51 protein-coding genes, 1 tRNA gene and 1 riboswitch (1 of these 53 running past the window's edge) are annotated in these 57671 nt (G+C 47.1%); of the genes, 40 read left to right on the top strand and 12 right to left on the bottom strand.

The window, feature by feature from the left end:
- The 5 genes from bamA to K2G43_RS11355 all read left to right on the top strand — a co-directional run.
- Positions 1-172, top strand: partial view of an outer membrane protein assembly factor BamA gene (bamA, locus tag K2G43_RS11375; RefSeq protein ID WP_300155272.1) — the 3' portion only. It extends 2468 nt beyond the left edge of the window; 172 of the gene's 2640 nt are visible here — the last part of the coding sequence; the start codon falls outside the window, past its left edge; it ends in the stop codon at positions 170-172.
- A 44-nt stretch (positions 173-216) separates the two neighbouring features.
- On the top strand, positions 217-732 hold the full coding sequence (locus tag K2G43_RS11370) for an OmpH family outer membrane protein (RefSeq protein WP_297642421.1): 516 nt from the start codon (positions 217-219) through the stop codon (positions 730-732).
- Between the two features lie 133 nt (positions 733-865).
- Complete coding sequence (locus K2G43_RS11365) at positions 866-1372, top strand: OmpH family outer membrane protein (protein ID WP_297642423.1); 507 nt, start codon at positions 866-868, stop codon at positions 1370-1372.
- Between the two features lie 175 nt (positions 1373-1547).
- The gene (gene murI, locus K2G43_RS11360; protein WP_297642425.1) at positions 1548-2387 is read left to right on the top strand and encodes a glutamate racemase; all 840 of its coding nucleotides are present in this window, start codon (positions 1548-1550) and stop codon (positions 2385-2387) included.
- Positions 2388-2469: 82 nt separating this feature from the next.
- Complete coding sequence (locus K2G43_RS11355; protein WP_297642427.1) at positions 2470-2712, top strand: DUF2007-related protein; 243 nt, start codon at positions 2470-2472, stop codon at positions 2710-2712.
- A 193-nt stretch (positions 2713-2905) separates the two neighbouring features.
- On the opposite strand, the gene K2G43_RS11350 is transcribed toward K2G43_RS11355, so the two are convergent.
- Positions 2906-4087 carry a porin gene (locus K2G43_RS11350; protein WP_300155295.1) on the bottom strand — a complete coding sequence of 394 codons (1182 nt, stop codon included), beginning with the start codon at positions 4085-4087 and terminating at the stop codon, positions 2906-2908.
- Positions 4088-4219: 132 nt separating this feature from the next.
- On the opposite strand from K2G43_RS11350, the gene K2G43_RS11345 reads away from it, so the two are divergent.
- The gene (locus K2G43_RS11345) at positions 4220-5173 is read left to right on the top strand and encodes an acetylornithine carbamoyltransferase (RefSeq protein ID WP_297642429.1); all 954 of its coding nucleotides are present in this window, start codon (positions 4220-4222) and stop codon (positions 5171-5173) included.
- A gap of 86 nt (positions 5174-5259) precedes the next feature.
- Here K2G43_RS11345 and K2G43_RS11340 read toward each other — a convergent pair whose 3' ends face one another.
- Positions 5260-6177 (bottom strand): hypothetical protein, encoded by a 918-nt coding sequence (locus K2G43_RS11340; protein ID WP_300155266.1) that lies wholly within the window; start codon positions 6175-6177, stop codon positions 5260-5262.
- Between the two features lie 257 nt (positions 6178-6434).
- Positions 6435-7037, bottom strand: a complete 603-nt coding sequence (locus K2G43_RS11335; protein ID WP_297642433.1) for a DNA-binding protein — start codon at positions 7035-7037, stop codon at positions 6435-6437.
- A gap of 537 nt (positions 7038-7574) precedes the next feature.
- On the opposite strand from K2G43_RS11335, the gene K2G43_RS11330 reads away from it, so the two are divergent.
- From K2G43_RS11330 to K2G43_RS11240, 19 genes are all read left to right on the top strand, one after another.
- Positions 7575-8447, top strand: a complete 873-nt coding sequence (locus K2G43_RS11330; RefSeq protein ID WP_300155263.1) for a hypothetical protein — start codon at positions 7575-7577, stop codon at positions 8445-8447.
- A 61-nt stretch (positions 8448-8508) separates the two neighbouring features.
- The gene (locus K2G43_RS11325) at positions 8509-11703 is read left to right on the top strand and encodes a virulence factor SrfB (RefSeq protein ID WP_300155261.1); all 3195 of its coding nucleotides are present in this window, start codon (positions 8509-8511) and stop codon (positions 11701-11703) included.
- 54 nt (positions 11704-11757) lie between these two features.
- Entirely contained in the window at positions 11758-14646 is a 2889-nt protein-coding gene (locus tag K2G43_RS11320; protein WP_300155258.1) for a virulence factor SrfC family protein, read from the top strand.
- Between the two features lie 36 nt (positions 14647-14682).
- Positions 14683-16740, top strand: a complete 2058-nt coding sequence (locus tag K2G43_RS11315; RefSeq protein ID WP_300155255.1) for a S8 family serine peptidase — start codon at positions 14683-14685, stop codon at positions 16738-16740.
- 65 nt (positions 16741-16805) lie between these two features.
- Complete coding sequence (locus tag K2G43_RS11310; protein WP_300155252.1) at positions 16806-17771, top strand: hypothetical protein; 966 nt, start codon at positions 16806-16808, stop codon at positions 17769-17771.
- Positions 17772-17790: 19 nt separating this feature from the next.
- The gene (locus K2G43_RS11305) at positions 17791-19626 is read left to right on the top strand and encodes a hypothetical protein (protein ID WP_300155249.1); all 1836 of its coding nucleotides are present in this window, start codon (positions 17791-17793) and stop codon (positions 19624-19626) included.
- Between the two features lie 18 nt (positions 19627-19644).
- Complete coding sequence (locus K2G43_RS11300) at positions 19645-21606, top strand: hypothetical protein (RefSeq protein WP_300155246.1); 1962 nt, start codon at positions 19645-19647, stop codon at positions 21604-21606.
- 5 nt (positions 21607-21611) lie between these two features.
- Positions 21612-22484: a hypothetical protein gene (locus K2G43_RS11295; protein WP_300155243.1), complete on the top strand. Its 873-nt coding sequence runs from the start codon at positions 21612-21614 to the stop codon at positions 22482-22484.
- Positions 22485-22518: 34 nt separating this feature from the next.
- Positions 22519-23490, top strand: a complete 972-nt coding sequence (locus K2G43_RS11290; RefSeq protein WP_300155240.1) for a hypothetical protein — start codon at positions 22519-22521, stop codon at positions 23488-23490.
- A gap of 23 nt (positions 23491-23513) precedes the next feature.
- The gene (locus K2G43_RS11285) at positions 23514-24716 is read left to right on the top strand and encodes a hypothetical protein (RefSeq protein WP_300155237.1); all 1203 of its coding nucleotides are present in this window, start codon (positions 23514-23516) and stop codon (positions 24714-24716) included.
- 76 nt (positions 24717-24792) lie between these two features.
- Positions 24793-25083 (top strand): DUF1294 domain-containing protein, encoded by a 291-nt coding sequence (locus K2G43_RS11280; RefSeq protein WP_300155234.1) that lies wholly within the window; start codon positions 24793-24795, stop codon positions 25081-25083.
- On the top strand, positions 25080-26312 hold the full coding sequence (locus tag K2G43_RS11275) for a hypothetical protein (RefSeq protein ID WP_300155232.1): 1233 nt from the start codon (positions 25080-25082) through the stop codon (positions 26310-26312). The genes K2G43_RS11280 and K2G43_RS11275 overlap by 4 nt, the downstream gene beginning before the upstream one ends.
- A gap of 4 nt (positions 26313-26316) precedes the next feature.
- A complete protein-coding gene (locus K2G43_RS11270) occupies positions 26317-28248 on the top strand; it encodes a hypothetical protein (protein ID WP_300155228.1) in 1932 nt (643 codons plus the stop codon).
- Between the two features lie 30 nt (positions 28249-28278).
- Complete coding sequence (locus K2G43_RS11265) at positions 28279-28950, top strand: ATP-binding protein (protein WP_366525050.1); 672 nt, start codon at positions 28279-28281, stop codon at positions 28948-28950.
- 449 nt (positions 28951-29399) lie between these two features.
- Positions 29400-29867 carry an HU family DNA-binding protein gene (locus tag K2G43_RS11260; RefSeq protein ID WP_297645557.1) on the top strand — a complete coding sequence of 156 codons (468 nt, stop codon included), beginning with the start codon at positions 29400-29402 and terminating at the stop codon, positions 29865-29867.
- 176 nt (positions 29868-30043) lie between these two features.
- Positions 30044-30892 carry a dihydropteroate synthase gene (gene folP, locus K2G43_RS11255; RefSeq protein ID WP_300155224.1) on the top strand — a complete coding sequence of 283 codons (849 nt, stop codon included), beginning with the start codon at positions 30044-30046 and terminating at the stop codon, positions 30890-30892.
- Between the two features lie 45 nt (positions 30893-30937).
- Complete coding sequence (cdaA, locus tag K2G43_RS11250) at positions 30938-31702, top strand: diadenylate cyclase CdaA (protein WP_300155221.1); 765 nt, start codon at positions 30938-30940, stop codon at positions 31700-31702.
- A 44-nt stretch (positions 31703-31746) separates the two neighbouring features.
- Positions 31747-33282 carry a TldD/PmbA family protein gene (locus tag K2G43_RS11245; protein WP_300155218.1) on the top strand — a complete coding sequence of 512 codons (1536 nt, stop codon included), beginning with the start codon at positions 31747-31749 and terminating at the stop codon, positions 33280-33282.
- A gap of 115 nt (positions 33283-33397) precedes the next feature.
- Entirely contained in the window at positions 33398-34717 is a 1320-nt protein-coding gene (locus K2G43_RS11240) for a TldD/PmbA family protein (protein ID WP_300155215.1), read from the top strand.
- Between the two features lie 85 nt (positions 34718-34802).
- Here the strand turns inward: K2G43_RS11240 and K2G43_RS11235 are convergent, their stop codons facing one another.
- From K2G43_RS11235 to K2G43_RS11220, 4 genes are all read right to left on the bottom strand, one after another.
- Complete coding sequence (locus K2G43_RS11235) at positions 34803-35843, bottom strand: GNAT family N-acetyltransferase (protein ID WP_300155212.1); 1041 nt, start codon at positions 35841-35843, stop codon at positions 34803-34805.
- Positions 35844-36082: 239 nt separating this feature from the next.
- Entirely contained in the window at positions 36083-36997 is a 915-nt protein-coding gene (locus K2G43_RS11230; protein WP_300155209.1) for a phosphatidylglycerol lysyltransferase domain-containing protein, read from the bottom strand.
- Positions 36998-37122: 125 nt separating this feature from the next.
- Positions 37123-37818, bottom strand: a complete 696-nt coding sequence (locus tag K2G43_RS11225) for an LrgB family protein (protein ID WP_300155206.1) — start codon at positions 37816-37818, stop codon at positions 37123-37125.
- On the bottom strand, positions 37815-38153 hold the full coding sequence (locus K2G43_RS11220; protein WP_300155203.1) for a CidA/LrgA family protein: 339 nt from the start codon (positions 38151-38153) through the stop codon (positions 37815-37817). Before K2G43_RS11220 ends, K2G43_RS11225 begins: the two co-directional genes overlap by 4 nt.
- 158 nt (positions 38154-38311) lie before the next feature.
- On the opposite strand from K2G43_RS11220, the gene K2G43_RS11215 reads away from it, so the two are divergent.
- From K2G43_RS11215 to K2G43_RS11185, 7 genes are all read left to right on the top strand, one after another.
- Positions 38312-38626, top strand: coding sequence for a type II toxin-antitoxin system RelE/ParE family toxin (locus K2G43_RS11215; protein WP_300155200.1), 315 nt, complete (start codon positions 38312-38314; stop codon positions 38624-38626).
- Between the two features lie 6 nt (positions 38627-38632).
- Positions 38633-38977, top strand: coding sequence for a HigA family addiction module antitoxin (locus tag K2G43_RS11210; protein WP_300155197.1), 345 nt, complete (start codon positions 38633-38635; stop codon positions 38975-38977).
- A 192-nt stretch (positions 38978-39169) separates the two neighbouring features.
- On the top strand, positions 39170-40189 hold the full coding sequence (gene pta / locus K2G43_RS11205) for a phosphate acetyltransferase (protein ID WP_300155194.1): 1020 nt from the start codon (positions 39170-39172) through the stop codon (positions 40187-40189).
- A 20-nt stretch (positions 40190-40209) separates the two neighbouring features.
- On the top strand, positions 40210-41406 hold the full coding sequence (locus K2G43_RS11200) for an acetate kinase (protein ID WP_300155191.1): 1197 nt from the start codon (positions 40210-40212) through the stop codon (positions 41404-41406).
- Positions 41407-41531: 125 nt separating this feature from the next.
- On the top strand, positions 41532-41966 hold the full coding sequence (locus K2G43_RS11195) for a 6-bladed beta-propeller (protein WP_300155188.1): 435 nt from the start codon (positions 41532-41534) through the stop codon (positions 41964-41966).
- Between the two features lie 19 nt (positions 41967-41985).
- Entirely contained in the window at positions 41986-42561 is a 576-nt protein-coding gene (locus tag K2G43_RS11190) for a 6-bladed beta-propeller (RefSeq protein WP_300155185.1), read from the top strand.
- Between the two features lie 233 nt (positions 42562-42794).
- On the top strand, positions 42795-44195 hold the full coding sequence (locus K2G43_RS11185) for an alkaline phosphatase (protein ID WP_300155183.1): 1401 nt from the start codon (positions 42795-42797) through the stop codon (positions 44193-44195).
- A 409-nt stretch (positions 44196-44604) separates the two neighbouring features.
- Here the strand turns inward: K2G43_RS11185 and K2G43_RS11180 are convergent, their stop codons facing one another.
- Entirely contained in the window at positions 44605-45414 is an 810-nt protein-coding gene (locus K2G43_RS11180; RefSeq protein WP_300155181.1) for a Fic family protein, read from the bottom strand.
- A gap of 487 nt (positions 45415-45901) precedes the next feature.
- On the opposite strand from K2G43_RS11180, the gene K2G43_RS11175 reads away from it, so the two are divergent.
- From K2G43_RS11175 to K2G43_RS11150, 7 genes are all read left to right on the top strand, one after another.
- Entirely contained in the window at positions 45902-47425 is a 1524-nt protein-coding gene (locus tag K2G43_RS11175; protein ID WP_300155289.1) for a helicase-related protein, read from the top strand.
- A gap of 8 nt (positions 47426-47433) precedes the next feature.
- The gene (locus K2G43_RS11170; RefSeq protein ID WP_300155178.1) at positions 47434-49518 is read left to right on the top strand and encodes a hypothetical protein; all 2085 of its coding nucleotides are present in this window, start codon (positions 47434-47436) and stop codon (positions 49516-49518) included.
- 393 nt (positions 49519-49911) lie between these two features.
- A riboswitch (SAM-I-IV-variant riboswitch) is annotated at positions 49912-50013 on the top strand.
- Positions 50012-50830, top strand: coding sequence for an NADAR family protein (locus K2G43_RS11165; protein ID WP_300155175.1), 819 nt, complete (start codon positions 50012-50014; stop codon positions 50828-50830). It overlaps the preceding riboswitch by 2 nt.
- 148 nt (positions 50831-50978) lie before the next feature.
- Positions 50979-51368 (top strand): hypothetical protein, encoded by a 390-nt coding sequence (locus K2G43_RS11160; RefSeq protein WP_300155172.1) that lies wholly within the window; start codon positions 50979-50981, stop codon positions 51366-51368.
- Positions 51334-51888, top strand: coding sequence for a hypothetical protein (locus tag K2G43_RS11155; protein WP_300155169.1), 555 nt, complete (start codon positions 51334-51336; stop codon positions 51886-51888). The genes K2G43_RS11160 and K2G43_RS11155 overlap by 35 nt, the downstream gene beginning before the upstream one ends.
- Positions 51889-51949: 61 nt before the next feature.
- On the top strand, positions 51950-52303 hold the full coding sequence (locus K2G43_RS13530; RefSeq protein ID WP_366525047.1) for a SprT-like domain-containing protein: 354 nt from the start codon (positions 51950-51952) through the stop codon (positions 52301-52303).
- Positions 52304-52305: 2 nt separating this feature from the next.
- On the top strand, positions 52306-53403 hold the full coding sequence (locus tag K2G43_RS11150; protein WP_300155168.1) for a hypothetical protein: 1098 nt from the start codon (positions 52306-52308) through the stop codon (positions 53401-53403).
- 272 nt (positions 53404-53675) lie between these two features.
- Here K2G43_RS11150 and K2G43_RS11145 read toward each other — a convergent pair.
- Positions 53676-53759, bottom strand: a tRNA-Leu gene (locus tag K2G43_RS11145).
- A gap of 157 nt (positions 53760-53916) precedes the next feature.
- Between K2G43_RS11145 and K2G43_RS11140 the strand changes: the two genes are divergently transcribed.
- Positions 53917-55002: a mannose-1-phosphate guanylyltransferase gene (locus tag K2G43_RS11140; RefSeq protein ID WP_300155165.1), complete on the top strand. Its 1086-nt coding sequence runs from the start codon at positions 53917-53919 to the stop codon at positions 55000-55002.
- Positions 55003-55093: 91 nt separating this feature from the next.
- Here K2G43_RS11140 and K2G43_RS11135 read toward each other — a convergent pair whose 3' ends face one another.
- The 3 genes from K2G43_RS11135 to K2G43_RS11125 all read right to left on the bottom strand — a co-directional run bounded on the left by K2G43_RS11135 (position 55094) and on the right by K2G43_RS11125 (position 57346).
- On the bottom strand, positions 55094-55486 hold the full coding sequence (locus tag K2G43_RS11135) for an HIT family protein (protein WP_300155162.1): 393 nt from the start codon (positions 55484-55486) through the stop codon (positions 55094-55096).
- A 54-nt stretch (positions 55487-55540) separates the two neighbouring features.
- Positions 55541-56005 (bottom strand): transcription elongation factor GreA, encoded by a 465-nt coding sequence (gene greA / locus K2G43_RS11130; RefSeq protein ID WP_297642342.1) that lies wholly within the window; start codon positions 56003-56005, stop codon positions 55541-55543.
- Between the two features lie 189 nt (positions 56006-56194).
- Positions 56195-57346: a DUF4369 domain-containing protein gene (locus tag K2G43_RS11125; RefSeq protein WP_297642344.1), complete on the bottom strand. Its 1152-nt coding sequence runs from the start codon at positions 57344-57346 to the stop codon at positions 56195-56197.
- Between the last annotated feature and the right edge of the window lie 325 nt (positions 57347-57671).

Below are 57671 nucleotides of genomic sequence, written 5' to 3'. Positions count from 1 at the left end.
CAACAAGTTCAACCCGTTTGAGTTGAAGCGTTCGGCCGGTGTCGGTGTCCGCATCTTCCTCCCGATGATTGGTATGATGGGTATCGACTGGGCTTACGGTTTCGACAAAGTATTCGGTGCCTCGCAATATGGCGGTAGCCAGTTCCACTTCATCTTGGGACAAGAGTTTTAAACAATTGACAATTGATAATTGACAATTAAAAAAGAAAGCGAATCATGAAGAAGAGTTTATTTATCCTTGTTACACTGCTTGCCATCGGCATGACAGCCCGGGCGCAAGAGTATGCGCTCATAGATATGGAATATATATTAAAGAATATTCCCGCATACGAAAATGCCAACCAGCAATTGGAACAAGCATCCAGGCAATGGCAGAGTGAAGTGGAAAAGATTTCCGAACAGGCCAAGACCTTATACCAGAACTACCAGTCGCAAATAGCCTCCCTCTCCGAGACGCAACGCGGCAAGAGAGAAGAGGAGATTGTAGCCAAAGAGAAATCGGCCGCCGATCTTCGCCGCAAATACTTCGGTCCCGAAGGCGAACTCTACAAGAAACGCGAAAGCCTGATGCAACCCATACAGGATGCAATCTACGAGGCAGTCAAGGAGATAGCCACCCGAAAAGGATATGCCATGGTCATAGACCGTGCCTCCGCCTCAAGCATCATTTTTGCTCTGCCCGACATCGACATCAGCAACGAAGTGCTTGCAAAATTAGGGTACGCCAATTAGCACCAGCCCTCCCACGGACGGCATCGCCCGCAGCTGAAAGTCAAAAATAAGCGTGCTTATTTGGGTATTGCATTCAGTTTACCTATATTTGCACCCAATCAACGAATAATCATTCAAATAAACAATAAACATTATGCTAAAGAAAATCGCACTTATCGTCGTTATGTTCATTCTCCCGCTGGGAGCAATGGCACAAGCAAAGTTTGCTCACATGAATTCACAGGAAGTGATCACTGTCATGCCTGAATTTACCAAAGCACAAGCTGATTTGGATGCCATGTCCAAAGAATATCAGGAAGAGATGCAACGCACCAACGAAGAATTCCAGAAAAAGTACCAGGCATTCCTCACAGAGCAAGACTCTCTGCCGAAGAACATTGCAGAAAGACGTCAGAAAGAGTTGCAGGAAATGGCACAACGCCAGGAAGAGTTCCAGCAAGAAGCTTACCAATCCATGCAGAAAGCACAGCAAGATGCCATGGCTCCCATCTACAAGAAGCTGGATGAAGCGGTACAGGCTGTGGGTAAGGCAGAAGGCGTGGTTTACATCTTCGATATCGCACGTACTCCCATCGCATATATCGGTGCTGCAAGTGTGGATGTAACAGCGAAGGTAAAGGCACAACTGGGCATTAAATAAGAGATACTGAAAGAAACAGATACTGACTGAAAAGTCATCAATCTATAAGGAGGACGTCTTTGTGACGCCCTCCTTTCTTTTAGGTGCGGGATTACACGGATTTCTTAAAGAAGTCAGCTACACCTTCTTACTTTTACAGGCAAAAGCACTATCTTTGCAAAAAGTGAAGAATAATATGAAACAGACATTACCTTCCGCACCCGGTCCCATCGGCATATTCGACTCCGGCTATGGTGGACTGACCATCTTAAGCAAAATACGCGAAGTGCTTCCGCAATACGACTATATCTATTTAGGCGACAATGCACGCACCCCCTATGGAACCCGCTCCTTTGAGGTGGTCTATGAATTTACGCTGCAAGCGGTCACCAAATTGTTCGAAATGGGTTGCCAGCTTGTCATACTGGCCTGCAACACAGCTTCGGCAAAGGCATTGCGAAGCATACAGATGCAAGACCTGCCCAACCTCGACCCTACCCGGCGCGTATTGGGTGTCATCCGCCCCACCGTAGAATGCATAGGCAACATCACCCGCAGCCGCCACGTCGGAGTGCTCGCCACCGTGGGCACCATCAAATCCGAATCCTATCCGTTGGAAATACACAAGCTCTTCCATGACATAAAGGTCAGCGGAGAGGCCTGCCCGTTATGGGTGCCGCTTGTAGAGAACAACGAGGCGCAAGGAGAAGGAACAGACTACTTCGTGCGCAAATACATCAACGCACTGCTCGCCAAAGACAACCTGATAGATACGGTGATTTTAGGATGCACGCACTTCCCGCTGCTGCTGCCCAAGATCAAGCAATACATGCCCGAAGGCATCACCACCGTCACACAGGGCGAACTGGTAGCGGACAGCCTGAAAGATTACCTGACACGCCACCCGGAGATGGATAAGAAATGCACCAAAGGTGGAAGATGCGTCTATAGGACCACCGAATCGGAAGAGAAATTCATCGAATCGGCTTCCGCATTCCTGAACGAGGCGATAAGGGTAGAGAGAATTGAATTGTAACTCCCGATAACTCCTTTGAAAAAACATTTGAACAGAGATATTTGTTATACTCCAAGACAGAAACCCCTAAATTCATACCGTTATGAAAACGAAAGAAGACAAGAGCAAGCTCATTGAAGTATTCACTGGTTCATTGTGGAAAGCAGAACTCGTAAAAAGCATGTTGGAAAGCAACGAAATCAAAGCCGTCATCCAAGGCGGCACGGTAGTGAATATAGTATTGCCGGACACAGCCATCGATGTCCCCGTCCTTGTCAACGAGAAGGACTACGAAGCTGCCATGGAGATAGTCCGCGAATACGAGAAGAAAGAGAATGAAGACTGATTTTTGAGTGCATCATCACCGACAGCCCGGCGCACGCCGAACGGTTCTGCCGCAAAGTGGATGCTTAGGAGTTAAAGCCGATACTTCTACAACGGTTCATACCCAAGAGTATCGGCTCTAACTTCTTTAACTCCTAACGAAGCAAGGCGGAACGATAGCCCCTTTATCCCCTCTAAATGAGAGTCCTGCCTCCCTAAAACACAGGAATCGTATAGACCAGCCCCAGCGAAACGCGTTGCGAGCTATAGCTCTCTGCTCCCAGCGCCCTCGCACAACCCGCCATGCCATGCTTCTTATACAGCAGATGAAGGAAGATGAGCAGTTCGCTGTTTTCCATCGGAAAGAACTCGGCACACGCCTGCACGTTCCAGGTGCGGCGATACAGTCCTTTGTCGTAGAAGCCGTTGGCTTTGTAAACGCTACCCGTCTCGTAAGCACCCTTGACATACATGTTCCAATGCGAATGAAGGCGGTAGTCGAAGTTGGCAATCGTGGTGAAGTAAGAGACGTGCTGAGCGGTGACACCCCCTTCCGGACGGCGGGCGGAAAGCTCGCTGACAAGCCCTTTGCTATCCAGTCCCTCGCGCGAATACATCAGGTCGATGTAGGCTATTACGGGCCCTTTCTGCCAGACATTGCCGGCAGTCAGGTAAAGGATGTTCCGCTTGTCCGCCAGTTGCCCCCACGAAGCGGAGTAGCGCAGATTCAAGGCACGGTCAGCGAAATAGCCGTCCCAGTTGGCAGTGGAGAGCACCGGCACACGCACCTTCCCCACCTCCGCCGGGCGACCGTAGAGGAAAGCCTCTTCCTCGCCGCCGCTGCGGTTGTTCAGCACCTGTAAGTTCAAGGTCTGCGTAGGCGATAGGCTGACCGCCCCGTTCACGCCCGCCTGCCAGCAAGCGATGTTGTTATTGAAGTCGCTGAACTCACGCACCTTGATGGAGTTCACCCAGAACTCATAGCCGCCCAACTGGACGCACTGCTTCCCCACCGTCAGGGTAAAGCGGTCGTTCATCTTCCAATTGACGAGAGCGCACTCCACCGACGAAGATATGTTGTCGAGCACGTGCGGATTGCTATACTTGTTGAAAGACTGCCGGAAGTGGTAGGAGAAGTCTTTGCCGAAAGAGCCCAATATCTCCAGACGGACGGTATTCATCTTGAAAGCCGCCTCATCCAGTTTCCCGTCGGTCAGATAAGCGGCACCGGAGGTGTAAAACTGAAGATTCATACTGCTGGAGGCAATGGACTTTCCCTCCTTCGTCACACGTTCCAACAACGTCTTTCCCTCTTCGGGACGTATCAGAGGCTCTTGCGCCAAAACAGGCATTATTCCCATCATCGATAGACAGGCAAACAGGATTGCTTTTTTCATCATTTCTACGAGTATCCGATAAATAAGATTGCAAATACAGTTACAAATGTATATATAAACGATGAATTTTCATACAGAGAGGATGAAGAATCCGCTTTAATCTTTATCTTTGCTACAAAAATCAACCGGAATATGAAAAAGTTTACTTGCGTGCAGGACATCGGCAACCTGAAGACTGCACTGGACGAAGCCTTTGAGATTAAAAAAGACCGTTTTAAATATGTAGAGTTGGGACGCAACAAGACGTTGATGATGATATTCTTCAACTCCAGCCTGCGTACCCGCCTCAGCACCCAGAAGGCGGCACTCAATCTGGGCATGAACGTGATTGTGCTCGACATCAACCAAGGTGCCTGGAAGCTGGAGACGGAACGGGGTGTCATCATGGACGGCGACAAGCCGGAGCACCTGTTGGAAGCCATCCCCGTGATGGGCTGCTACTGCGACGTCATCGGCGTGCGCTCCTTCGCCCGCTTCGAGAACAAGGAGTACGACTACAACGAAGTCATTCTGGAACAGTTCATCAAGTATTCCGGTCGCCCGGTATTCTCCATGGAAGCCGCCACGCGCCACCCGCTGCAAAGCTTCGCCGACCTCATCACCATCGAGGAGTATAAGAAGACGGCACGCCCCAAAGTAGTGATGACGTGGGCACCACATCCGCGCCCGCTGCCGCAAGCCGTTCCCAACTCGTTTGCCGAATGGATGAACGCCGCCGACTATGACTTTGTCATCACCCACCCCGAAGGCTACGAGCTCGACCCGAAGTTCGTGGGCAACGCCCGCGTGGAATACGACCAGATGAAAGCATTTGAAGGCGCCGACTTCGTCTATGCCAAGAACTGGGCGGCCTACACCGGCGACAACTACGGACAGATATTGAGCAAAGACCGTGCCTGGACCGTGAGCGACCGCCAGATGGCTGTCACCAACAACGCCTACTTCATGCACTGCCTCCCCGTGCGCCGCAACATGATTGTGACGGACGAAGTGATAGAAAGCCCGCAATCCATCGTCATCCCCGAAGCCGCAAACAGAGAGATTTCGGCAACGGTGGTATTAAAGAGACTGATTGAATCAATTTAGCGACTTAAGAAGTTATCGGGAGTTAAAAGCCAATAGTCCTGCTTACACAAGGCGGAGTATCGGCCGATAACTCCCGATGACTTCTTCTAACTCCCGATAACTCCTTCTTCAATCGGCAATGTCAATACAACCCTGCATCCTTCTGTGTATTCAGGATCGATGCGCAAAGTTCCTCCCATCTTTTCCGCATAAATACGATTAACGGGGAGGTTCACCCGTTGCTTGTTCCTCAAATCTTTCTCCTGCATCTTTTGGCGAAGCTCGTTTTTCTCGGTGTTCAAGCGTCCCACGCTCAGCAAGGCGGCATATTCGCCTGCCGCGACATCCGCCTGTACGATGTTGAGCGAATCGGTAAGCTCGACATATCTCTTGAAAAAATCCAACGCAGCCTGGTAGTTCCCCATTTTGCTGTAAATCGTAGCTTTCTGCCGATAACGCTCACTCAACACATTGTTGTCCCGGGCAGGATATGCCATTGTGATAGAGTCGTGCAAGGCAAGCGCTTTGTCGTATTCGCCAGTGTTTCTGTAATAGTCACACAAGGTAAAGTAATAGTAATGGTCAATCAGCCGGTTCTCTTCGTGGGTCTCCAGCAGTTCTTTGGCTTTTTGCAGGCACTCCCACGCTTTGGGGTAATTGGCAATCTTGATGTAATAATCGGCCGACCTAATCCAGACCGTAAATGCCTGTTTATGACTGTTGACCCACTTCTGAGCCTCATCAAGTGCCGCCTTCGCTTTGTCCAGTCGGTTCAGCTGGCAGTAGAGCAAGCACAACTGGCAATATGAATTGGAGAAATTATAGGTATTCCCCTCAAACTGCTTGGTGACTTCAATCTCTTTTTCCTTGTGCTCAACAGCCAGTTTAAAGAGATGTTTGCTCTGATAGATGCCGCTCAAGGCGTTGTGCCCGTAGCTGATGCCGTTTGGGAAGTTGTCCTTCTCCGCCTGTTTCAGCATTTGCTGCGCTTCATAGAGCGCGATGTTGAACCGGGCATTTTTCACATAATACTTGATAAGCTGGCTTCCCTATGCGAAATCTTGGTGAGTGCCTTGCAGCGCTCATAGTAAACGTATAACGTACTATCTACATCAAACTTTTCTGCGATTTCCTTTCCTTGTCCATATACGGGGAGATGGGACAATCCCCCTAAAATGAAAAATGAGTAAAATAAAAAGCGGGCAAAATACTTGGAGGCTTTCATTTCATTTTTTATTTATTCAAGTTGCAAAGATAGACATTTTTCAGAATGGCATGGATATCAGACCTTCAAATACACCACCGTCTTCCCTTTGCCGTACTTGCGGATAATGCCTTCTTCAAGAAACCCGTTCAGGTCGGCCACTGCCTGATACTTCGCCCTTCCGGTCAGGTGTTCATAATCGGCGCGGGTGATGCAGCCGTGCTTCTCCAAGTGTTTCAGCAGCTTTCCTTTTCGCTGTTCCGGTGTCAGCTTAGTGCGCGAGGTGTAGGGCGATGACTTCCGCTCCAGCCTCATTGTCGCGAACCGGTTGCGGAACTTGCTGCCGATGCGAAGGTTCACATTCTGGAAATGCACGGACGGCGAACGGATTTCCTTTCTGTTCGTCACCACCTTATCGCACTTCAGCGACAGGGAGAAATACCCCAATTCGCCCACCTCGACAATCCATCCATCGGACAGCCAGCTATGCAGCTCGTCCGTAATCGCCTGCAGCGTGCCATCGAGGATGGCAGGACTGAATCCGGTCGCCTTGTGCACCAGTTCGCGGAACTGGTCGGCAGTGATGGTGCCCTTGGGCAGGATGCGGGCGTGCAGTGTCTTCTTCTCACCCTCTTCCGGCGAGGGGTTCGGGGTTTGGTATAAATCGTAATAAGCGCTCATAGATATTAATGTATTAATTCAACGTTTTTATTTGCTCCGTTGCACGGAATTATGCGCCGGAACGGCGAATTTTATTCGTTAGACAGCTGTCTAACGAACGGGCAACGGATGTCTGACGAACGGACAACAGCTGTCTAACGAACAGGTAACAGATATTTAACGAATTAAATTCGGGGTTCAAAGGTATTAAAAATAATGAGAAGGAGGGTTGGAAGTGAGGGGAATTTTTGATACTCAGAATACAAATTCAGAAGGAAAATAAAAATAGAGATGCTTTTTTTCGCTAATTTAATTCAACCAACAGATCATTTTAATAGAAAATTACATCAAAGGATTTCTATTGAATTATACCCCGCACAAATTTACAAATGAGATATACTACAAATTCAACATATCTAAAACATTTTGAGATGTATAGAAAGGTTAAATAAAACAAAATCAGAATGCAATAAATAAACAAGTAGTATATTTAATTTAATTTTGCAAAAATAGTTGTTGAAACATAAATAATCCGAAACAAATAAATATTCTGAAAAAATGAAATTCCAGTTTATTCTTGTAGTGATATTGGTTTGTCACATCGTTTTTACTTTGACATCGTGCGGTGAAAGCAAGAAAGAACGTATGCAGCGCGAGAAAATAGACTCGTTGGAAAACGCGAACTTTCAGCGTAAGGTAGATTATGAGAACCTGCAAGGCTACTTAGGGGTGATTGCCGAAGGACTGGACAGCATACGCTTGGAAGAAGGCGAACTGCTGCTGAATACGGGCGACCCCGAAAACCGTAGCCTCAACCGTATGCGTATGCAAAACAACCTGGCACACGTGCGCGACATCCTGGCACGCCACCGCAGCCGCATCGACGAACTGGAGAACCAGCTGAACACAGACAACCAGGTGAACAAACAATTGCGTACCATTATCGTGGCACTACGCGAGCAGCTCGATGCCAAAGATCGCGAACTGGCCCAACTGAAGATAGACCTTGCCAACAACAAAAAGAACATCTCCCAGCTGACCGAACAAATCAAGAACCTGGGCGACGAGAAAGAGGCACAGACGCAGACCATCAATCAGCAGCAAGAACAGATAGCCGAACAGATAGCCAAAAACAGCATCGCCTACGTGAAAGTAGGCACCAAAAGCGAACTGAAAAATGCCGGACTTACCACGGGCGGTTTCTTGAAAAAGAAGAAGGTGGACTACAGCAACATCAACGTTTCCAACTTCCGTCAGATAGACATCCGCACGTTCACCACCCTCTCTCTGCCCAACAAAGTGAAGATACTCACACCGGTGCCCACAGACAGCTATCGGTTGGAGAACAGCGGCAATCAGACCACGCTCGTCATAACCGATACCGCGAAGTTCTGGAGTGTATCCAAATACCTCATCATTCAGACTGACTGATAAAACACGAACCATTTACTTCCATGTTTTCATACAATAAAGAACCATTACACCTTTTATTATGGATAAACATATAGCCAATAGCCTGATAGCCAACTCAGGGCTTCACTTCAAGAAGACCGAATTGGATTTCAACCCCGAAGAGCCCCTCTTACTGCCCGATAGCGGCAAGACACTGAAATACACTTTCCTCGAAACCATCGATTTCCTGAATGGAGGACGCGTACGCGTGGATGTGTGCAGTGCCAAAGATGGCTCGTTTGTACCGGTAAACTACCTGAAGCAGAACGCCCTCATCGAAGAAGCGCCCAATGGCACCAAAATGCTGGACGAAAGCGGCGTGCCGAAGATGAAAAAGGACACCGTGCTCGCCATCGTGGAGAGCTATCCGCAAGGCGACCCTCAGCTGACGAGCGTCAATTCGCTCTCATCCCTCCGCATCAAGCAGGACCACGAGATAAAGACGGGATTTGAACTGCTCTTAGGCAAATGGCTCCCCATGCCCATGTATGAAATGGAGGTGAACGGGCAGAGTTCGGGCTATCCCAACGGTTGGTGCCGCGTGCGCATCGACGCCATCGGCGACCGTCAGCCCAACGGCAAGCAACATTTCCGCTTTACGTGGGCGTTCGACACCACGTTGGCAGCCGATGCGGCCGAGGGAGTGCTCCGCCCCGCTTTCTTGCCGGGCAGCGAAGAGAGCAAGCGATACTCGCTTTGCAACCGTGCCGACCTGCTACTTGGCAGTTTCCTGAATATCCCCGACGGGCAGAATGATGCCCCGATAGGTGACTACCTGGTATCCCTCCTCGGCATCGACTTGCGCGAGGAGTGCCAGCACAAGTATAAGTTTATAGCTTACTATATTTACTTGATCAATTTCCTGCGCTTGTCCGGCGCCGCTCTCGAAATCACCTTATACAATAATGTGTCGAGAAGCATACCGGTAGATATGTCGGTGGACATCGGCAACAGCCGTACGTGTGCGGTATTGTTCGAGAACGGCGACTTCACCAAAGCCCGTATGCTCCGCCTGCGCGACCTCTCGGAGCCTTGGCGCACCTACGAGAACGCTTTCGATATGCGCGTAGTATTCCGCCGTGCCGACTTTGGCGGCGATTTGACCCAAGGCAAGGAGCTATTCCGCTGGCCTTCGTTGGTGAGAGTGGGTGAAGAGGCAAAGCATCTGGTGTACCGTTCGCTCGAAACCCATGGCGAAAGCGAGCGCACCACCAACTATTCATCGCCCAAACGCTACCTATGGGATGACAAGCCCTATCAAAGCCGCTGGGAACAGATGGTGATGGAAGACGACCCCACAAGCCTCAAAGTGAACCCGCAAATCTTCATTGAAGGCTTCACCGACCTCTTCGACGACGATGGCACTTTCCTGGAACAGCCCAAAGAGATTGACCTGTTCAACCTTGGCACGACCGACAACTCCTGTCACTACAGTCGCAGTTCGCTCATGACGTTTGTCATGATTGAAATGTTGCAACAGGCATTGAGTTACATCAACTCCAGCAAGTTCCGCGAAATGCACGGACACGTGAACTGCTCGCGCCACCTGCGCAACATCATCATGACCTGTCCTACGGCAATGCCCATCAAGGAGCAGGAAGTGCTACGCCGCGCCGCCAAAGACGCCACGCGCCTGTTGCAGAAGCTCCATCCCGAACTTCCGCCCATGACCATCACACCCGACCCCGAACTCTTGCGCCCCACCGACGACATCATGGAACTGGAGAAACGCGGATGGATGTATGACGAAGCATTGGCAAGCCAGCTGGTGTACCTGTATGCCGAACTCTCCAAGCGCTATGGCGGACGGGTAGACCAGTTCTTCAAACTGAAAGGACACCACCGTCAGGAAATGGAGGCACAAGGTTTCCAAGGCAATGCCCTCACAATAGGAACCATCGACATAGGTGCCGGAACCACCGACGTCATGGTCGCCGCTTATGGACAGAAAGGCATGGGCAGGCTGACTCCTATCCCACTGTATTATGACAGTTTCTATTCTGCCGGCGATGATATCCTGCACAACCTCATCCGCGATGTGGTGCTGGAAGGTACCGACAACAATACCGATACAATAGGCAGCATAGGTAGCGCGTTGGCTGTCCGCATCCAGCGTATGACACCCGACGAGTTGATGGCTATACCTCGCGTGGCCGAAACCCGTGCCTATAGCGAAATGGTGGATGCCATCCGTCATGCCATGACCGAAGAAGACGCCAAACAGCTGAAGCATCACCTCACGCAGCAGCTCATGCACCACTTCTTTGCCGAGAACTCGGCCAATCAGAGCGAGCGTGACCGCCGATGCCGGATTGACTTCTGCACACAAATCAGCCACCCCATATCGCAGTTTTTCCTGGAACAGCTCAAGCAAGGCCGTCCGTCGAAACTCTACAGCTACGCCGAGCTCTTCCCCAAAGAGAAGCCCGCACAATATCTGCTCGACCACTTCGAACATCACTTCGGCTTCCGTTTTGAAAGCCTGGGCTGGCGTTACGACCCCGAGGTGGTAAGCGGCATCGTACGCGACACGATGGAACCCATGCTCAAGGCACTCTCTGTAGTGATGTACGCCCTGCATTGCGATATCATCGTGCTCTCCGGTCGCCCCACCAATCTGAAACCGCTCACGGAGCTGTTGCTGAAATACATCCCCATCGACCCCAGCCGGTTGGTATGCCTCAACGAGTATCGCGTAGGACGCTGGTTCCCGCTGGCTACCGAGGAAGGATACTTCCAAGAGAGCCAGAAAGCGGTAGTGTCCGTAGGAGCCGAAGTGGGTTATCTGGCAAGTACGGTAGGGTTCAACGGTTTGGTGCTCGATTTTTCCCAACTCGCCAAGAACATGAAGTCCACCGCCCGTTACATCGGCATCTTCGACGAAGAGCTGCAGGAAGTGCGTACGCCTGTCCTGACTCCCGAAAACAGCACGGTCACCCTGAAAGGTATCTCCATATTCCCCTGCTATTTGGCTTGCAAACAATACAACTCGCCCAAATACCAGGCTCGTCCGCTATATGCCATCTACAACCATAGCCATGCCGCCCAGCTCAACATCATGCTGCAGCGCAACTACCATGAAGACCGCGAACTTCTCACGCTGGAAGATGTGACCGACATGGAAGGCGACAACATCGCCAGCGGCGCCGTAGAGCTTCGTCTGCAAACCTTGGCTCACGACGGAGGCTTCTGGATGGACAAGGGAGCGTTCACACTGAAGATTCAGGAACGCTGACGGTTCGGAGAGAATGAAAACCAAACGTAACGATTCAACAAGTAGAAAGGAAATATGGTACACAACATAGACAAATACATCGAAAGCATCAACAATGGGTTGGAGTGGATTAAGAAGAACCGTCCCGAGCAATATGACCAGCGCTTCTTCCAGTTGGCAGACGAGCGTCGCAAACTGCGTATCCTCAGGCGGGCACAGGATACCAACCCCGGTATCGCCGCTTTCGGAAACAGCCAGGTGGGTAAGTCCTATCTGATGAACTGCATCCTACGGAACAGCGACAGCCCGTTTATGGTAGATGCCCCCGACAGGGAATACAAATTCATCCAAGAAATCAACCCTATCGGCGGTGGCGGCGAGGCAACGGGAGTAGTGACCCGCTTTTCTTCGTATAGCCGCAATGAAGCGGATTATTCTGCCGTGTATCCCATCCGGATGCGTACGCTCAGCGTAAAGGATATCATACTGATTATTTGCGACTCTTATTTCACCGACATCATAGATTTCACCACAGCAGGTGAAATGGATTTGATAGGGATGAGCGAAGCCATTTTCGAAAAATATTCGGTACATGAAGAAGAGCAACATCCTGTTTTAATAGCCGATGACCTGCTTGAAATCAAGTTGTATTTCCGCAAATACATCAATGCCGGACAGGTCTATTCTTCCAAAACACCTTTTTTCGACCGGTTGGCACAGATTATCCATCGTGTACCGGTGGCAGACTACGCTGACCTGTTCTCCGTATTATGGAACAAAGACCAACGCTTTACCGACTTGTTTAAGACCTGCCTGAACATCCTGCAAAGGCTGAAGTTTTCAGAATACATCTATCTGCCCATCTCTGCCGTGGCACATGAGAACAAAGAGCCTAACACCATTATGAGTGTGGCTTGCTTGGGACTACTCTTCTCGCCGGAGAAGCAGAAGTACACCACAGATGTCTATATCGGCACACCACAGCACATCCAGAAAGTCGAGACACTCACCAAGAGCGAGCTTTGTGCGGTATGTCTGGAAGTTGTTATCAAAATCCGGGAACAATTCATCACCAACAGCGGGCGATATGATATGCGGGATATCCCGTCCGAAACCCAAACACTACTGACCCAGGGGGATGTACCCATGAAAGTTCTGAAAGAGTGCGACTTGCTCGACTTTCCCGGAGCCCGTGCACGCCTTAACATCAAATTGTCCCAACTTTCAGGCTTGACAAGTAACCTGATAAACTGTTACCTCAGAGGAAAGGTTGCCTATCTTTTCAACAAATACAACGATGAAAAGACGCTCAACATCCTGCTCTACTGCCACCACCAAAAGAACCTGGAAGCTACACAAATGCATAACCTGCTGGCAGGTTGGGTGGACGAATATGTAGGCAACACTCCCGAGAAACGTGCGGCTTTTATCGCAAAAACAGGCATATCTCCTCTCTTCCACATCGGTACGATGTTCAATGTGGATTTTAGCTATCCTGATACAAAGATAGAATATAGCGAACAGGCTTTTGAAGATGTCTGGGAAGCCCGATTTATCAGAAGATTGCTGGTCGAGTGCCTCATCCCAAGTCAAAACAAATGGGTGAATAACTGGACAGGTAACGGAATACCTTTTCAGAACTGCTATATGTTACGTGACTTCAAGTACTCACGCCCCGAAGCGTGCAACATCTATGCTGGTGTGGATGAAGACGGTAACGGAACAGAACAAAGTATGGTGATAGACCGCGCATACTATGAACTGAAGCGGCGGACTTTCTGTAGTGTCAGCAACAAGAAGACACACCTCTTTGCCAACCCCGCTCTCTCATGGGATGTGGCTGCTTCTATCGGTAACGACGGTTCTGTCTACATCATAGAGCAACTGTCCAAACTTGCAGAGAAAATCTCATCGGCACGTGAATCACAGATAGCCGAACAGATAGCTGCCGCTTGCAAGGCTTGCTACAACATCTTGCGTGACTATTATGTATCTTCCAACGCCGATGAATTGCTCGATGCAAATATTCGTAAAGCAAATTATATCTTCCGTGAACTGGAGTTCACCTGCCAAAGCGAACCGGAATATTTCGGACATCTTTTGCAAGCCTTGCAATATACCGAATCGGAAAGCTTCAAGGAAATCCATAAGTTTATACCTACGCTCACAGCCACGGTAAACGATGGTAATGCCATCAAGGATTATGAACTGATACGCAAACGTTGCAACAACTTCGACGGTTGTCCCACCATGGCTGAGAAGTGGGAACGGTTCATCGAATACTACCATTTCACCAATCAAGACGAGGCTGCAGACTATTTAAAGAAACGAGGCATAGAATCTGACGTACTCTTTAAGGGCGAAACTATCAAACGTAAAAACTCGGCAGTGATTGCCAATCACATGATGAAGTTGTGGGAGAAGAAGCTCACTGACGTACAGTTTGTGAACAATTTCGCCGGTGACGGACAAGTGGACGAGATTGCCGTGTCCTACTTGGTAGATTGTGTAGTCTCCACAGCCAAGAACCTACACCTGATGCAGACTATCGAGAATGATATTGCCGACTATGTAGATGTGCTGAACACGGCAAATATCAACCAAGACCTGATTGCCGACATGATTGCCACCACCATCAGCGACTACGTGATGGACTTTGGCTACCGCTATCTCTCGCCCACACAGGTCGACTCGGCACGTAAACTGGCTAAAAGCATGCACCTGCCCTGCTTTGAATATACAGAACAGGCACGCAAGGAGAACTACGATGACGAAGAGATGACACACTTGTTTGACGATATTCTCACTTCATCCAACAGATACACCCCAGCGTATGAAGCCAATTACAATAGCTGGCTGGAGTATCTCTACGTGGCGTTCATTGCTCATCTCAATGTACCCGACCCCGAAAAGCGCGAGGCAAACGATGCGCTGAAGAAGATATTGGATGAGTTGAAAGCGTAAACTTTTAGATTGTATTATTCAGTAAAGATAAAGATTATGGCTGATTTTCATATTCCATTCTGGCAACCATGGGGAGCAAAAGGTTGCTTGTGGCGAACCTTGGTATTTCTGGCAGGTTTGTGCCTGATATGCCTCGTGCTGGCTTTGTTGTTGCGTGGTTGTGGAGCTAACTCCAATTTGCCCCGCAATCCGTTCCATTCTGGCAATCCGATAAATCCGCTCAATCCCTTCAACGGCAGAGATACGGTAGTGCCCGACCCTTACCGCGACCTACCACCCGAATTACGTGACACCAGTATCGTAAACGATTGGAACGAAACGATTCCCGATGTACCCGAACTGCCTCCTCCCAGCGACAATTACATTCCCCCTGTAGACAGTACAGACATCATCACCAGTCCGGAGGATCCTGTCACACAGGTAGTATCCGACCAACTGGTGGTATTCTTCAACTCTCAAGACGTGAAGCAGGATATGATTTCGTTTGCACGACAGTTCAAGCAGATCTATCCATCCGACAACTATAAGATACTCTATTATAACCCTGCTGCCGCCACCATGCTCTTAGGTGTGCCGCAAAACGAATTGACCATCGTGGCAGACGAATTGCCTCAACGTATCAAGGGTATCAATTTCCTTGTCACCACCAATACTATCATGAACGGTGACCAGACTGCTACCCGTCCCTCCGATCCCGGATTCAACGTGAAGCAGTATGAAGAGTATTACAAGCTGATTCAAGCTTACGAAGCTTGGGGTATCACCCGTGGTTCACGCGATGTAAAGGTTGCCATTGTGGACAGCTATTTCGACCTTTCCAATCCTGAAATTGGCGAACGCTATACCAACCCCATCAATATCGGTACCAAACGGGTGAATGTACTTCCGCCTCCGCGTCTTCCTAACGTCAATTCTCCGAAAGAGCTTTATGATTACATGGGACTATATTGCCACGGCTCGCACGTGGCAGGCCTGGCAATTGGCGGACAGAACAACACTTATGGTTGCTCAGGCATAGCCCCCGAATGCAGCTGGATTCCGGTCGCTTTAGGTGACTATCCATGGAATCTCTTAAAAATCTACGAAGGCGTATTGTATGCCATCTATCACGGTGCAGATGTAGTGAATATGTCTCTCGGAACTTTAGGAGAAGATGCAGGTAAAATACCTTTGAGCGAACAAGTAGAGTTGGCAACACACACCGGAAAAAGAGCCGAACAGGTTTGGGAGTTCATATTGGCTACCGCTGCCTCACATAATTGCGTGATAGTGAAGGCTGCCGGTAATGAAACGGCTTTGATGGGAATGGATTTCATGAACCGCAGCAAGCAGATAGTGAATGTAGAAGCAGTAGACAACAACGGCCAGATGGCTGAATTCAGTAATTTTGGTGTGGTGAAAGAAGCTGATTTACACTATAGTACGGTAGCTGCTCCGGGAGTAAAGCTCTGGAGTTCTACAGTGAATTGGCTCACACCACTCTGGCAGAAATTTAACGTGAAAGCCGAAGGCGGATTTCAAGAGATGGAAGGTACATCGATGGCCGCTCCTGTGGTGGCTGGAGCTGTGGCTTTGCTAAAAAGTAAGAACAAGGACTTGACAGCCGATCAAGTAGTCAAGATTCTTGCCCTGACCGGTAAACAGACTGATACCCGACACCGTATCGGTCCTACGCTCCAGATAAAGGATGCGCTTGATGCTACCGGTGGCGATTTGGCTAATTTCGATGACATCATGCAGAATCACGATCTGCTTCTCGGCAAGTGGCGCAGCACACATGAACTGGTGTTGACTGACAATAATAAAAACAAAATAGACGAACTTTGGAGTTACTTTCTTTTTTCGTCTGCGCAGACAGGAGTTTTGGAAGACCGCACCATAGCCACGAAGCGAATATACAAAGCACGTTTTACTGTAAAATGGGAAAAAGATAAATTTATCATCAATCAATTAGAAAAATCGGACGACGGCCAAGGACACACAATGAAGAGATACGACTATGTCTGTGTACCCGATGAAAACCGTTTACTCAAAGCCACCTGCTATGAAAACGGAAAATCCCTGTTCGACTTCCAATTGGAAAAAGTAAATTGATGGATAGAAAACGAAAAGAGATTCATACAATCTATTAATAATAACCAATAACACATATATTCATTATGGCATCTAAACAAAATAGTGGAATATCCATCGCCAATGTCATAGCACTTATAGGGCTGGCAGGCATTGGGGTCATCACATTCCTGGGAATCCTACTTCATTCCAGTGAAGGTAATCCCGGCGGAGCTATCGTAGGAGCTATAGCACTGGTAGCAGCCTTGGGATTCTTACTATGGCTGAGTATCAAGGCAAAAACCGCAGAGAACAATGTAGAAAACTGGCGCTATGTGGAGTGGTCGGCTTTAGCAATCTTTATAGCAGTGGCAGTATGCTTTCATGCGCCTTTCCAGCGATTCTTTTATATCACTACCCAGCAAACGGAGCTGAAGAAAAAGGCCTTGACAGAAGTTGAGGCTATTAAGAATATGCACCGTAACTACGATGCGCAACAGCGACAGGCTCTGGATAAAGCTGCCGAACAATTGCAAAACTATATCGATTCAAAGCAAATAAGCCCGGTCTATGGTGACAAGCTGGAGGAATATGTGAAGAAATATAGTCTGCGCGAAAACGATGGAGTGAGTGGATGGAAAGAAAATGCAACAGCTATCGTATCACTGCCACAAACCGACAAAAAGCTATCCCAAATAGAAGGTGAAATCCATGCATGGAACATACTGAACCTCTCTTCATTGGCTGTACGTCTAAGAAAATACGATACGGAAGCCTGGACAGCCATACAGACTAAAATCAGAAAATTCGGTGAGGAAAACGAACTTATTCCTATCATTGGTGGTGGAGGTCCGGAGAAGTACTATTTTGATGGTTTGGTAAAATTTGAATTAGGAGATACTCCCGACCCGGCTTTTGCTAAAGCATTAATCGCAGCCGACGGTTCTACCGTGGTAGGCTGGATAGTATATGTACTGCTTTGTCTGCTTGTGATTTTCAATTATTTTATCGTTTCACGCTCTGCATTTGTTGGACCAACACCTAAAAGGACTACCGGTGGAGCCGACTTATAAACCTTTATAAAATACGCTTATGCTGATTAATGGAAACAAACCTATCCTGTTGAATCAGGTGAGAAACAATCCCAATATACCCGTATCCCAACTGGTTGCATTGCTTCAGCAATATGAAGACTTGACGATAGACGACTTCAAAGGCTATGTGTCCGATATGGTGTTCGAAGAACTCAAAGAAGCCGGACGCAATCCTCAAGAAGTGGCTATGTGGAATCAGATTAAAGCATCCTCAGAATCACTCATTCTGTCTCCTGCAGAGATACAAGAAACTCAGCGCTTGACATCTGCCTATCTGATGCAATTCCCCTCCGGTCCCAAATGCCGGGAGGTACAGGAAATCAATCAACAGTTGCAACAGAAGCTGAATGATATATTAGAGGCTGAACGGAGAGCTACGGAAGCCGCTAAAGAACAGGCTGATTGGACTATAGTGGAGAAAGGCAATTACAATGCGTTACTTCAGTACAAACATAAGTATCCCAATAGCGTGCATGCCGATGAACTGGACGACCTGATGTGGACCAATACCAGGAATGCCATTTCTGAGAATAGCTTAAACCGTTATCTTTGTGACTTGCCTTGCGGGCGGCACGCTGTAGAAGCTCATGCAGCACTCAACGAAATAACCCAGTGGAACGACGTGAAGCGTTCGAACGACCTGTTTATTGTGGACGATTACCGCGACAACCATCCCGATAGCGTGTTTAAGAACGAGGTGAACTCCCTATACTATAAACTGCGCGACGAGGAACTGAGAAAAATGAAGGATAATCCATCTGAATATAGTAAAACGGATGTAGATCGTTTGATTCAAGCGGATATTTTCAAGAAGTGGGAATTGGAGGATGAAGGACTGGTGACAGACGAGAGCTGGGAACGACTGATAGAAGGACGAGATTATCTGCCACACTTACAAGATTTGATGCAAGAAGATCCCCACATCTCTTGCCCACCCAATAGTACAGACGTATTTCTGTTTGGTACGCCAGGTACAGGCAAGACTTGCTTGCTCATGGGACTTGCCGGAGCGAATGGTAAACAATATACTCTGAACATGAATGCCGCTTCGAGTGGAGGCCGTTATGCCGCTGCTTTGCAACAATATGTGCAGGGAGGTATTACTCCAGGTTCAACTTATGGTAAGTTTGTAACCACCATCCATGGTTCTGTAGAAGAAACCGACCGTAGAGGAAATGTTGTGAACCATCGCATCAATTTAGTGGAAATGTCAGGCGAAGAGTTTGCTCTGCGTATTGCCGAAAACCGTAATGCCTCACTTTCTGACATGGGTACCGGAGCTACCAATTTGTTACGTAGCGGTAACCGTAAGGCATTCTTCATTATTGTAGATGGAACCAAACCGAAAATAAAAGTGGAATATGTGGAAGATGTCCGTGATGCAAATGGTAATGTGATAGGCCAGAACATCCGCAAAAAATACATTTCACAGCTTGATATACTCAATAAGTTTGTCTCTCTTTTCGTGTTGCCCGAGAATCAGGAAATCATGAAAACGGTAGATGCCATCCATTTCATTGTAACCAAAGCCGATATGCTTGGAGACAGTAATGAACGGCTTGAGAAAGCGCGTCAATTACTACTTACTACCTACGAAGGTCCCATCAGTATGCTCAAGAGTTATTGCCGCACATCGAAACGCATCAACTATTCTACGAACTACAAACCACAAGTATTTACTTTCTCATTAGGTAAGTTCTATTTGGGTGACGTTTTCGACTTCGATCCGACCGAGACGTTGAAAATTATCGATGCTATCCGAATGGTGACCGGAGGAACGCGTGAAGAAAACTTCTTTGATAAAGTGAAAAAAATATTTGGACAGAACTTATAACGTTATAGTGTTAAGATTATGAGTACAATACAATATCAGAAAATAGGTTTACAGTTGGCTGGCACCAAATCGCGTCAAGGAGGTTTCTCACCTCGCATCGCTATTGGTATGTTGGCAGGTGGTGAAAAAGCTGATAATATGTACCGTGCCACGCTGGTAAGCGAGAATCCCATGTGCGTGGTGCGTCATGCCAAAGATTATATTGTTTATGAACTGATTGACCGCAAAGTACGTCCCTGCGACATTGACACATTGGGCGCATTGGGCATCATCATGACCGTAGCTCGCGATATGCAGTTTGCCGATAGCAAAAGCCCATACGAAGTGCTTCATGAGGTATATGAAAAGTACAAAACTGCTTATATGAAGTGTGATTCCGATGGTGTATACCGCTTTCTCGACATCGAAGTGAATCAGGATGAGTTTACAGAAATTGTGGCTCGCTATCCATTAGAACCTCGACGCGGTACTTATGTCGAAATGAATTCCTCAGGCATGACGGCCACATTGTGTGTGCAATCCGATAAACTCTCTGCCTTCTTCCGTGATACGCAATATCCCGAATTTCACCAGTTCAAAGAGGTGGAAGTGGGTGTGTCATGTGCCACCATCGCAGGATTGGAACAATTGGAAATTCCCCGCCGGAAGAAGTATTCGATTATAGTGAACGACTTGTTGACGGGTGATATAAAAAATGCGGAAGGCATCCTTTTATCGCTTCCTACAGACCTGTTCGATATTTCCAGGATTTTGCACAATACAGCAGATTTATTATACGACAATGTATTCTTCACTTTGTCGCAATTGCAAGAAAATGGAGGAAGACTGGAGATTGCAAAATCTACGGTGGTTCTCAACGAAGACAAGGATTGTATCGAGTGTTCCGTTTACGGTGAACGGCGTTATTATGATATGGAATATACCATCACCGGACTTAATCGCGAGGGACAGAATGCTGTAACCGAACTCATCCGCAGGGGGATAGTGAATATTCAGCTTGACGGTCAGACAGTTCCTTTCACTTCACAAAAAACACGCATTCCGGTTTCACAGGCTTATAAACCGGTGACTATCAACAACCAGACTACCGATTATCTGTTAACTTGCCAGTATGAACACGACAACGAAACGCGTTGCCTGAAAGTGACGATTCAGGGCAAAAAGAAAGAAATAGTTATATCTAACCATCCAAAAGATATTTATGGAGACAATGACGATTCGCATCAGTCACGGAACCCACATTCTTCCCAGTCCAATCGACAGAAGTCCCATAAGCAGAACAATCCGAACGACTCTTTCGATGAAGAAAAACAATCGGATAAGAATGTCTATCATGGTTATGACAAGAAAGGACTGATTCCGTTTATCATCGGCCTGGTTTTAGGGCTTCTCGTTGGTGGCATCATTTCGTGGGTTGTTTGCTCGTCCATAAATAAAAAACAAGGAGATGGAATTAGCGAAGAACAGAATCCCACACCGGTTCTTACCGAAGGAAACGAAATCTCGGCAGCGAATATTGATTCACCTATTGATGAAGTCAATCCATCCGTTACCAGTGTCGATTCACCAATTCAGGCAGAAGTTCATGAAGAAGAAACCGGAACTGATACTATATCAAACGATGAAGCTATTGAAAAAGAAAGAAAACGTAAAGAAAAAGAAGAAAAGTGCAAAGAATTATTGGACAAAATAAACGCCAAGACATTCACTACATTCAGTTTAAATGGTGGCGATTATAAACCATATTTTACGTCTCAACAACGGACAAGGATTGAAGCCGTAACAAATTCCATTCTATATGATAGTTATAAAAATGCTCAAAAGAATAAATTGAAACCACAAATAGCCAGGAAGATTAAAGAAGAGATAGAAAAACAATGGCCCAAAGATGGTTTTAAGACTTTTGATGAAATATATAAGTTCCGCGAAGATGTGATTATGCCATATATCAACAATGAGGATAATTTTAAAAATAATTAGAGATAATGAAAGCACTGAAATTATTAGGCATATTTATAGTCTTTGTCGGCATCTTAATCTTGGCATTGAACTGGGGTTCTCTGTTTCAGAACGCTTCGGATGAGGACGATGATTTTGTGCCAGAGGATAAGATTGATATAACAGCCAAATGCCAGGAAATACGTGACGCTTGGAAAGCTGCAGAGGGCTGGAATGAGGAGCTATATAAGAAAGTCCGAGCAGACATCGATCGTAAGAAGAAAATGGGAATGTTTTCATCTACCGGCTATCTGTCAGTAAACAATGCACTCCACGAATCGGCGACCAACAAAGCCTGCGATGCTTATTTGACGGCTTTGCACGATAAAGATTCATTCAACGATGCCCAGCTCAATAAACATTACCAAGGGGTGTGCTCCTTGAAAAGCTATGAAAGTTTGGATGGCGACTTACGCGTGGATAAAGTAGAAAAACGCCATACACTCTATCGTAAGATTCGTGGATTTGTGAGTAGCCGCCACAATATTGTAGCCCAATATGACACAGCTACTACCCAATGGACTTCGTTCGAAAGTCACCGCCAAGGAATACTCGGCACAGCATCGAATTACAGAGCCAACAGTCTTTATAAGCAAGAGATGACGCACATCCCCGGCTTTGTCCAAGGATTGGATGAGAACTACTTAAGTGATTTGACTCACAAACAACGCTTAAGTTTCTATCAGGGATTGAGCCGTCAGATTGTGATGCATTTTCAAGGCAAGACACCCACGCCTGAGAGTGTAAAGCAACTTGAAGGTGTATACAGGGCGTTTGTTACCGAGGCAAAAACAGACGGAGTCAGTGAATTGGCTGCGTTTAAGATAACCTATCAAGTACCTCAAAACGCTGGCAATTGATTAGCCGATAAATAATGATTGAAAGATAAGAACAATGAGACAAATCAAAATCATCGTAATGCTATTGTTCGGGATTAGCGGTCTGATGGTTCAGGCTCAAGAAGAGAAAGATGTGGCAAAACTGACAAAGCAACTTGCAGAACAGCAAAAACAAGTAGAGTTGCTGAAAGTGAAAGTGGCTACGCTCGACTCAACATTGCAGGCTGAACGGAAAGACGGCAAGTCTGCCCGTTACAAAAAACAAATAGAACAGCTCAAACGAGACAGTGTAGAGCAAGTACGCCAATGGGAAGCCAAACTCCAGCAGGTAATGCAAGAGAAAGACGCAATGCTGATTCAGCACGATGAGCAACACAAGACCGATGCCCAAACGATTACAGCACTGAAGAAACAACTCAACGACCTACAAGTGTTCCGTGCCAAGTGGCTGGCGGAGTTAGCAGGTGAAGTAGATGAAAAATGGCTGAACAAACCCTATACGGCAATAGGTTTGGCACAACTGGAAACCGACTATCAACAATACGAGGAGTTTGCTACAGCCGATACACGTGTAGCTGAAGCCCGTAACAAGCTAAAACCCTTTGTAGAGAACGTCCGCCTCTATGCCCAAGCTACAGAGGCTGTACACTCTCCTTATGACAAAGCTAAGGTGGCATCACTGATTCCCTCCTTGCGCACTTTGTGTGACCGTTGTACCGAACAGCAAGGAGCCAAAGAGGTAAAATCCCTGTTTTGGCAACTTGACAACTATGCCGTGACGGTAGAAATCTTTCAGGATGTCATCAAGGAAATACAGAAAGTGATAAAAAACGAGACAGAGCATCAGTTTGCTTGGCCATTGGTACAAGCTACGTTGGATAAGTTGGAAAAGGAATCGAGCTTCATCACGGCACTCGACGAGATTCCCTGGCTGAAAGAACAGTCGAAAACTTATCGAGAGAGCCTTGCCACAAATTGTGTACAGCCCAATGCCGTAGCCGACAAAATCATGGCATTGGTACCCTAATATGAATCAAAAACGGAAGGAAGATGAACATAAAAATTAAATCGGCCGGTGTATTCTGCCTTATCGGTGATGACTATGATAAGGTATATGTGGCACTGAAAAAACAATTGGGCGATGGCGATGAACAGTTGTTCACTGAGCGTACGCCCGGACATGAGTATCTTCAGTGGGAACTTCCCGGTGAGGGATGGCTACCGTTGGCGCAAGCCGACCTGCTCACCACGCAAGAAGTGCGGCGTGAATTGTTACGTCGCCAGCAAGCGGTAGCGCAGCGCTTTGGAACCAATCAAGCCATGGCGCAAAAGATACTGACTGTGCCCGATGACAACTATATATACTATCAGCAAACCCCTACAGGGCATCTGATGATTCGCCTCACAGCCTGGGGTTATCGCTACCCGGAACGTGTTGGTGGAGGTTCGGCTATTGGTGACTATGTAAATAACAAGGAGACAGCTGATGTTGTCATCGGTGTGGAGAAAGACGGTTTACCGGTGGTCGGACAGTCCTTTTTGCTCAATGGATTCTCCCGCACGACCGATGAACAAGGATTGTTTAAAGTAGGCGAGCTTCCCATAGGTTACCAGTTTGACGTAGAGATAGAGGGTGAACGCAAACACATCACCGTAACGTCCGGAATGGATAAGATTCTTTTTGCCTTCAATACCCCCAAGCCTGACATTGACGAAGACGAGGAAAGGAAGAAAAGAGAAGAAGAGAAAAGGCGTAAAGAAGAGGAAGAAAAGAAACGCCAAGAAGAAGAAAGAAGAAAAGCTGAAGAAGAGAAAAAACGTAAAGAACGGGAAGACAAGGAAAGAGGAAAAGGAGAAGAAGGAGGAATCCTTGCCGATCCTCCTCGCGCCGTCGTAGAAGTGTTTGTCACACTTGATGGCATACCTTATGATAAGGCAAATGTCCGTATGGAATACGTCGGTCACCCAAGTACGCTTATATGCGATGAACAAGGATATGCCGCTACCTCAGATTTCTTTATAACCGATTCTAATGCAGCGTGTACACTTACCATAGATGGAGAGAGCCAGTACCGCCCTTTGACTGAAGGAGTGAACCGGTTCGTCTTCTCGTTGAAAAGAAAATCCGTACCGCCTCCTCCCCCTGCCTCCACACCTTGGTGGACGTATTTGCTTGAAGGGCTGATGGCATTGGGCATTCTCTTCCTGGTTTACATCACCTACTGCATCTGCGCGGGAATGCTTTGGAGCTGACCCTCATCGTTATTTTGTATCACACCCGTGAGTTCAGTGCCCCAAACACTGAACTCCGTTATACCGGTTTACTATTATGAGTGATTTAGGATTTCTGTTTTATACTTATCTGTTTCTTATCAACATCTTGTCTTTCGGCATCTATGCGATAGATAAACGGCGTGCACACTACCATTGTTGGCGTATCCCCGAATTTGTACTTTTAGGTCTGGCTGTGATAGGCGGAGCTTATGGTGCAAGTATGGGTATGTGGCTGTTCAGACACAAGACGCTGCATAGAAGTTTCTTAATCACGGTACCTTTATGCCTGGTACTTTGGTTGCTTGTATTAGCATGGATATGTTACACTAACTCTCCATCAGTATGAATATCAAATTACAAATAGGAGAAGTTGTCCGGCTCATCGACCAACGCTTTCCCATTCAGAAAATCAGCCAACTGATTACGCCCATGGCGCAACAGGTACGCCTGCTCTATCCTGAACCGGAGACAGGAGTAGACTACTTGCAATGGACATTACCCGGCAATGACTGGAAGTCGTATAGCGAAGCTTCCGCTGACGAAGGAGCCGTAGTAGCCGAAGCGTACCGCAAGCGTAGAAACGCATTGGCAACGGCTCTCGATTCATCACCACTGAAGCAGAGCTTGCTGTCAATACCCGACAAGAAGTATATCTATTACCGCAAGAACGGTACGGATTATGACATCGCGCTTGTGGCATGGGGCTATGCCTACCCCAATCAAGCAGCTTGTACCGACCTCACGACCGAATACACACACATCGAGATGCAGGAAGTCAAGATTGGCTTTCAATGGGAAAAGACATTGCTACCCTCCTTTATCTTCCAGTTGGCCGGTTACCAACGGGTCACCTCAACCGATGGCTGGTTCACGGTAGACAACCTCTTGCCTGTGGGAAAGGAACTGATCATCGAACTGTCCAAAGGACGGCTGTTTACGCTGGTTGTAGAGAAGGGTAAGAAAGAATATGCATTCGACCTCACCCGATATTTTTATGTAGATGTAACCGTAACTATGGATGATGCTCCGGTAGAGCAATTCAACTGCATGGTGACCTTCAATGGCAAAACTTATCCATTGACAGAAGAGACGGGAAACGCATCACTCCAGATACCTTTAGCAGGGTCGATAGAAGGAGATATGCTTCAGCCACAGACCGCTTGTGAAGTTTCTTATCAAGATAAGGTGCAACAGCAGACACCCCAATATGCCGACCAACGCTTGCGCTTTGTCTTCTCATTGGAGACGATTCCTCCTGATCCAGGTCCAGGTCCGAAACCCGTACCTCCGGTTCCAGAGCCTCCTAAACCTCAACCGGAACCGAAACCCGCACCGAAACCGGAATTGATAGGTCTCCGGTTGCTCGATTATGGCAGCTATCCGTTGGCAGACATGGATTTCATACTCCACACCAAGAAGAAGGGAAAAGTGCAACTACGCACCGATGCCGAGGGGTATTGCCATATTCCCAAAGATTGGTTTACCAACAAGGAAAAGTATAAAATAACATTCGATATATCGCCCGAATATCAACAATCGCACGATTTGCACGATACAACGCCTCAAAAGAAATAATGATATGAGCAAAGACCATCGATTAAGCAGAATATACTTCACCCAAAAAGTGAAATACAACGAAGAGTACAATCTGTATACCCTGCAGTTGCACCACAAGCGCCGACGTCCTTGGTGGCTACTGCTCCTTTTGCTACTTCCGCTTCTGCTGTTCATCAAGTGCGAAAAGAGCATTACCGTAGAATGCTACGAACCCGATAGCCACCTCGCTATTGCCGGTCAACCGGTAGAAATGGCCTACCAAACCCATTTCCTATGGAATAACGGACAATTCCTGGCCACGGAAGAAGTACGCCGTACGCAGCAAACTGACTCTACAGGAATAACCGTTTTCGAAAAACTGCCTTGTAGTGTATACAGTTACGTATTTCACTGCTTGAGCAAAGTGTCCTTTACCGCCCAAAGCGATTGCCATGCCGCCGCCGATGTGAAGTTCAACTTTCACTATACATGGCATGCCGACCTACCCATGCAACCCCGGCTTGAAGACCTGCACATCATGCTTGTAGACAAGGAGACAGGCGATATCCTGCCCGATGGCGTGCTCGTCTATCAGTATACAGAGCAAGGGAAGGTAAAGACAGATTCGGTCGTGGCAGATGCTTCGGGCATTGCCACAATGCCGCAGATGCGCTACTGCTCGGTGATGAAACAGCTCATAGGAAAATGTTACGGTTATGCCGATACCATTCACACCGAGATACCTTGTCAGATGCTGAAACAGGCAAGCGACAGTATGGCGCTCCGCCTCCGTCCTCTGAAAGAGCGGTTCACCTTCTTCGTGAAGAGCAAAGCCACCCAGCAACCCATTCCCGATGCCGTTTGCACGGTGTCGCTCACCCATCCCGGCAACAGCCGGACAACCACTATGCGCAAAGTAAAAACCAGCATCGACGGTAAGGGCATAGCAGTGTATGACGATGCCTTTGTCCTCTCCACCATTTCTATTACCGCTTCTAAAGTCCACTATAAGGACGGACAACAGGAAGGCGGTCCATGGACAGTAGAGAAGTTCAACCTGCAAAGCGACGACATACGTACGATATGGCTGGAACCCGAACCCTATTTGCAGGAGTTTATAAATATCGACAGCATTTCAAGTGTTCCCATCGCAGGTGTACGCAACGAGATTCTCCTCACTCACCCCGATGGAAAGCAAGAACGTGCTACCGAAACGAGCAACCGCAACGGTATCTTCCCCGTCTCGGCAATGGAAGACGACCGCATACAGATTGTCTCCACCAAGAGTCCGGCATACTATCCCAAGCAATCCGCTTTCCCCGTATTCAAAGAGATTAAAGACAAGGAGAAAAAGATACGTATGCGGCCTGTGATGGAAACGCTGAGATTCCGTACCGTGCGCGAAGAGAAAGCAAACGTGCTACTGCCCGATTGCGACCTGCAGATAAACGGTTCGGAAAGCGGGAAAATGCAACCCTCCAACAGTGGGAACGGTGAGTTTGATGTCGCAATGCGCAAGTACGAGCGTATCTCTATCGTAGCCTCACGCAAAGGATACACCACCAACCGGACGAAAGTGAACAACTGCGACTGGGACTATCTGCGTGTCAATCAAGAGCGGCGCGACATCCCGCTCCACATGGAACTTCCGCCGTGCAGCGGAGGGCAGAATACTCCCAAACAGGCTAATGAAATGAGGCATCAGCGCTCTTATGGCATGGGACAAGAGGAAGGAAACGCTTCTATCTCGGGGGATTTTTACAGTGAGCCCGACCTTCTGACAGTCTATGATGGTCCCGATACTTCCGGCAGGATCTTGATAGGTCCCAACCGCAGTGTGAAAGACAAGTTCAACATTCCCTTTCATTTCACCAAAGGAGCAGTGACAGTGGTAATTTCCACATCACCTCATAAATCGTCTTCATGGGTGTATGTGGTGAATTGCCCGAACTACCAAGTAACACATACACAATAATCGGTTCAGGTCGAAAAGGAATTCAATTCTATTGGTAAACTGGAAATACCTTACGAAAGTCTTACCGAATATGTCGTTAATGCACTTGTACACCGCTCGCTGAATATTAAGTCTCCGATTCGTATTTTTATATTTGACAATCGCGTAGAAATTCATAGTCCGGGAACTTTGCCAAATGGGTTAACTGTTGAGGATGTTAAGAATGGTACATCAATGCCTCGAAATATGTTTTTGTTCACGAATGCAAACTACTTGTTGCCCTATACCGGAGCAGGAAGTGGGGTGCGCCGTGCGCTTGAATACAATCCAAATGCCGTTTTTTCCAATGGAGTAGAAGACAAAGAAATCACTCACGCCGCCAACGAGTTTGTAATTACCATACCTCGCGAAAGTAACCAAGCTCAAGCAGAAAGTAACCAAGTTATGACCGCTAATGAGCGTAAAAGTAACCAAGCAGATAAGGGAAGTAACCAACCTTGCGTAAACTTGGTTACTCGTAAACTGACAAAGAAGGAAGAGGATATTAGAAACTTTTGTTCCGTACCGAGGACCGCACAGGAGATTATGGATAGGTTGAAAATTTCCAATCAATCTAAAAATCGGCAGAAATATATTACGTCCTTAATAGAACTCGAGGTTCTTGAACGTACTATTCCCGAAAAGCCCAACGACCCAAATCAGAAATATCGTCGCAAAAAATAATTGACCGATTTTGGAGACAAACAGATTTTTGAAGATGCCGCCACCTATACCTGCATTCTTCGCATAAAGAAAGAATGAAATCAAAGTATATTGTATCATTCCCTATTGAAAACAATAAAACCGGGAAAAGCAAGAATTGCCTGCTGAAGAAGAAGCATGGTGCACCAGACGGTGTGGAATGGTCCTTTGTGTTCTCCTAGTATGAGAACGAGAGGTGACTCAGCATCCCCCAAAAGAATGGGCAGTCTATGAATACCACTCTTAGAAAAGTTTATTGGAAGAAATTGACAAAGCGCTAACAAACAGTCTATTACCACATATCATTCAATTTGTGTAACGCTTTTCGCAAAAACGTTTTTTTAGTTGAAAGAACTCCCTTACCTTTGCCACGTCTTAAGCTTAAAACACAAAACTAACTTTATTTATTAACCTTTTAAAACGACAAGATTATGGCATTTCGTTATGTAGTAAGAAAGAGAATGGTGGGCATTGGTACCGCCAAAACAGAAAAGTATGTGGCTGCTTCTTATTCTGTGGCAGACATTGATTTCGACAGATTGTGTGACCAGGTAACCAGTCAGGGAATGATTCCCAGAGGTATCGTAAAAGCAGTGCTGGACGGTATGGTTGACGCGCTTTGCACCTACGCCAGCATCGGGGCAACCGTGCGGCTGGGCGATTTTGGAAGCATACGACCCGGCTTGAACGGCAAAAGCCAGGAAGAGGCAAAGTCGGTAACGGCAGATGTGGTTTACCGTCAGAAATTGATTTTCGTACCGGGACAGCGGTTGAAGAACATGATGAAGCAGTCGGGGATCACGCGACTGGTGACCGACGAAGTGGTTGTACCCAAAGAGGAAGAAGGAAACGGAGGTTCTGGAGACGGCGGCGACCAAGGAGACAATCCGTTGGGCTAAATCGGAGAATGCTCCGTCAGGAGTAAAAAAGTGAACAGGGAGGTGAGGTACAAGAGTACGTTGCCTCCCTTGTTTTTTATCGGGTATGGATTCCGTTGAATTTATTTTATCCCCCTAACGTTTGCCAATAGCTTTTTTTATTTACATTTGCAGTTGTATATCAAGAAAAACGATTCATGGAGAGACTGAATACCAAATATATAAATGTGAACGGCACGCTGCTGGACCTTTCCACTCCGTGTGTGATGGGGATTTTGAATGTCACCCCCGACTCTTTCTATGCCGGTAGCCGGATGCAGACCGAAGTGGAGATAGCCCGACGAGTGGAACAGATTGTGACGGAAGGAGCCGGAATCATTGACATCGGCGCTTATTCTTCCCGCCCCAACGCCGATAATGTATCGGCACGCGAAGAGATGGAACGGTTGCGCACCGGATTGTCCGTGCTGCGCAGGGTGAAGCCCGATGCGGTGGTCTCGGTAGATACTTTCCGGGCGGATGTGGCACGGATGTGTGTGGAGGAGTATGGCGTTGCCATCATCAACGACATTGCCGCCGGCGAGATGGACGAAGAGATGTTCCGCACAGTTGCCGAACTGAACGTGCCTTACATCATGATGCACATGCAAGGCACGCCGCAGGACATGCAGCAGCATCCCCATTATGACAATCTGCTGAAGGAGGTCTTTCAGTATTTTGCCCGGAAGGTGCAACAACTGCGTGACTTGGGCGTGAAGGACATCATTCTGGACCCCGGCTTCGGCTTCGGCAAGACGCTGGAGCATAACTACGAGCTGCTGAACCATCTGGAGGAATTCCGCATCTTCGAACTGCCTTTGCTGGTGGGCGTATCCCGCAAGTCGATGATTTACCGCCTGCTGGGCACCACGCCGCAGGAGTCGCTGAACGGCACCACGGTGATTGACACCATCTGCCTGCTGAAAGGTGCCGACATCCTCCGCGTGCACGACGTAAAAGAAGCAGTGGAAACGATACGGATTGTGGAAGCCATGAGGAACAGTTGACAATTGATAAATCATAAATTATAAATCTTAAATCATCCCCGTCCCGTGTTTTTTGAATTTAGCATAAAAGATTTTATAGACATACTGCTGGTGGCATTCCTGCTGTACTACACGTACAAGCTGATGAAGGCTTCCGGCTCCATCAATGTGTTTACCGGCATTCTGGTGTTTATCCTGATATGGCTGGTGGTCTCTCAGGTATTGGAAATGAAGCTGCTTGGCTCCATCTTCGACAAGTTGGTCAGTGTGGGCGTGCTGGCGCTCATTGTCTTGTTTCAGGACGAGATTCGGCGTTTCTTGCTGACACTGGGTTCGCATCAGCATGCCAGTGCCTTGGTGCGCTTCTTCACCGGAAACAAAAAAGAAAAGCTGGCACATGAAGACATTATGCCGATTGTGATGGCGTGTATCAGCATGGGCAAGCAGAAAGTCGGCGCCCTGATTGTAATGGAACGCAACATGCCGCTGAGCGACGTGGTGCGCACAGGCGAAACCATCGACGCCAACATCAACCAGCGGCTGATTGAGAACATCTTCTTCAAGAACAGCCCGCTGCACGACGGAGCAATGGTCATCAGCAAAAAGCGCATCAAGGCGGCGGGATGCATCCTGCCCGTTTCCCACAACCTCGACATCCCGAAGGAACTGGGTCTGAGACATCGTGCGGCGATGGGCATTTCGCAGGTATCAGATGCCCATGCGATTATCGTTTCCGAAGAGACCGGAGGCATATCCGTAGCCTACAAAGGGCAGTTCTACCTGAGACTGACCGCCGAGGAACTGGAAAGCCTGTTGACGAAGGAGAGTTGAAAGGGAGATTTCTTATAGAATAAATAAACAAAAAACTTATAAGTATGGACAGAAGAAATTTTTTACGGACCGGCGGACTGGCAGCGTTGAGTGCACTTGCTGCACCATCGCTGGCCATGCCTGCATCAGTGCGCAAAGCCTTGGGAGCAGACAAGCAGTCGGCCGTGGCTTCGGCAATGGCTCATTTCGGCGTGACAGAAGCCGACCTGAAGAAGGTGATGGCGGCTGCCTTGGAAAAAGGCGGCGATTATGCCGACCTCTATTTTGAGCATACGTTTGACAACAGCATCGCCCTGATGGACGGAAAGGTGAACAGGTGCAGTTCCAACATAGACTTCGGCATGGGCGTGCGCGTGCTGGCCGGAGACCAGACAGGCTATGCCTACGTGGAAGGCGTAACCCTGGACGAGATGTTGCGTGCCGCACGCACAGCCGCACGCATCGCCTCTTCGGGCAAGGCGGGAAAATCGGTGGGCCTTACCGAGAAGGCATTGCCCAAGAGTCGTTACTCCGTCAGCGAACCGTGGGAAGAGACAGGTATCAAGACCAAGATTCCTTATCTGGAAAAACTGAACGAAAAGATTTTCTCTTTGGACAGCCGCGTGCGCAAGGTGCAGGCTTCGCTATCGGACAGCACGTCGCACGTGTTGTTCTGTAATTCCGAAGGCGTGAGCTACTACGACTACCGCCCGATGGTCTCCTTCGCGGCAGTCTGCATCATGGAGGAGAATGGAAAGATGGAGAACAGCTATGCTGCCCGTTCCTACCGTAAGGGCTTCGAGTTCCTGACGGACGACATCGTGGACGTGCTGGCGCGGGAGGCAGTGGAGAAGACCGCCATCCTCTTCAAGGCAGTGAAGCCCAAAGGCGGCGAAATGCCTGTAGTGATGGGTGCCGGAGGTTCGGGCATCCTGTTGCACGAAGCCATCGGACACGCTTTTGAGGCGGACTTCAACCGCAAACGTACCTCCATCTTCTGTGACTTGCTTGGCAAGAAGATTTGCAACGAGCACATCAACGTAGTGGACGATGGCACGATTGCCTTCAACCGGGGAGCCGTGAACTTCGACGACGAAGGTGTGGAAGGACAAAAGACCTATCTGGTGAAAGAGGGCGTGCTGACCAGCTACCTGCACGACCGCATCAGCGCCAAACACTACGGTGTGACACCCACCGGAAACGGACGCCGCGACACATTCCGCAACGCACCCATCCCCCGCATGCGCGCCACCTACATGGAAGCGGGAAACATGCGCGAGGAAGACATCATCTCCACCGTGAAGAACGGCATCTATTGCGACCAGTTCACCAACGGGCAGGTGCAGATTGGAGCCGGCGACTTCACCTTCTTCGTGAAATCGGGCTACCTGATAGAGAACGGCAAACTGACGCAACCCGTGAAGGACATCAACATCATCGGCAACGGACCGAAAGCCCTGGCCGACATCACCTTGGTGGCGAACAACGACAAGATAGACAACGGCACGTGGACCTGCGGCAAGGACGGACAATCATGCCCCGTCACCTGCGGCATGCCATCGGCACTAGTCAGCAAACTGACGGTGGGAGGAGAAAACTAAATTCAATGGACAATGGATGATGAGATAAAGAAAGGCACTTCCGCTTTCCGGTCGTTGATTATCCATTCCCCATTCAACATTGAATTACCAATTATAAATTATCAATTGAAAAGCAATGATTACAGACGATAATAAAAGACTGGCCCAGTGGGCAATGGACTACGCCCTGAAGAACGGTTGTCAAGCAGCCAAACTGGTGCTATATACCAATTCCAATTCCTCTTTCGAACTGCGCAATGGCAAGATAGACCGCCTGCAACAGGCCACCGAAAACGGTTTGGGAATACAACTTTACGTGGACGGACGGTTCGGGTCTCTATCCACCAACCGATTGGATAAAAAAGAACTGGAGCACCTCATCGCCAATGGCATCGAATCGACCCGCTATCTGACCGAGGACGAGTCGCGTGTATTGACCGACCCCACCCGCTACTACAAAGGAGGCAAGCCCGACCTGCAACTTTTCGACAAGAAACTCCACGACATCAATCCCGACGACAAAGTGGCAATAGCCCGTGCCGCAGCCGAAGAGGTGATGGGAAAGGATGAGCGCGTCATCTCGGTAGATTCTTCCTACAGCGACGGTGAAAGTTCCTCCTACCGCCTGATAAGCAACGGGTTTGAAGGTGAGTCGAAAAGCACGTGGTTCTCCGTTTCGGCAAGTGTCTCCATCAAGGGAGAAGGGGAAGCGCGCCCGCAGGATTATTGGTACGACTCGGCGCTGTTCTATGACAAACTGACGAAGACAGGCATCGGTGCTAAGGCACTGGAACGCGTGCTGCGCAAGCTGGGCCAGAAGAAAGCGAAGTCGGGAAAATATACCATGGTGGTGGACCCCATGAACGCAGGACAGCTCCTCGGCCCGATGCTGAACGCGCTCTATGGTTCGGCCTTGCAACAGCGGAACTCCTTCCTATTGGACAAGACCGATGTAAAGGTAGCTTCCGACCTCTTCACCCTAAGAGACGAGCCGCACGTGGTGGGTGCCACCGGCTCACGCTATTTTGACAATGAAGGCGTCGCCACCGAACCGCGTGCCATCTTCGACAGAGGTGTGCTGAAAACCTACTTCATAGATACCTACAACGCCAAGAAGATGAACATGGCCCCCACCATCAGCAACCCCTCGCGCCTGATTCTGACACCGGGCACTAAAGATTTGAACGGACTGGTGGCCGACATCGAGCAAGGCATCCTGGTGACGGGATTCAACGGCGGAAACAGCAACAGCAGCACGGGCGACTTCTCCTACGGTATCGAAGGCTTCCTGATTGAGAACGGAAAGCTGACCCAGCCGGTGAACGAGATGAACGTAACGGGCAACATGCTGACCCTGTGGAACTCACTGATAGCCGTAGGCAACGACCCACAGCCCAACCGATCCTGGCAGATTCCGTCACTGGTGTTCGAAGGGGTGGACTTTAGCGGACTTTGATAAACGGATCTTAAAAAAATAAGCATCCCGTCCTTTCGTCATTGATTATTGAAAGGACGGGATTTTTTTGTGCCATTTACCGACGTCAATCCATCATCAAACTCATATAAGCCCTCTCCCCCGCCAGCATCCTCTCGGCAAGCTCACCGACACTGACCGTCGGGCAGCTGCCCGGCAGACGCTTGGCACTCTTTTCGCATTTCCCGTCCTTCACCCGGTAGTAGCCGTTGTTAAGGGGCACCTGCTCGTCGGTCAGGCAGAGACTGAGTTCCACTTCCGGATGGGCGGCGGCATAGATCCTGAGCATCGTTTCGGCATGGATGACGCGTGCCATGCCCAGCGGACGGCTGTCGCCGCAGACGGACGGAACCACCACCCGGAGGGAGGGGACGCGAAGCCGCCGGCAGACGAACTCCAGCAACAAGGTCTCCGCCTCGGGCGTGTCCGACACGATTTCGCCGATGCGCCAGCCGCCTTCTTCAAGGGGATAGGCGACAGCAAGTGCCGCGATTCTCCCTTCGCGGTTCAGGGTGCCGACAAAGCCCCGGCTCAGGCGCAGGTCGGCCATGACCACACGGAAGTCGGCGGCGGTATGCTGGAGGCAGCAGGAGCGTTCCCGCAGCTTGCGGCTGAGGTATTCATAACTCTTCTGTGCGTATGCGTCGGACATTTCCAGCGTGAAGGAGGTGTCGGCAACAGGGGCCTCGGCAGCAACGAACCTCTTCTCCGCATAGCCGAACACGGGAGCGTAGCCGCTACGGGCATAGTAACCGAACAGCCAAGGCTCCGCCGGAATCAGGGTGGAGAGAAGGACACCGCCGCGCCGCATCCGGGCGAAGGCTTCGGTCAGCAGTTCGCGCATCAGGCCCCGGTTGCGGTGGTCGGGGTGCGTGCAAGCGCCCGATATGTAGCCCGTAGAGATTTCTTCTCCCCCGAAGGTCATGGGAAAGGGCAGCACCTGCAAGGCGGCAACCACCTCCCCGCCACTTTGGAGGGCCACGTTGACATCATCGCTATAACGCAGGCGGAAATAGAGTTCGGTGAACTCCTCGCTGTCGTGGAAGCAACGCTTCCATAGTTCTTTTATCTTCTCTCGCATGTTCATTGTCAGGGTTAAGACATCCATCTCTGTTCGAGGATGGAAAGATATAACAAAAAAACAGATAACTCACACCGGAAAACAGTTCAAGCTGCCTTGCAAAGTTGTAAATCCTCTATCTTAAACTTTATCTCAGCAGCCGGGATGTATATCTCAGCAGCTGAGATGTACATCCCGGCACACGAGATGTATATCTCGCGGCGCGAGATGAAGTTTTCAGGCTGTGTTTATCCTCTTTTCAAGCGGGGAAACGGGTTTTCTTACCGTCACCACTTGATTTCACCTACCGGTTCTTCTTTCAGGCAGGCCATGTACTTCTCCAGAATGACGGCGGGCTGGTAAGAGAGCTTTGCCCGGCGCAGGCCTTCGATTCCCAAGTCTTCTTCGCGGTTGATGTAGAGATATTGTTCGGGGATGTGGTTGGCGAACTCGTAGTTTATCATGGCGTAGGCACCGTCAATCTCGGTATCGGCCTTCTCCACATGGATGCCGAAGGTGTCGCGGTTGATGGGCATGCCGAAGGTGAAGGCGGCAATCTGCCCGTCCACGTGCAGGATGCCTCCGGTCAGTCCCAGCTCCTCAAAGTGATGGAGGGCATAGACCAGGGCACGGCGCTCGTTGCCCGTGCCCTCGTGCTGGTCGCAGTGGTTGGCTCGGCACCACCGGGCTTCCAGTTCCAGACACTCGGCGATGCGGTCGGGGGTGATGGAGGTGTACTCGTAGTGGTAGGTGCGCCTGAACTTGTTGACGTGGTTCCGCTTTGCCTGCAACTTCTTCCCGGCGAGGGTGGCGAGGTCGCTGCGCAGGTAGAGGTAGTCGGCATAGTCGCGGTCGGCCGTGAAACGGAACCTGCCGGGCATGATGGCTTCCAGTTCCGAGCACATACCCTCGCAGATGCCCAGCAGGCAGAAGGGCTGCCCTTCGCGGCGCGCGTCGGCCATCAGGACTTCCAGCGCCTTCTTCAGGTCGCCAGTGCCTATCGGCATCATATAGACCAGTTCCCCGTCTGCCCAGAACTTCAGAAGCAGGAAACCGTCCATGACGGCAAACTTCGTATTGTACAGAAACCTCCAGCTGCACAGGTTGGAGAACGACAGGTCGCAGTTCCTCCGCGGGCTGTCCAAGGTATAGCGGGTGATGAGTTCCCGGTCTTCTAATGTGACGTCTTTGAATGTAATCATACTTTGTTTTTTAAAGGGAGTTAGAAAGAGTTAGAGGCCGATACTCCGACTTGCGCAAGTGGGACTATTGGCTTTTAACTCCCGAATAACTCCTTCACCTCTATAACAACTCCGGAGCGTTTTTGTTAAATCAGCCCCAGCAATCGCAGGATGGTGGGTGTCAGCAGGGCGGTGAAGATGCCGTTCAGCGTCAGGCCCAGGCTGGCGAACGCGCCGTATTTGCGGCTCACATCCATCGCCGTGGAGGTGCCCACGGCATGGGCGGCTGCACCCAGCGAGAGGCCTTGTGCCATGGGGCTGTCTATACGGGTCAGCTTCATAGTCTTGAATCCGAGGATGCCTCCCAGCAGACCTACGCTCACCACCACGGCGGCTGTGAGCGAAGGGATGCCTCCCAACGGCCGGGCCACCTCCATGGCGATGGGAGTGGTGACCGACTTCGGTGCCAGTGAGAAGATGATTTCGTCCGGCGCCCCCATCAGCTTGGCTATCAGCACCACGGAGACAACGCCCACCACACACCCCGCCAGCTGGGAGAGGATGATGGGCAGCAGCTGTTTCTTGATGGTCTCCAGTTGGAGGTAGAGAGGCACGCCCAGTGCCACCACGGCGGGCTTGAGCCAGAACTCTATCAGCCGTCCGCCCTCGTTGTAGGTGTCGTAGCTGATACCTGCCGTTTTCAGGAAGAGGATGAGCAGGGCGATGGTCAGCAGGATGGGGTTCAGCAGCAGGATGCCTGTCTTCTTCTGCAACAGTTTGGCCAGGAAGAAGACGCCGAAGGTGACGGCAAGCAGGAAGAATTCGTTTTCTAAGAAGTTCATTTCAGACGACGTGTTAATTGGTGAACCCATCCGGTGACGACAATCACCAGCAGGGTGCTGACTATGGAGGAGATGACTATGGGCCAGAACTCGGCGGCGATGATGTCGAAATAGAGCATCAGCGCCACGCCGGGGGGAACGAAGAAGAATCCCAGATTGGCTACAAGGAAGTCGGACATGCCTTGCACCCAGTGCAACTTTATCCAGCCCAGCTTCAGGAAGAGGGTGAGGAGCAGCATGCCGATGATGCTGGAAGGCAGCTTGATGCCCGTGAGGTGAACCACCAGTTCACCCAGGGCAAGACATCCGAAGAGGATGGCGCATTGACGAATCATACGTTTATTATACCTATTGTTTGTATGTTGAAAACGCGGCAAAGGTAGAAAATCATTGGATAGGTTGGATAGGGAAAGAGGAGGAATTATATTAAACGTTCGCATTTTTTGCGAACTTCCAAAGAAAGTCTTTATCTTTGCGGGAAAAAGAGACAGATATGGAGATTATTTTCCAAGAAGACTATCTTCGGGAAATGTACGATACGGGGAGAACGGATGAAAAACATCGCTTTCAGCCTCAAATCATACGGAAGTATATTCGTGTGATAGATTTGATGCGTGATACGTCGAATGTTTTAGGGCTTATGCGCTACAATGCGTTGAATTATGAGAGACTGAAAGATGATAAAACAGGACTTTCATCAGTAAGAGTGAACGACCAGTATCGCATTGAATTTAAAGAATATACTAAAGACGGGGAGACCGTTGCCACTATATGCCGGATAACAGATTTGTCAAACCATTATAAATGATAGCTTATGATAACAATACCGGGCGTTGACCCTAATATGATTGCAAACAACCTTGAACCCGCATTCCCTACGCATCCGGGGGAAATATTGAAAGAGGAAATAGAATACAGGGGGATTTCCCAACGCAAGTTGGCGGAACAAATGGGTATAGGCTATTCTGTGTTAAACGAGATTTTGAATGCGCGTCGTCCCATCACCGAGAAAACCGCAATGATGTTTGAGGCGGCATTGGGGGTAGAAGCGGAACCCTTAATGCGTCTTCAAATGAGATACAATGTGCGTATGGCTCAAAAAGATAAGTCGTTCATGCAGCGTTTGGATAACATTCGCAAGATTGCCGCTATCCTTTAGGGTTTCAAGCCGAACAAGACACAGGCGTGACAGCGGTGCCCGCCGCCTTTTCCTTTCTGCGTTAAATATTACAAAAAGCCGAATCGGTCTATAAAAAGAGAAGCAGTTGCAATGTAGATATTGCAAAATTGCGTACTTTTGTAGCGTAAATTACATATACATCAGATTATCATCCTAAAAAACAGATATATCATGCAAAGATTGATTAACGAAATCGTTGAGCGCGCCAAAGCGAACCGCCAACGCATCGTTCTTCCCGAAGGTACGGAAGAACGCACACTGAAGGCTGCCAACCAGATCTTGACCGACGGAGTGGCCGACCTGATTATCCTGGGAAATCCCGCCGAAATAGAGGCCTGTGCCAAAGAGTGGGGACTGGGAAATATCAACAAGGCAACCATCATCGACCCCGAAAACCATCCGAAGAAAGAGGAATATGCACAACTGCTGTGCGAACTGCGCAAGAAGAAGGGCATGACCATCGAAGAGGCACGCAAACTGGTGGTTGACCCGCTCTATCTGGGTTGCCTCATCATCAAGAACGGCGATGCCGACGGACAGCTGGCCGGTGCACGCAACACGACGGGCAACGTGCTTCGCCCCGCTTTGCAGATTATCAAGACCTCTCCGGGCATTACTTGTGTCTCCGGCGCCATGCTGCTGCTGACCCATGCGCCCGAATATGGCAAGAACGGTGTCCTCGTGATGGGTGACGTGGCCGTGACTCCGGTGCCCGATGCCTCGCAGCTGGCACAGATTGCCGTATGTACGGCCCGCACAGCCCAGGCTGTTGCCGGAATCGATCCCAAAGTGGCCATGTTGAGCTTCTCTACCAAAGGATCGGCCAAACACGAAGTGGTGGACAAAGTGGTAGAGGCATTGAAGATTGCCAAGGAGATGGCTCCCGACATCGCCATCGACGGTGAGTTGCAGGCCGACGCCGCCCTGGTGCCCGAAGTGGGCGCAAGCAAGGCTCCGGGCTCTTCCATCGCCGGACATGCCAACGTGCTGGTGGTTCCCAGCCTCGAGGTGGGCAACATCTCCTACAAGCTGGTACAGCGTCTGGGACATGCCGATGCCGTAGGCCCCATCTTGCAGGGTATCGCCCGTCCGGTGAACGACCTCTCGCGCGGCTGCTCCATCGAAGATGTATATCGCATGATTGCCATCACCGCCAACCAGGCCATTGCTGCCAAAAAACTTGCTGAATAACCATTAAATCTGATATAAGTATGAAAATTTTAGTATTGAATTGCGGAAGCTCGTCCATCAAATACAAGCTGTTTGACATGGACACGAAAGAAGTCATCGCCCAAGGCGGCATCGAGAAAATCGGTCTGAAAGACTCTTTCCTGAAACTCACCCTGCCCAACGGCGAGAAGAAGATTCTGGAGAAGGACATCCCCGAACACACCGTGGGCGTGGAGTTCATCCTGAACACCCTGACCAGCGCCGAATATGGCGTTGTCAAGTCATTGGAAGAAATCAACGCCGTAGGCCACCGCATGGTGCACGGAGGCGAGAAGTTCAGCCAATCTGTATTGCTGACTCCGGAAGTGTTGGAAGCCTTTACAGCTTGCAATGACCTGGCTCCGCTCCACAACCCCGCCAACCTGAAAGGCGTGAACGCCATCTCCGCCATCCTGCCCGACGTGCCGCAGATTGGCGTGTTCGACACCGCCTTCCATCAAACCATGCCGAAGCATGCCTATATGTATGCCGTTCCCTACGAGCTGTACGAGAAATACGGCGTGCGCCGCTACGGCTTCCACGGAACTTCCCACCGCTACGTATCGAAGCGTGTCTGCGAGTTTCTGGGCATAGAGCCGGAAGGAAAGAAAATCATCACCTGCCACATTGGCAACGGCGGTTCCATCTCCGCCATCAAAGACGGCAAGTGCATGGACACCAGCATGGGTCTGACTCCGCTCGAAGGCTTGATGATGGGTACCCGCAGCGGTGACATCGACGGCGGTGCCGTTTCCTTCATCATGGAGAAGGAAGGTCTGGATGCCACAGGCATCTCCAACCTCCTGAACAAGAAGAGCGGTGTGCTGGGCATCTTCGGTGAATCCAGCGACATGCGCGACCTGGAGAATGCCGTGGCTGCCGGCAACGAGAGAGCCATCCTGGCCGAAGACATGTACTTCTACCGCATCAAGAAATACATCGGCTCCTACGCTGCCGCATTGGGTGGCGTGGACATCATAGTCTTCACCGGCGGTGTCGGCGAGAACCAGGCAAGCGCCCGCTGGGGTGCCTGCGAAGGACTGGAGTTCATGGGCGTGAAGCTGGATGCCGAGAAGAACAAGGTCCGCGGCGAGGAGATGGTTATCTCTACCGACGACTCCAAAGTGAAGGTAGTGGTTATCCCCACCGACGAAGAGCTGATGATTGCTTCGGATACGATGGATATCTTGAAGAAGTAAAATGTAATTATCTTTAACAACAAGATAATTAAGGCTCGACCTACTGATGAGTGTAAACGAAACAGTATTGGGGAAGAATGTAATTGATGGCATAAATACATCATTCGAATTATGATTTTATGAGAATGAAATCTTTAATTTTGGCAGAGTTAGGAGTAATCCTGACTCTGCTTTTTGGTTCATGTACCTATGAGTCTTACAAAAAAGAAATCGCTCCTGACTTGATGGATGAGGCTGACGAGGCTATTGTCTATTCTCAATTTGTAGATTCACTGAAATATATCCCTTTAGAAACTACAAGTGCATGTTTGATAAGTAGTATTACGGATGTACAGATAAGTGAGGAATTTATTTTTGTCTTTGACGAGAACATGCAAACCGTTTGGATATTCTCAAAGGAGGGTAAATACTTGAATCACATCTATCATCATGGAGACGCTCCAGGTGAGTATCACAATATATGCCAATTTGAGTATGACAGTGTGAATCACCAGATAGTGGTCTTGGATATGTGGACTCGTTCTCTTCTATTCTCTTCTATTCTATTCTCTCTCGGGTGATTTTAAGAAAAAAGTCGAGTTGGAAGTTGATGCTTCAGACTTTAAACTGATTCCTTCGGGAGGTTTCGTTGTTTCATTGGCGGGGGTAGATTCGCCAAAAGCGGGGATATATTATGTGGACGATTCAGCTAGGGTTATCAAGAAGCTGGTAGAGCGAAATCCCAATCATTTGGTATATATAGATTCAAATTGGGAATTGTGCGCTGTTTCAAACAAGGTTTACTTTATGGCTCCTAATTTTGACAATACATCCTACTGCTTTGATGGACAGAATTTGGAGACAAACTACGCTTTCCATATAAAGCCAGACTTGAAGCATGTTTATAAGGAAGATGTATCATTGCAACACATGGAAGACTTTCTGCGTACCGAATACATAGAGAGTAAGGATTGGATTTATGCTACCTATTGGAGTGCCGTTGCGGATGTCAGATGCTTCTTGTATTCAAAGAAGACACAGAAATACTACATTGGGAAATCATTAAAAAATGACTTGGACGGTGTGCAATGTACGGGTAAAACATCGATGTCCGAAGGTGATACTTTTGTATTCTGGTGTGAATCTGAAAACGAAAAGCAAAATCCGGTGTTGTAGATTCTATATTTGAAGCATTAAGGATGCATATTCCTCCCCCAAATAGGGCGGTGAGGAACCTGCAATCACAGTTCCATCTCTTTTTGATGAACTGAAATAGAAAGCCGGAGGCGGTAAATCCTGCCCTCCGGCTTTTCTTTTTTAACAGTATTTTTATTACAGAATGTCGCAAAAAACTTACCTTTGCTACGCCCTTTTTAGAGCAAACAGGAATAATTTAAATAAAAAGATTTATGAAACGATTCATGTATGTATTGCTTTTTGCATTGCTGGCAACCGGCGTGACCTATGCCCAGCAGGCAAAGTATGTGTTCTATTTCATCGGCGATGGAATGGGAGTAAACCAAGTGAACGGTACGGAAATGTATCTGGCCGAACAAGAAGGACGCATCGGCGTGAAGCCCCTGCTGTTCACCACCTTCCCGGTGGCAAGCATGGCGACAACCTTCTCTACCACCAATTCGGTGACCGACTCCTCCGCCGCCGGAACAGCCCTCGCCACCGGAGGAAAAACCTATAACGGCGCCATCGGCATGGACGATGAGAAAAACGTGCTCCGCTCCGTTGCCGAAAAGGCGAAGCAGGCAGGCAAGAAGGTGGGCGTAACCACCAGCGTCAGCGTGGACCATGCCACCCCGGCAGCCTTCTACGCCCACCAGCCCAACCGTAATATGTACTACGAGATAGCCCTCGACCTGCCGAAAGCAGGCTTCGACTTCTACGCAGGCGGCGGCTTCCTGAAACCGACCACTACCGCCGACAAGAAGGAAGCCCCGAGCATCTTCCCCACCTTTGAAGAAGCAGGCTACATCATCGCCCGCGGCCTAGACGAGTACAAGGCAAAGGCCTCCCAAGCCGGCAAGATGATTCTCATCCAGAAAGAAGATGCCGACCCCTCGTGCCTGCCCTACGCCATCGACCGCAAAGAAGGCGACCTGACTCTGGCCGAAATCACCGAGAGCGCCATCTCCTTCCTGACCAAAGGCAAGGACAAAGGCTTCTTCCTGATGGTCGAAGGCGGAAAGATTGACTGGGCTTGCCACGGCAACGACCCCGCCACCGTCTTCGAGGAAGTTGTAGATATGGACAATGCCATCAAAGTGGCCTACGAATTCTACAAGAAGCACCCCAAAGAAACCCTGATTGTTGTCACTGCCGACCACGAGACCGGCGGTCTGGGCCTTGGCACCGCCAAGTATGAACTGCAACTAAAGTTTCTGAAGAAACAGCAAAACTCTCAAGACCTCCTCTCACGTTCCATCACCGACCTCCGCAAGATGCGCAAAGTAATTAACTGGGAAGAGATAAAGGAATTTCTGGGCGAAAAGATGGGCTTCTGGAAAGAGGTGCCCGTGACATGGGAACAAGAAAAGATGCTGCGCGATGCCTACGAAGAATCCTTTGTAAACAAGCACGTCGTGTTCGAAGAGAGCCTCTACGCCAAGACCGAACCGCTGGCCGTTGCCGCCAAGAAGGTGATGAGCCAGGCAGCGATGGTGGGCTGGACAAGCGGCAACCACACAGCAGGCTATGTACCTGTATTTGCGATAGGCGCAGGCTCCAAATTGTTCATCGGCAAGATGGATAACACCGAGATTCCGCAACGCATTGCGAAGGCTGCGGGATACAAATAAAGAATAAGTTCCGATTTTGTTTAAAATCATGAGAGGGGGCCGTGCTCCCTCTCTTTTTTTGATGGCAGAGGAATCTTTCAATGCAAAAATAAAGGCGTTTAGAAGTCTGTTGAGAGGAGTATAAAGTTCTTCATGTTCAGATTGGCTACTTTGTATGCTTAGAGGAAAGGAATACTAACCGAGAATATTTGCTGGCCCATTGTTTTGCAATTTGCAATAGGCTATAGTAATTACGGCATTGCAAAATAGAGCCTTATTTTCGGTTCATCCGATATTTGAAGTGACAGCGCACAATGACGCTTTCTATCATTAGCGGGCTGAAAGCCCAATTATCACTCCAAATTCCGGATGAGCCAAAAATTTCTTCCCTTCTATATCTACAATCTTATCTTTCATTATCAGGTAGCAACTAAAACATAAAACTAAATTTTTTTTTCTGCGAAGCATTAAACCGTTCAATCTCCAATGAGAGGGATTTCTTTAACTGACCAGCCATAAAGTTCAAGAAAGGCTGATTAACCTCTTCTTCCTGCGATAGTCGTAAGGCGGAAATATACTCTTCTCTATCTTCCTTGAATATCTTAGTTGGAAAAAGGTTGTAGCAAAACTGAATGTAATTCATCAACAGCCGTGCAGTTCTTCCGTTACCATCTACCCACGGATGAATGGTCACTAAGTTAAAATGGGCATTGAAACTTAATTCGTATTGTTCTCGGAATGTTCCCACAGCCTTCTGCTTTTCCTGTAATAAAGCGCAAAGTTCCTCTACTTTGGCAGGGACTTTTTGAGAACTCATATAAGAACGTCCACCAATACCAGCCGTCACGCCACACAAGCGAAATTCACCTTTGGAAGAATCAAAAGAGCCACCCATAACGTTATAAATACTGCCTGTCGTACGCATTAATGTCGAATTCAGCTTTTGCAAAAACGCTGAATTAATTGGCTTCTTACATTTGGCTTCCTCTTTGGCAAACTCATACGCTTTCTTTAAGTCCTCATTCATCAAATGATACACCAAAGGTTTCCCTTTAGCGGTCAAGCCTTCATCGAAAAGCATTTGCGCCTCCGCTTCGGTAAGTGTTGAACCCTCAATCGCTGTAGAATGGGTAATAAGAGAATAAAGGTAGTACTTCTCATAGTCCACCGCTTCACTAATACCAAGTTGCTGAAACTTCTGGTATAACTGTTCAATCTCTTGCCAAACACCTTGTTCCATTGATTTTTATTTAATTGGATTTATTTTTTTCAAAGGTAGTGTATTTGCATTGCGTAACCAAAGGAAATAACGACTTACTACTATATTTTTTACGTTTGTGGAGAAAGTGTGGGAAAAGTTTCTATAGTATAGAATGAAAGCAGCCTTGATTTCTTCCTTATAATAGAAAATATCAATGCTGCAACTATTTTCAGAAAAATCCGCCTGTATATAAAGCGTTTCTTGTATCTTTGGCACGTCATTAGCCTCTTTAGGCTTTTGGCAGACATAGTATTGGAAGCGTTTGGCTTCATTTCGTTTGTGGTGAACCTCGAAAATTCAACGTATAATCGGAATGGCAGAGAAACGCCCCCTCTTGGCATTTATATGTACCCTTACATATAAAAGAGTATAAAAGGCCAATACATTCAGTGCTATGGATTACGCAAAAGGGGCATACTATATGATTAAGCACAGAAATAAATAACCATCATAACAATTATAAAAGCTGCACAGCGGCGACTTCAAAGGCATTGTCAGCACCAGTGCTTTGGAAATAGGCATTGACATTGATGGCCTGAATATCGCCATTATCGCTGATATGCCCCACGACAAGAATAGTTACCAACAACGGATTGGACGTATAGGCCGTTTTGGTTGCGACAAGAGTTATGTGATTATTGTGCGTACCGATTCTTTTGCTTCCCAACTATTGTTTGATGAATTTGATTACGACATGGATAAGGTCTTGCCCAACTATGAGCCGGCTTTGTATCTGGAAGATGAGAACGTACAGAATATACAGGCGTTATGCCATGTTGGGGAACATGACAAATGCGAATATGCGCAATGGAAGGGGAACATGGGGCAAGTTCAGAAATTTGATGACGGAGGTTGTTTCCCGCCGTCTTTCGTCAAACTTTGCCTGAATATATTGACAGGACAAACGTCTCAAGGCTATGATAACATGAGATGTGATGCGCCACACTTTGCCTATCCGTTGCGTTTTTGGGATAAGCAATATGACATCGTTGCAGCAAGAGACGAAAGGAAACCGATACCCCAAGAACAGATTTCCCGTGAACAACTGGGAACGGAAGGCTATAAACAAGCCGTAAGGAATACGATGTACAAAGGCGAGAAAATCAGGGAAAGGGTTGTGTGCCCGAATCTTTCTAAAAGGGAAATTTATGTAAAAAGAGAGTACAACAATTATCTGTCGACAAAACCCTACAAACGTAAATATATCATTCCCAATTTCAATAACAAGGACTACAATAACAAGGGCATTTATTATGGGGACACGAAAATATACAATTTACGTGTAAGAGAGCATTGTAATATCTATGGCTATTACGAAAAAAAGAATAGGAACTGGGAATACCATCGTTATGAGGACGTATTCAGATTACCCGTGTTCTATACGACAGGTACAATTTTCTTCCACCCGTGCTTGAATACGAAAGGGGTAAATAAAAGCAATATCGTCCAAATCCTGTTTGAAACATTCCTGAGCCGAAATGCGCTTGACCGAAATGATATTAATTATATAGAAGGTAAACTGTTTAACGGTAATGACATTTTGCAAAGAGATGACAGATTCGTAGCAATTTATGATGCAAACGCATTAAATATCACCAGTAGGATTATGGATGATGCGTTGTTGAAGGATATGTTTGCGTATCTCAGCAGACATAAGGATGTCATTGTGCATAATATATGTCCTGAAATAAACCAAGCAACCATCGAGGCCATAGAGACTTTATGCCAGAGCATCATGAACAGTGAAGCAGACACAAACTATCAGGATTTGGGATTGGAACACAGATTCAAAATGGGCACGGAAATCTTTTATCTGTCAGAACACGCTGATGACCCTGATGTGGACGTGAAACAGAAATGTCTGCTTGTAGGAAATGGTAACGAAAAAGACACATATAATGTGTTGCTAAACGGGAAGTTGGAAATAGATGTTCCTATAAACCGCATAGAAGCCACAGAGAATACAGAATTTGAAATCAGAACAAAATAATAATCGCCATGGTCGGAATCAGAACAACTTCAGACGGACGCTATATGTTGGATTGCAACGGTATTCTTCTGGAAAAGAGTTTTTTCAGGATTGAGAGACTTGCCGATAAAAGCAATTATTATCTGCTATGGGAAGATGAGGACATGGATGTGTTCTATTTGTACAATTCGGAGAAAAACATATTTGCCTTAAAAGCCTCCGTTTGCAGGAATGCACAGACTTTCCGTAAGGTAGATTCCTATTCAGAAGAAACACTGTCCTTTGTAGCTTACAGAAGCGATGAGGAATATGCCCATATCCTCTATGATGACGGGGATATGGAAAGATATGCTTTTCAGTATGTAGGCGAGGAACACAATGGGATGCGCCCTGTCAAGACGTATGGCGGCAAGTGGCTGTATTATGATGCGCAAAGGCGCAAACCTGCTTGGGCCATAGAGAAAGGTTACAACCTGAAAGACGGTGAAGCATTGGGTCGGAAACTCAACAGAAGCTACTTTATCATATATGGGGCTGACGGTAGTTGCAATATCAGGAAATATGATGAGAACTTACACAAAGTGACCTATCTAAATGACAAATACGATTTCATTGAAGAAATCATGCCAGAATTCTTTGTCGGGAAATTGCGATGGAAAGATTTATTTGAACTGTTTGTATGCGATACCAATCTAAGGCCAATAGGTTATTATGACAGCAAGCCTGTATATGACGCAGCGAACAATGTTTTCTATGTCCACAAAGAAGAAGCTTGGTGCATTATTCGGAATCGGAAAGAACTATATAACAATCAATGGACAACTTGCAATTTCCGCTTCCACGGTGCTTACATATTCTATCAAGTTGCATCAAATAAGGCATGGCAAATATTTGACGGGAACAACGGCATGCAACTCTGCATTCATTGGAAAAACATCCGACTTTATGAATCGGACAATGAGGCTTATTTGCTGGTAGATACAGGTCAAGGTAAAGATTGCAAAATATCTGTTGATGAGATTGGAGAATATATACGTGAATGGTTTGAACTATTAGCAACCCGTTCCAAAGCTCTATATGCTCAAGGTGAATGGACGCAGTCTGAATCATCCATTGTCGGGCATGAGAACAGTAAACAGCCTTACGCCATAGAATCCTCAACAAGCGCAACAATTCAAGAAAAGGACGCTTTGGTGACAGATATGCCAAAGGCCTTCGAGCAGCAGTTAGAATATCCGAATGAATGGCCTGACCATATAGAATACTGCACAACCATAGAACGTGTCCACATAGCCAAAGACCGATATCTGATTTGCGGCAGGAATTATAACATGGTTTCAGCGGGAGAACACATTTGCTGGATTGTCAGGGACAGGAATGCTCTTGTAATTACACGATACATGCCCAACAAAGCCCATAAGGTAATCTATTGCAAAGCGTATAACAAAGGAAATGATACCTTGAAGCGACTGCGACTGCCTGCCAAGACCTTCAAAGTTGACATGAAGAATGTATTGGAAGAGCAGTTTGCAGAAGAACTTGATAGGCAGATTTCTTTGAGAAAAGAGAAGAAACAGGATAGCGTTTCCGCAAACGAGCAAACGATAATCAAGGAAAGCACTTCTAACGAAGTCGCCTATGAAACCCGAGTACAAGTGTTTGATATTGGCAAAGGAAATAAAATTTACTTCCAGCTTGACGGGAAAGATTATTGGTTGGGGACAGGGGATGTTTGGAAAGTCGGAGAGGCATTCCGAAAAAGGAACTATCTCTTAAAGAAAGACATTCTTGCCATCTTGCTCAATTCGTCAAATATCGTTTGTATAGACTACAAACGAAGCGTCAACCTGCATTATCAAATCATAGGAGAAGGGAAAGATGCAAGATTCGACCAAGACTTTGGACCAACAAACAAGGCTATCAGGGATAATTCAAAACGGATTCTATTGTTTACAGAAAATAATGGTGAAATCCGCTTCTTGGATGAGGTGTTGTGTAGTAACTATTCTTTGGTAGGACAAGAATCTGCAACTGGATACGGGCGTAAACTGATTCTGTTTGATTTAGTTTCCAAGACCCAACATAATCCATGGCATATCGTAACCAAGAAATAATGCCCGACAAATGAATATATACGGCGATAGCCGTTGGAGATAACTTCAATGGCAAACGAAGATTATACTGAGTCAACAATGAATCATGGGCATAAATAACTAATTTTCAATATTTACCCCTCAATAAATAGATAGATTTCAGGGAGAATAATCTTGTCAAAAGCGATTATAAGAATAACTTGAATCGGTTTGATATAGAATATCTTCGTGATAAAAATGGTAATATTGTCCAAATGAACTATGCTGAATATTATAACGACAAATATCGGGGAAATCCATTCAATGTATAATTGAATATGTCTACTGACTTGCACGATGTTAACTCTATTCGTTAACAAAAATTATGTCCAAAAATTAGGAAACAACCTTACCACGAGGCTATATTTGTATCTTGAAAAGCATCAAGAGCGTTTCAGTACGCACCAACCGAGCTTTGGATATTGTAGCCACGGTGGTAAAGTGATGTGGATTGTCTAATCTAAAATAAAACAATATGGATGACCGTAACATCATTACAAGTGGCAGTCGCCACGATTTTTCTTATCAATCACTTTTTGAGGGTATTGTGCTTGGGCGTATGGAGACATACAATGCGGGCAAACTGAACTGTTGGGGATTCTGCAAGGCAACGGATATGCGTAATGGAATCACCCTCAGCTTGGGTAATCTTTGCAAAGGCTATTCTTTCAGCCTCAACGGACACATCTTCCGCACCAGTGAAGCAGCTTACCTTTGCGGAGAATTCTCTTCCGATTCGACCTTAAATCAAGCCATACAGCATAGTTTGGCGGAAGAGCCCAATCCGTTTCTGGCCAAAAAAGTAATCAAACGCAAAAACATAGAACTTATCAGACAAGATTGGACAGAAGTCCGTCTGCAATGGATGCAGTATGTGGTTTGGCAGAAGTGCATTGGGAATTCAGACTTTCGGAATTTGCTCCTTTCCATTCCTGACAATGCAGTAATCATAGAAGACAGTACGGCCAATCATGGGGCTACATCTTCTGTATGGGGTGCAAAGAATAAAGAGTTAAGGCAAGTCCGTAGACAGAAGAAAAAAGAACTGTGCGCACTATACCCTACGATGAAGAAGAAAGATTTGAATTTGCTTATATCAGAGGAATGCGGAAAAATAACGGATGTCGGTTGTTTTGTCGGGGAAAACAATATGGGCAAGATACTGATGATGTGTAAAGTCGCATTGGAGAACCATGTTCTTCCACCGATTGACTTTGAACTGTTACGGGCAAAGAAGATATATCTGTTCGGCGAATTAGTAACCTTTGAAAATGAAGAATATGTTGAGGATTGAAAGTTTCAAGATTAGCTATAGGTAGAGGGATATGGCTTAGGCAGAGGGAACTTGCAGGGTAATTGTCCCTTCCGTTTATATGGCTACGATGGAGAAAACCTACAAGGGATTGACTAAAGCGGAATATTTTTACAAAAACAAAGAACTTATGGTAGAAAACGTAAAAAGCAGAGCAACATTTGAATTGGGTAGGCTTTATGAGCAATACCAAGATATCCTTTGGGATTATGACAATTATAAAAAGCTATGGGATGAATGGTACCAGTACAAGCAAAAGATACGGATGTTGAAAACTGAGACTCAGGCACTCATGGAAGAAGCGAATGGGGCGGAAATGCCTTTGCTTGACTTCTATGAAAAGATGTTGGATAAGGATGCGTCTCAATATTTTTATGACTTGTTGGACAAATATGATATTAAGCCTCTATCCCTTTCTCCATCTGTATTGGAAACGTCCATCAGGCTTATTGAAGAAGAATTTATTAACCCCAAACGTGAAAGATATGAAAGCAATACTGAAGAAAAGCGTGAAGGATAGGTTTTGGGACGCAGACGATTATGACATGCAGGATCTCAATCCAATGAATAAAACGTTGACCAATTACTATCTGCCTTATTTGTCGCCTTCGCCCTTGAAAAGTTTCCTCTTGAAAAAGCTGTTCACCTTCAAGCAGATGTATCTTTATTTGAAGGTGGATTGTGAAAAAGACAACTCCGCTGTAAAGTCCATATCCTTGGAATGCGATCTGTTAAGCGACTGGGAAAGGTTTTGTGACAGCAGCAAAGTTAATTGGACTAAGATTAGGGAATGCCTGGCCGTGTATTTCCTATGTCTTGGATATCCTTGCATTCGATGTACGAATGATAAGGATATAGTGAACTTCATTCAGAGGCTCGAAAAGGATGTTCCGTTAGCACAAGAATATTTCAGGGTGTTGTGCAACTATGAATGGGAGGGGGATATGTGGAATCACAATAATGAGGCGACACAAGTCGCTTTGAAATACAATAGTGGTAAGGACGTTATTATACCTGATTATGGTAATATGTGTAACTAAACTTTATGTTTTCTATGGAATACCGAGATCTTGAATTATCGAATATTTATAAGAAATAGCTATGATACAAATAACCAAAGAGGGTTTGAGAAAGCGTTTTGAAACATACAATCAGTTATATTTCAAGAGACGTTTGAAAACGCCTGTTTTCAAATTTATTACGGCAAAGTTGCCTTATGGTAGTTGCCACACGAAGAAAGACCGATGTGAGATATGGATGAGCAAATATACCAAGTGGACGGATGAAACCCTGAAAAACGTCTTGATTCACGAGATGACACATCAATATGTCTACGAGATCTTGCATGGATGCAAATATACGCTGTTCCCGCACGGCATACGTTTTTGCTATGTAAGATGGAGATTGAACAAAAAATATAACCTGAAAATAGCCCAAATCCCAATGGAGGAATAAATATGAACGAGAACAACAGCATAATAGAAAACGGTATAAGACTGCAAGACGACCGTATTATCCAAGGCTATCCTAAACAAGATGTGATAGAAGAAACAAAAACAGAAACTTTTATGCTGGACAAGACGGGAGAATACTTCAGCATACACAAGAGACCTAATAAGCCCCAAATGGTAGATGAAGAAAAACTTGCCTTGCGGAAATTGTTTACCGACAATGCCTTCCTCCTCTTGGCCAATAGGAAACGTATTCAAAATGACAGCCGAATGTTACTTACACCCGTACACGTCAGAAACGGTTTGGCTTACTCTGGTGCGTTCGCCACAGCAACAATAGGTGTTTATATAGAGTGGTGGTTGAACGCTCCTTATTCAGTTTTGTTTAGTGAGGATGATACAATGTCGTTGATATGGTTTGTGTCTGGTAGTCCGCTCAGTGGAGCGAACTGTTGCGCCAAGGTATATGAAGATGGCAGGATAGAGGAGGAAAAAGTGTCTTTCTTTGGCAAATTATGGTCGAGGTTTGTCGACATATTGGCTGATTACCATGAACCGAAAAAGCTGTATCAGGCTTACACTTTGCCCGAAGCGATTGACATTCTACAACGAGAAACAACAACGGAAGATTATGCGAAAAGTATTAAAGAGTTTCATCATCAGGCCCAAGTCAACCTGTTGAATGCACAGCTTCAGGATTTAAAGGAAAAGTATAAACATCAGAATGCGGGATGTGAGAGGTATCAGAAAGAGTGGCATTTTGCTTTATTCCAACTTAAGCAGAACGAAATATTTTCTTTTTATAAAGAATACATACTTCGGAGAGAAAAATTGCAAAAAAGAAGAGAAGAACTTGACAGAGTTAATAGCGAACTAAAAGAAAAACTACGCAAAGGTGAGTTGTTGAATAAAGAGTACCAACCTTTACTGACCGTCAATAAGAAAGAGATAGAACAGCTTAAATGGAGTTTGGATAGTTTTGCAAACGACCATATTTCTATGTTGATTCCTAAACTAGCGGAAGTCCATACATATTTATCTTATAGCATTTTAGATAGTATTTTATCTGAAATTGCAGAATTTGTCGGAAGCGAAGAATTCTAAATACAAACATTAGTCTATTATATAACTATTAATTAAAAATCAAATGAGTAATTAGAAAATTGTTTGCTTGGTATAGTTGTGGCAGCTTTACATAAGGATAAATCGTGGCTTTATCATAAGCTCAATGAGGACATTGTTAATGGCGTTAAACAGCTGCTCGCAAGGGCCAAATATATACTTACCAAACATGAGCCAAATCTATCAGCAAACCTACGAGTTACGAGGAGTAAAAAAGAAAAGCGGAGAGAGTTTTTCAACTTTCTCCGCTTCAGTACCCAGACCCGGGGTCGAACCGGGATGGAAGTGAATCCACTGGTGTTTGAGACCAGCGCGTCTACCGATTCCGCCATCTGGGCATGTTTGATTTCTCAAATGCGTTGCAAAGATACGGCTTTTTTCTAAACCTGCAATAGTTTTGCAAGAAAAAGACAAAAAAAATAAGAAAATATACTGAAAGCATTCAATCTTTGTAAAATATGCAGTACATTAGCAGAAACTTAAAAATTAAACATTATGGTAACCAATAAAGATAATTTCTGCGTAATCATGGGGGGAGGAATCGGAAGCCGTTTCTGGCCGTTCAGCCGCAAGACCCTTCCCAAGCAGTTCCTGGATTTCTTCGGCACGGGACGCTCTTTATTGCAACAAACGTTCGACCGCTTCAAGAAAGTGATTCCTACCGAAAATATTCTGATTGTGACAAACGACTTGTATGCAAGTCTGGTAGCGGAACAACTGCCTGAGCTCAAACCGGAACAAATCCTGCTGGAACCGACACGCCGGAACACAGCTCCCTGCATCGCATGGGCCGCCTATCACATCCGTGCCCTGAATCCGAACGCCAACATCGTTGTGGCTCCTTCGGATCATCTGATTCTAAAAGAAGGAGAATTTCTGGAAGCCATAGAAAAAGGACTGGAATTTGTCTCCCAATCTGATAAACTGCTGACCCTTGGTATCAAGCCCAATCGTCCGGAGACCGGCTATGGCTACATACAGATTGCAGAGAACATCGGAAACAACTTCTATAAGGTAAAGACTTTTACCGAAAAGCCGGAACTGGAACTGGCAAAAGTGTTTGTAGAAAGCGGCGAGTTCTATTGGAACTCCGGTCTGTTCATGTGGAACGTAAACACCATCATCAAGGCGGGTGAGACGTTGTTGCCCGAATTGGCATCCAAACTGGCACCGGGCAAAGATTTCTATGGAACACCGCAAGAGAAACAATTCATCAACGAGAATTTCCCCGCCTGCCCCAACGTATCCATCGACTTCGGCATCATGGAAAAGGCCGACAACGTCTATGTATCATTGGGTGATTTCGGTTGGTCGGATTTAGGCACATGGGGGTCGCTGTACGACCTATCGCCGAAAGACGAAGCCGGTAATGTTGCCTTGAAGTGCAAATCACTTATCTACAACAGCAAAAACAACATCGTGGTACTACCAGAAAACAAACTTGCCGTCATTGATGGACTGGAAGGATACCTTATTGCCGAATCGAACAACGTGTTGCTGATTTGCAAGAAGGATGAAGAACATACTATCCGCAAGTATGTCAACGATGCGCAGATAAAAATGGGAGAAGATTTCATTTAATTTGAAAGTTTGGCTGATGCCGCAATAAAATGGCGGGAGTCGGATGCATCCGACTCCCGCCATCGTTTATCTAGAGGAGGAATATAAACAATTAAAGTGCTGCGCGAATGGCTTCCGCCACAGCCTTGAACTCTTCATCCGTCAGTTTCAGTTTGGGATTGGAGAAAAGCATGTCTTTCTCGTTCTGCATAGGAACCAGATGAATGTGGGCGTGGGGCACTTCAAGTCCCAGCACCGCTTCTCCAACCTTCCGGCACGGGAAAGCCTTTCCGATGGCAAGCGCTACTTTCTTGGCGAACACATGCATCGCCGCCAAATCCTCGTCATCCAAATCGAAGACATAATCCACTTCCTGCTTGGGTACGACCAACGTATGCCCCTTCACCAACGGATTGATGTCGAGAAACGCAAAGAACTTATCATCCTCCGCCACCTTGTAGCAAGGAATCTCACCTGCTATAATTCTGCTGAATATTGTTGCCATAACTATTACTAAATTATAAAAATAAGGCAAGCCCGCACGCGGACCTGCCTTCCATCAAAATGATATATTCACTATCTCTAAGTTAATGATGCCTTGCGGAACTTTGATTTCCGCAACGTCACCCACTTTCTTGCCAAGCAAGCCTTGCGCAATCGGGGTATTCACTGAAATCTTGCCCTCCTTCAGGTTGGCTTCGCTTTCCGACACAATGGTATAAACCATCTTCATGCCGTTCTTCACGTTCTTCAGTTCCACCTTATTAAGAATCTGTACTGAATCAGTTTTCAACTTAGACTCATCAATAATCTTGGCATCGGCGATGGTCAACTTCAAGTTATTGATTTTCATCTCAAGCATGCCTTGAGCCTCCTTGGCTGCATCATACTCTGCATTTTCCGACAAGTCGCCCTTATCGCGAGCCTCGGCAATCGCCGCTGAGATTTTGGGACGTTCCACCGTCTCCAACTGCTTCAGATCGGCCAACAATTTCTTGTAGCCCTCTTCTGACATATAAGCCATACGTTTTTCCTCCTTATTATAAAATTTATGAATGATGCTATAAAACAAAAAAGAATTCCAACATAGGTCAGTATGCTGGAACCCTCTTTTTTTAATTTCCTCGCAAAGATAGCGTTTTACACAATGCGTGTCAAGCAAAAAGAACTGCTTTGCAACATATTTAAACGTTAACTTCTAATTTATAACAAATTAGAGTAATGCTTTCACAGCTGTTTCCAAGTCTTTGATGTTCTCACCACGGTCGCTCAACTCATTGTTCTTGTTGACCAAAAACAAGGTAGGAACATTTTGTACATTATAAAGAGCCGCAACAGATGAATAGATACCATTGCCATCGCGCACACAAATCCACGGCAGGTTGTCGGCAATCGTTTTCCAGTAATGTTCGTCTGCATCCAGTGAAACCTGATAAATTTCCAACCCGCGGTCGGCATATTTATCGTACAAGTCGCGCAACATATAGTTATGTGCGGCAGAAACGGCACTCTGATAAATGGTAAAGTCCACGATGACCGCCTTTCCTTTCAGCTCGCTCAACTTATGCGTATTGCCTTTCATATCACGCAGGTTGATGTCAATCACACCCGTCTCGCTAATGGACTCCTCAGGAATTTCCAATACCCTCTGTTGCGGAGTACGGGTATTTTTCATACCTTTTATTACGATATTATAAAGGTTCTTGGAACGGTCGGCATGCGGATAGGTATTGTTCAGGGTGGTTGCCACCGCCGCAAAGCATTTGATATCATCCTTGCTGTTCAGCGGGTCGAAAATCAGGTAGTTGTTCAGCTTCTGGAACAAAGCGAAATAAGCGGCAGCCGTGTTAGGAGCGGCAAAGATGTAGCCGATTTTCACCTCATCCTTGTAATTCTTCAGCAAGACGGCAAGGCTGTCATTAAAGACATCAACCCCCAGCTTGTGCGCCTGCATTTCCTGCAACAAGCTGTTCACATCGGCCTGAAGCTTCATCTGCTTCATTGTCAGCTCTTTCATCTTTGAGCTATTGACCGATCCTTCCACCGTATAGGCTGTAGCGAAGTCGGCGTATGGTGCCTTCACCGAAACTGTCTCCGTAGAATCAATGGAGAAATTAATGACTTTGTCATCCACTCGCAAGCGGTAAAATTCGGGCGATGACGGACGCGCCTGCTTAAAGGCGAAAGAGCCGTCCCCTTTCAGCTTTACGGAATCCAACAGAACAATACCTTCCAATGCCGAGGCCTCCAAATAGAGCATTTTGCCATCGGCACCGGACACCTCACCTTCCACCTTGAATTTCGGTTCGGAATTACAAGCACTCAAAGCAATTGCCGCAAGTGCCATCAAAAAGACTTTTTTCATATCGTATCTTTAGTTTTATTTTTCAAAGTCGCCTGCAAATATACGCCTTTTCAAGTTTAGTCAAAGCATTTTTCCTGCTTCTTACGCATAGAAAACAGCAAAAAACGCCTAAATACAAACTTTTTATCTCATTCCCACCATCTTAGACGAATAAATTAGTTATCTTTGCACGATTTTTGAAAGAAATTAGATATAAAGTATTTTTTATGATTAACCCAATTGTTAAGACAATCGAGCTTCCTGATGGAAGAACCATCACGCTCGAAACGGGAAAGCTGGCAAAACAGGCAGACGGTTCTGTAATGCTTCGCATGGGCAACACCAT

Source organism: Bacteroides sp., assembly GCF_029057325.1.
GTDB lineage: Bacteria > Bacteroidota > Bacteroidia > Bacteroidales > Bacteroidaceae > Bacteroides.
The sequence above is the reverse complement of the archived record's forward strand: the minus strand, read 5'-3'. Positions and strand labels throughout refer to the sequence as shown.

Excerpts from the sequence above, each read along its gene's own strand:
- K2G43_RS11370 (WP_297642421.1), top strand. The coding sequence starts at position 217 with ATGAAGAAGAGTTTATTTATCCTTGTTACACTGCTTGCCATCGGCATG.
- K2G43_RS11365 (WP_297642423.1), top strand. The coding sequence starts at position 866 with ATGCTAAAGAAAATCGCACTTATCGTCGTTATGTTCATTCTCCCGCTG.
- murI (WP_297642425.1), top strand. The coding sequence starts at position 1,548 with ATGAAACAGACATTACCTTCCGCACCCGGTCCCATCGGCATATTCGAC.
- K2G43_RS11355 (WP_297642427.1), top strand. The coding sequence starts at position 2,470 with ATGAAAACGAAAGAAGACAAGAGCAAGCTCATTGAAGTATTCACTGGT.
- K2G43_RS11350 (WP_300155295.1), bottom strand. The coding sequence starts at position 4,087 with ATGAAAAAAGCAATCCTGTTTGCCTGTCTATCGATGATGGGAATAATG.
- K2G43_RS11345 (WP_297642429.1), top strand. The coding sequence starts at position 4,220 with ATGAAAAAGTTTACTTGCGTGCAGGACATCGGCAACCTGAAGACTGCA.
- K2G43_RS11335 (WP_297642433.1), bottom strand. The coding sequence starts at position 7,037 with ATGAGCGCTTATTACGATTTATACCAAACCCCGAACCCCTCGCCGGAA.
- K2G43_RS11330 (WP_300155263.1), top strand. The coding sequence starts at position 7,575 with ATGAAATTCCAGTTTATTCTTGTAGTGATATTGGTTTGTCACATCGTT.
- K2G43_RS11325 (WP_300155261.1), top strand. The coding sequence starts at position 8,509 with ATGGATAAACATATAGCCAATAGCCTGATAGCCAACTCAGGGCTTCAC.
- K2G43_RS11320 (WP_300155258.1), top strand. The coding sequence starts at position 11,758 with ATGGTACACAACATAGACAAATACATCGAAAGCATCAACAATGGGTTG.
- K2G43_RS11315 (WP_300155255.1), top strand. The coding sequence starts at position 14,683 with ATGGCTGATTTTCATATTCCATTCTGGCAACCATGGGGAGCAAAAGGT.
- K2G43_RS11310 (WP_300155252.1), top strand. The coding sequence starts at position 16,806 with ATGGCATCTAAACAAAATAGTGGAATATCCATCGCCAATGTCATAGCA.
- K2G43_RS11305 (WP_300155249.1), top strand. The coding sequence starts at position 17,791 with ATGCTGATTAATGGAAACAAACCTATCCTGTTGAATCAGGTGAGAAAC.
- K2G43_RS11300 (WP_300155246.1), top strand. The coding sequence starts at position 19,645 with ATGAGTACAATACAATATCAGAAAATAGGTTTACAGTTGGCTGGCACC.
- K2G43_RS11295 (WP_300155243.1), top strand. The coding sequence starts at position 21,612 with ATGAAAGCACTGAAATTATTAGGCATATTTATAGTCTTTGTCGGCATC.
- K2G43_RS11290 (WP_300155240.1), top strand. The coding sequence starts at position 22,519 with ATGAGACAAATCAAAATCATCGTAATGCTATTGTTCGGGATTAGCGGT.
- K2G43_RS11285 (WP_300155237.1), top strand. The coding sequence starts at position 23,514 with ATGAACATAAAAATTAAATCGGCCGGTGTATTCTGCCTTATCGGTGAT.
- K2G43_RS11280 (WP_300155234.1), top strand. The coding sequence starts at position 24,793 with ATGAGTGATTTAGGATTTCTGTTTTATACTTATCTGTTTCTTATCAAC.
- K2G43_RS11275 (WP_300155232.1), top strand. The coding sequence starts at position 25,080 with ATGAATATCAAATTACAAATAGGAGAAGTTGTCCGGCTCATCGACCAA.
- K2G43_RS11270 (WP_300155228.1), top strand. The coding sequence starts at position 26,317 with ATGAGCAAAGACCATCGATTAAGCAGAATATACTTCACCCAAAAAGTG.
- K2G43_RS11260 (WP_297645557.1), top strand. The coding sequence starts at position 29,400 with ATGGCATTTCGTTATGTAGTAAGAAAGAGAATGGTGGGCATTGGTACC.
- folP (WP_300155224.1), top strand. The coding sequence starts at position 30,044 with ATGGAGAGACTGAATACCAAATATATAAATGTGAACGGCACGCTGCTG.
- K2G43_RS11245 (WP_300155218.1), top strand. The coding sequence starts at position 31,747 with ATGGACAGAAGAAATTTTTTACGGACCGGCGGACTGGCAGCGTTGAGT.
- K2G43_RS11240 (WP_300155215.1), top strand. The coding sequence starts at position 33,398 with ATGATTACAGACGATAATAAAAGACTGGCCCAGTGGGCAATGGACTAC.
- K2G43_RS11235 (WP_300155212.1), bottom strand. The coding sequence starts at position 35,843 with ATGGATGTCTTAACCCTGACAATGAACATGCGAGAGAAGATAAAAGAA.
- K2G43_RS11230 (WP_300155209.1), bottom strand. The coding sequence starts at position 36,997 with ATGATTACATTCAAAGACGTCACATTAGAAGACCGGGAACTCATCACC.
- K2G43_RS11225 (WP_300155206.1), bottom strand. The coding sequence starts at position 37,818 with ATGAACTTCTTAGAAAACGAATTCTTCCTGCTTGCCGTCACCTTCGGC.
- K2G43_RS11220 (WP_300155203.1), bottom strand. The coding sequence starts at position 38,153 with ATGATTCGTCAATGCGCCATCCTCTTCGGATGTCTTGCCCTGGGTGAA.
- K2G43_RS11215 (WP_300155200.1), top strand. The coding sequence starts at position 38,312 with ATGGAGATTATTTTCCAAGAAGACTATCTTCGGGAAATGTACGATACG.
- K2G43_RS11210 (WP_300155197.1), top strand. The coding sequence starts at position 38,633 with ATGATAACAATACCGGGCGTTGACCCTAATATGATTGCAAACAACCTT.
- pta (WP_300155194.1), top strand. The coding sequence starts at position 39,170 with ATGCAAAGATTGATTAACGAAATCGTTGAGCGCGCCAAAGCGAACCGC.
- K2G43_RS11200 (WP_300155191.1), top strand. The coding sequence starts at position 40,210 with ATGAAAATTTTAGTATTGAATTGCGGAAGCTCGTCCATCAAATACAAG.
- K2G43_RS11195 (WP_300155188.1), top strand. The coding sequence starts at position 41,532 with ATGAAATCTTTAATTTTGGCAGAGTTAGGAGTAATCCTGACTCTGCTT.
- K2G43_RS11185 (WP_300155183.1), top strand. The coding sequence starts at position 42,795 with ATGAAACGATTCATGTATGTATTGCTTTTTGCATTGCTGGCAACCGGC.
- K2G43_RS11180 (WP_300155181.1), bottom strand. The coding sequence starts at position 45,414 with ATGGAACAAGGTGTTTGGCAAGAGATTGAACAGTTATACCAGAAGTTT.
- K2G43_RS11170 (WP_300155178.1), top strand. The coding sequence starts at position 47,434 with ATGGTCGGAATCAGAACAACTTCAGACGGACGCTATATGTTGGATTGC.
- K2G43_RS11165 (WP_300155175.1), top strand. The coding sequence starts at position 50,012 with ATGGATGACCGTAACATCATTACAAGTGGCAGTCGCCACGATTTTTCT.
- K2G43_RS11160 (WP_300155172.1), top strand. The coding sequence starts at position 50,979 with ATGGTAGAAAACGTAAAAAGCAGAGCAACATTTGAATTGGGTAGGCTT.
- K2G43_RS11155 (WP_300155169.1), top strand. The coding sequence starts at position 51,334 with ATGAAAGCAATACTGAAGAAAAGCGTGAAGGATAGGTTTTGGGACGCA.
- K2G43_RS13530 (WP_366525047.1), top strand. The coding sequence starts at position 51,950 with ATGATACAAATAACCAAAGAGGGTTTGAGAAAGCGTTTTGAAACATAC.
- K2G43_RS11150 (WP_300155168.1), top strand. The coding sequence starts at position 52,306 with ATGAACGAGAACAACAGCATAATAGAAAACGGTATAAGACTGCAAGAC.
- K2G43_RS11140 (WP_300155165.1), top strand. The coding sequence starts at position 53,917 with ATGGTAACCAATAAAGATAATTTCTGCGTAATCATGGGGGGAGGAATC.
- K2G43_RS11135 (WP_300155162.1), bottom strand. The coding sequence starts at position 55,486 with ATGGCAACAATATTCAGCAGAATTATAGCAGGTGAGATTCCTTGCTAC.
- greA (WP_297642342.1), bottom strand. The coding sequence starts at position 56,005 with ATGGCTTATATGTCAGAAGAGGGCTACAAGAAATTGTTGGCCGATCTG.
- K2G43_RS11125 (WP_297642344.1), bottom strand. The coding sequence starts at position 57,346 with ATGAAAAAAGTCTTTTTGATGGCACTTGCGGCAATTGCTTTGAGTGCT.